The organism is Empedobacter sp. R132-2 (assembly GCF_030324375.1).
Classification (GTDB): domain Bacteria; phylum Bacteroidota; class Bacteroidia; order Flavobacteriales; family Weeksellaceae; genus Empedobacter; species Empedobacter falsenii_B.
Map to the genome: position 1 here is coordinate 1 of NZ_JACAGG010000009.1, position 57,671 is coordinate 57,671.

The 57,671-nt window shown below is 30.8% G+C and carries 49 protein-coding genes and 1 tRNA gene; 20 read left to right on the forward strand and 30 right to left on the reverse strand.

Going from position 1 to position 57,671, the window contains the following annotated elements; genetic code table 11:
• Nucleotides 1–116: 116 nt before the first annotated feature.
• Together aqpZ and gcvP are read right to left on the reverse strand one after the other, a co-directional pair.
• Nucleotides 117–827, reverse strand: a complete 711-nt coding sequence (gene aqpZ, locus HXZ69_RS06330; RefSeq protein ID WP_286495376.1) for an aquaporin Z — start codon at nt 825–827, stop codon at nt 117–119.
• A 149-nt stretch (nt 828–976) separates the two neighbouring features.
• Nucleotides 977–3,832 (reverse strand): aminomethyl-transferring glycine dehydrogenase, encoded by a 2,856-nt coding sequence (gene gcvP, locus HXZ69_RS06335; protein ID WP_286495377.1) that lies wholly within the window; start codon nt 3,830–3,832, stop codon nt 977–979.
• Between the two features lie 230 nt (nt 3,833–4,062).
• Between gcvP and hisE the strand changes: the two genes are divergently transcribed.
• From hisE to HXZ69_RS06350, 3 genes are all read left to right on the forward strand, one after another.
• On the forward strand, nt 4,063–4,407 hold the full coding sequence (gene hisE / locus HXZ69_RS06340) for a phosphoribosyl-ATP diphosphatase (protein WP_125350653.1): 345 nt from the start codon (nt 4,063–4,065) through the stop codon (nt 4,405–4,407).
• 18 nt (nt 4,408–4,425) lie between these two features.
• Entirely contained in the window at nt 4,426–5,202 is a 777-nt protein-coding gene (locus HXZ69_RS06345) for a M48 family metalloprotease (RefSeq protein WP_286495379.1), read from the forward strand.
• Between the two features lie 281 nt (nt 5,203–5,483).
• Complete coding sequence (locus tag HXZ69_RS06350; RefSeq protein WP_260509645.1) at nt 5,484–5,699, forward strand: GNAT family N-acetyltransferase; 216 nt, start codon at nt 5,484–5,486, stop codon at nt 5,697–5,699.
• Between the two features lie 11 nt (nt 5,700–5,710).
• On the opposite strand, the gene HXZ69_RS06355 is transcribed toward HXZ69_RS06350, so the two are convergent.
• Complete coding sequence (locus HXZ69_RS06355) at nt 5,711–6,112, reverse strand: thiol-disulfide oxidoreductase DCC family protein (RefSeq protein ID WP_286495380.1); 402 nt, start codon at nt 6,110–6,112, stop codon at nt 5,711–5,713.
• Nucleotides 6,113–6,184: 72 nt separating this feature from the next.
• Between HXZ69_RS06355 and HXZ69_RS06360 the strand changes: the two genes are divergently transcribed.
• Both HXZ69_RS06360 and HXZ69_RS06365 read left to right on the forward strand, forming a co-directional pair.
• Nucleotides 6,185–7,573 carry an HTTM domain-containing protein gene (locus HXZ69_RS06360; protein WP_286495381.1) on the forward strand — a complete coding sequence of 463 codons (1,389 nt, stop codon included), beginning with the start codon at nt 6,185–6,187 and terminating at the stop codon, nt 7,571–7,573.
• 42 nt (nt 7,574–7,615) lie between these two features.
• Nucleotides 7,616–8,119 (forward strand): DUF2314 domain-containing protein, encoded by a 504-nt coding sequence (locus HXZ69_RS06365; protein ID WP_219034560.1) that lies wholly within the window; start codon nt 7,616–7,618, stop codon nt 8,117–8,119.
• Between the two features lie 75 nt (nt 8,120–8,194).
• Here the strand turns inward: HXZ69_RS06365 and HXZ69_RS06370 are convergent, their stop codons facing one another.
• Entirely contained in the window at nt 8,195–10,327 is a 2,133-nt protein-coding gene (locus HXZ69_RS06370) for a Tex family protein (protein ID WP_286495382.1), read from the reverse strand.
• 343 nt (nt 10,328–10,670) lie between these two features.
• Here HXZ69_RS06370 and HXZ69_RS06375 point away from each other — a divergent pair, with 343 nt between their 5' ends.
• Both HXZ69_RS06375 and HXZ69_RS06380 read left to right on the forward strand, forming a co-directional pair.
• Nucleotides 10,671–11,114, forward strand: coding sequence for an acyl-CoA thioesterase (locus HXZ69_RS06375; RefSeq protein ID WP_260392413.1), 444 nt, complete (start codon nt 10,671–10,673; stop codon nt 11,112–11,114).
• A gap of 54 nt (nt 11,115–11,168) precedes the next feature.
• A complete protein-coding gene (locus HXZ69_RS06380) occupies nt 11,169–12,374 on the forward strand; it encodes an RsmB/NOP family class I SAM-dependent RNA methyltransferase (RefSeq protein WP_038333863.1) in 1,206 nt (401 codons plus the stop codon).
• A 63-nt stretch (nt 12,375–12,437) separates the two neighbouring features.
• Here the strand turns inward: HXZ69_RS06380 and HXZ69_RS06385 are convergent, their stop codons facing one another.
• Entirely contained in the window at nt 12,438–14,591 is a 2,154-nt protein-coding gene (locus HXZ69_RS06385; RefSeq protein ID WP_286495383.1) for an OmpA family protein, read from the reverse strand.
• Between the two features lie 289 nt (nt 14,592–14,880).
• Here HXZ69_RS06385 and HXZ69_RS06390 point away from each other — a divergent pair, with 289 nt between their 5' ends.
• The 3 genes from HXZ69_RS06390 to mnmA all read left to right on the forward strand — a co-directional run bounded on the left by HXZ69_RS06390 (nt 14,881) and on the right by mnmA (nt 18,487).
• Complete coding sequence (locus HXZ69_RS06390) at nt 14,881–15,747, forward strand: cupin-like domain-containing protein (RefSeq protein WP_286495385.1); 867 nt, start codon at nt 14,881–14,883, stop codon at nt 15,745–15,747.
• A 165-nt stretch (nt 15,748–15,912) separates the two neighbouring features.
• Nucleotides 15,913–17,229: a Na+/H+ antiporter NhaC family protein gene (locus HXZ69_RS06395; protein ID WP_125350159.1), complete on the forward strand. Its 1,317-nt coding sequence runs from the start codon at nt 15,913–15,915 to the stop codon at nt 17,227–17,229.
• Nucleotides 17,230–17,293: 64 nt separating this feature from the next.
• Complete coding sequence (mnmA, locus tag HXZ69_RS06400) at nt 17,294–18,487, forward strand: tRNA 2-thiouridine(34) synthase MnmA (protein ID WP_286495387.1); 1,194 nt, start codon at nt 17,294–17,296, stop codon at nt 18,485–18,487.
• Between the two features lie 71 nt (nt 18,488–18,558).
• On the opposite strand, the gene HXZ69_RS06405 is transcribed toward mnmA, so the two are convergent.
• Nucleotides 18,559–19,329, reverse strand: coding sequence for a CDGSH iron-sulfur domain-containing protein (locus tag HXZ69_RS06405; protein WP_286495388.1), 771 nt, complete (start codon nt 19,327–19,329; stop codon nt 18,559–18,561).
• Nucleotides 19,330–19,490: 161 nt separating this feature from the next.
• Between HXZ69_RS06405 and HXZ69_RS06410 the strand changes: the two genes are divergently transcribed.
• Nucleotides 19,491–19,970, forward strand: coding sequence for a GNAT family N-acetyltransferase (locus HXZ69_RS06410; protein WP_286495389.1), 480 nt, complete (start codon nt 19,491–19,493; stop codon nt 19,968–19,970).
• Between the two features lie 3 nt (nt 19,971–19,973).
• Here the strand turns inward: HXZ69_RS06410 and HXZ69_RS06415 are convergent, their stop codons facing one another.
• Entirely contained in the window at nt 19,974–20,696 is a 723-nt protein-coding gene (locus tag HXZ69_RS06415; RefSeq protein ID WP_286495391.1) for a YqjF family protein, read from the reverse strand.
• 90 nt (nt 20,697–20,786) lie between these two features.
• Here HXZ69_RS06415 and HXZ69_RS06420 point away from each other — a divergent pair, with 90 nt between their 5' ends.
• Nucleotides 20,787–21,821, forward strand: a complete 1,035-nt coding sequence (locus HXZ69_RS06420) for an alpha/beta hydrolase (RefSeq protein ID WP_286495392.1) — start codon at nt 20,787–20,789, stop codon at nt 21,819–21,821.
• A gap of 76 nt (nt 21,822–21,897) precedes the next feature.
• Here the strand turns inward: HXZ69_RS06420 and HXZ69_RS06425 are convergent, their stop codons facing one another.
• The 3 genes from HXZ69_RS06425 to HXZ69_RS06435 all read right to left on the reverse strand — a co-directional run bounded on the left by HXZ69_RS06425 (nt 21,898) and on the right by HXZ69_RS06435 (nt 22,914).
• Nucleotides 21,898–22,041 (reverse strand): hypothetical protein, encoded by a 144-nt coding sequence (locus HXZ69_RS06425; protein WP_286495393.1) that lies wholly within the window; start codon nt 22,039–22,041, stop codon nt 21,898–21,900.
• A 41-nt stretch (nt 22,042–22,082) separates the two neighbouring features.
• Nucleotides 22,083–22,346 (reverse strand): NAD(P)H-dependent oxidoreductase, encoded by a 264-nt coding sequence (locus tag HXZ69_RS06430; protein WP_286495394.1) that lies wholly within the window; start codon nt 22,344–22,346, stop codon nt 22,083–22,085.
• 76 nt (nt 22,347–22,422) lie between these two features.
• Entirely contained in the window at nt 22,423–22,914 is a 492-nt protein-coding gene (locus HXZ69_RS06435) for a metallophosphoesterase family protein (protein ID WP_286495395.1), read from the reverse strand.
• A gap of 34 nt (nt 22,915–22,948) precedes the next feature.
• Between HXZ69_RS06435 and truA the strand changes: the two genes are divergently transcribed.
• The 4 genes from truA (at nt 22,949) to HXZ69_RS06455 (ending at nt 27,032) form a co-directional block, all read left to right on the forward strand.
• Nucleotides 22,949–23,704: a tRNA pseudouridine(38-40) synthase TruA gene (gene truA / locus HXZ69_RS06440; RefSeq protein WP_286495396.1), complete on the forward strand. Its 756-nt coding sequence runs from the start codon at nt 22,949–22,951 to the stop codon at nt 23,702–23,704.
• Entirely contained in the window at nt 23,691–25,451 is a 1,761-nt protein-coding gene (locus tag HXZ69_RS06445; RefSeq protein ID WP_286495397.1) for an ABC transporter ATP-binding protein, read from the forward strand. The genes truA and HXZ69_RS06445 overlap by 14 nt, the downstream gene beginning before the upstream one ends.
• A gap of 77 nt (nt 25,452–25,528) precedes the next feature.
• Nucleotides 25,529–25,945 carry a hypothetical protein gene (locus tag HXZ69_RS06450; protein ID WP_019976952.1) on the forward strand — a complete coding sequence of 139 codons (417 nt, stop codon included), beginning with the start codon at nt 25,529–25,531 and terminating at the stop codon, nt 25,943–25,945.
• 136 nt (nt 25,946–26,081) lie between these two features.
• A complete protein-coding gene (locus HXZ69_RS06455) occupies nt 26,082–27,032 on the forward strand; it encodes a LysR substrate-binding domain-containing protein (protein WP_038333906.1) in 951 nt (316 codons plus the stop codon).
• Nucleotides 27,033–27,088: 56 nt separating this feature from the next.
• Here the strand turns inward: HXZ69_RS06455 and HXZ69_RS06460 are convergent, their stop codons facing one another.
• Nucleotides 27,089–28,207 (reverse strand): calcium:cation antiporter, encoded by a 1,119-nt coding sequence (locus HXZ69_RS06460; protein WP_284584058.1) that lies wholly within the window; start codon nt 28,205–28,207, stop codon nt 27,089–27,091.
• Between the two features lie 196 nt (nt 28,208–28,403).
• Here HXZ69_RS06460 and HXZ69_RS06465 point away from each other — a divergent pair, with 196 nt between their 5' ends.
• Nucleotides 28,404–28,715, forward strand: coding sequence for a DUF3817 domain-containing protein (locus tag HXZ69_RS06465; protein ID WP_188319693.1), 312 nt, complete (start codon nt 28,404–28,406; stop codon nt 28,713–28,715).
• Between the two features lie 606 nt (nt 28,716–29,321).
• Nucleotides 29,322–30,524 (forward strand): enoyl-ACP reductase FabV, encoded by a 1,203-nt coding sequence (gene fabV / locus HXZ69_RS06470; protein ID WP_286495398.1) that lies wholly within the window; start codon nt 29,322–29,324, stop codon nt 30,522–30,524.
• A gap of 200 nt (nt 30,525–30,724) precedes the next feature.
• Here fabV and HXZ69_RS06475 read toward each other — a convergent pair whose 3' ends face one another.
• From HXZ69_RS06475 to HXZ69_RS06565, 19 genes are all read right to left on the reverse strand, one after another.
• Entirely contained in the window at nt 30,725–31,426 is a 702-nt protein-coding gene (locus HXZ69_RS06475) for a hypothetical protein (protein WP_286495399.1), read from the reverse strand.
• Nucleotides 31,427–31,610: 184 nt separating this feature from the next.
• A complete protein-coding gene (locus HXZ69_RS06480; protein ID WP_286495400.1) occupies nt 31,611–34,955 on the reverse strand; it encodes a DEAD/DEAH box helicase family protein in 3,345 nt (1,114 codons plus the stop codon).
• A gap of 6 nt (nt 34,956–34,961) precedes the next feature.
• On the reverse strand, nt 34,962–36,122 hold the full coding sequence (locus HXZ69_RS06485; RefSeq protein WP_230466809.1) for a Fic family protein: 1,161 nt from the start codon (nt 36,120–36,122) through the stop codon (nt 34,962–34,964).
• A 173-nt stretch (nt 36,123–36,295) separates the two neighbouring features.
• Nucleotides 36,296–37,318: a restriction endonuclease subunit S gene (locus tag HXZ69_RS06490; protein ID WP_286495402.1), complete on the reverse strand. Its 1,023-nt coding sequence runs from the start codon at nt 37,316–37,318 to the stop codon at nt 36,296–36,298.
• 1 nt (nt 37,319) lies between these two features.
• Entirely contained in the window at nt 37,320–38,777 is a 1,458-nt protein-coding gene (locus HXZ69_RS06495) for a type I restriction-modification system subunit M (protein ID WP_286495403.1), read from the reverse strand.
• Between the two features lie 81 nt (nt 38,778–38,858).
• A complete protein-coding gene (locus tag HXZ69_RS06500) occupies nt 38,859–40,010 on the reverse strand; it encodes a hypothetical protein (protein ID WP_286495404.1) in 1,152 nt (383 codons plus the stop codon).
• Entirely contained in the window at nt 39,988–42,465 is a 2,478-nt protein-coding gene (locus HXZ69_RS06505) for an N-6 DNA methylase (protein WP_286495405.1), read from the reverse strand. Before HXZ69_RS06505 ends, HXZ69_RS06500 begins: the two co-directional genes overlap by 23 nt.
• 72 nt (nt 42,466–42,537) lie before the next feature.
• On the reverse strand, nt 42,538–43,797 hold the full coding sequence (locus tag HXZ69_RS06510) for an exodeoxyribonuclease VII large subunit (RefSeq protein ID WP_286495406.1): 1,260 nt from the start codon (nt 43,795–43,797) through the stop codon (nt 42,538–42,540).
• A 126-nt stretch (nt 43,798–43,923) separates the two neighbouring features.
• Nucleotides 43,924–46,491: an NERD domain-containing protein gene (locus HXZ69_RS06515; protein WP_286495407.1), complete on the reverse strand. Its 2,568-nt coding sequence runs from the start codon at nt 46,489–46,491 to the stop codon at nt 43,924–43,926.
• 29 nt (nt 46,492–46,520) lie between these two features.
• On the reverse strand, nt 46,521–47,045 hold the full coding sequence (locus tag HXZ69_RS06520) for a hypothetical protein (RefSeq protein ID WP_286495408.1): 525 nt from the start codon (nt 47,043–47,045) through the stop codon (nt 46,521–46,523).
• The gene (locus HXZ69_RS06525) at nt 47,035–48,048 is read right to left on the reverse strand and encodes a hypothetical protein (protein WP_286495410.1); all 1,014 of its coding nucleotides are present in this window, start codon (nt 48,046–48,048) and stop codon (nt 47,035–47,037) included. The genes HXZ69_RS06520 and HXZ69_RS06525 overlap by 11 nt, the downstream gene beginning before the upstream one ends.
• A 1-nt stretch (nt 48,049) precedes the next feature.
• Nucleotides 48,050–49,651 (reverse strand): AAA family ATPase, encoded by a 1,602-nt coding sequence (locus HXZ69_RS06530; protein ID WP_286495411.1) that lies wholly within the window; start codon nt 49,649–49,651, stop codon nt 48,050–48,052.
• Nucleotides 49,652–49,702: 51 nt separating this feature from the next.
• Complete coding sequence (locus HXZ69_RS06535) at nt 49,703–50,131, reverse strand: exodeoxyribonuclease X C-terminal domain-containing protein (RefSeq protein WP_286495413.1); 429 nt, start codon at nt 50,129–50,131, stop codon at nt 49,703–49,705.
• A gap of 58 nt (nt 50,132–50,189) precedes the next feature.
• Nucleotides 50,190–51,176, reverse strand: a complete 987-nt coding sequence (locus tag HXZ69_RS06540; RefSeq protein WP_286495414.1) for a helix-turn-helix transcriptional regulator — start codon at nt 51,174–51,176, stop codon at nt 50,190–50,192.
• A gap of 147 nt (nt 51,177–51,323) precedes the next feature.
• Nucleotides 51,324–51,950 (reverse strand): hypothetical protein, encoded by a 627-nt coding sequence (locus tag HXZ69_RS06545; protein ID WP_286475131.1) that lies wholly within the window; start codon nt 51,948–51,950, stop codon nt 51,324–51,326.
• A gap of 53 nt (nt 51,951–52,003) precedes the next feature.
• Nucleotides 52,004–52,609 carry an ATPase gene (locus HXZ69_RS06550; RefSeq protein WP_286495415.1) on the reverse strand — a complete coding sequence of 202 codons (606 nt, stop codon included), beginning with the start codon at nt 52,607–52,609 and terminating at the stop codon, nt 52,004–52,006.
• Between the two features lie 15 nt (nt 52,610–52,624).
• Nucleotides 52,625–53,419, reverse strand: coding sequence for a hypothetical protein (locus HXZ69_RS06555; RefSeq protein WP_286475127.1), 795 nt, complete (start codon nt 53,417–53,419; stop codon nt 52,625–52,627).
• 110 nt (nt 53,420–53,529) lie between these two features.
• Nucleotides 53,530–54,177 carry a DUF6266 family protein gene (locus tag HXZ69_RS06560; protein WP_286495416.1) on the reverse strand — a complete coding sequence of 216 codons (648 nt, stop codon included), beginning with the start codon at nt 54,175–54,177 and terminating at the stop codon, nt 53,530–53,532.
• Nucleotides 54,178–55,716: 1,539 nt separating this feature from the next.
• Nucleotides 55,717–55,801: transfer RNA gene (locus HXZ69_RS06565), tRNA-Ser, on the reverse strand.
• Nucleotides 55,802–55,977: 176 nt separating this feature from the next.
• Here HXZ69_RS06565 and HXZ69_RS06570 point away from each other — a divergent pair.
• Complete coding sequence (locus tag HXZ69_RS06570; protein ID WP_114999301.1) at nt 55,978–56,400, forward strand: GNAT family N-acetyltransferase; 423 nt, start codon at nt 55,978–55,980, stop codon at nt 56,398–56,400.
• 41 nt (nt 56,401–56,441) lie between these two features.
• Nucleotides 56,442–57,611, forward strand: a complete 1,170-nt coding sequence (locus tag HXZ69_RS06575) for an MFS transporter (protein WP_280051579.1) — start codon at nt 56,442–56,444, stop codon at nt 57,609–57,611.
• Nucleotides 57,612–57,671: the final 60 nt, after the last annotated feature.

A 57,671-nucleotide genomic window follows, 5' to 3' on the forward strand; every position in this document is an offset into this window, starting at 1 on the left:
TGAGTACGTTTTACATAATTGCTTCTTTCTTCCATAATAACGATTTCTTTTTTGTATCGCTATTTCAGGACGGGACAAATAATAAATTAAAAAAAGCTCCTTTTGGAGCTTTTGGTTTATGTATGACTTTCGTCTTTTTGTAATAAAAATTTGTAGATTAATCCTCCAACAATTGCTCCTGCGATTGGAGCAACCCAAAATAGCCATAGTTGAGAAAGAGGTTCTCCTCCAACAAAAATAGCTTGTGATGTAGATCGGGCAGGATTTACAGATGTGTTAGTGATTGGAATAGAAATTAAGTGGATTAATGTTAAAGCTAAACCAATAGCAATTCCAGCAAATTTTCCGTTTGCAAATTTATCTGTAGCACCTAAAATAACAATTAAGAAGAAGGCTGTTAAGACAAATTCAATTAGAAAAGCAGATAACATGCTATAACCATGTGGAGAAAAGGCTCCATATCCATTGGAAGCGAATGCACCAGCTTTGGTATTGTCAATTGCAAAATCTGAGTTTCCAGATGAGATTAAGTATAATACACCAGCTGCAGCAATTGCTCCGAGTACTTGTGAAATAATATAAGGAATAAGTTGTTTTCCATCAAATCGTCCTCTAGCAAATAAACCGAAAGAGACAGCAGGGTTGAAATGTCCTCCAGAAATATGACCAACTGCATAAGCCATTGTTAATACAGTAAGACCAAATGCTAATGCAACACCAGCGTAACCAATTCCTAATTCGGGAATACCAGCTGCAAAGATTGCACTACCACAACCTCCGAAAACTAACCAAAAAGTACCGAAAAACTCGGCAGCATAATTTTTCATAAATGTTTTAATATTAAAAGTTTAGTTAGAATGAATTTTAAAAAAAATTAAGAAATACAAACATTTTAAACATTTAAATTATTTCAATAAAAAAATCGCTCCGATTTCTCAGAGCGATTTGTATTTATAATATATTCTTTCTAGAATAATTAATCCATATAGGCTTCGATAGGAGCACATGTACAGATTAAGTTACGATCTCCGTAAGCATCATCAATACGAGAAACAGATGCAAAGAATTTACGCTCGCGAACCCATTCTGCTGGATATGCAGCTTTAGAACGAGAGTAAGGATATTCCCACTCGTCTGCTGTAATCAAGTGAATTGGGTGAGGCGCGTTGTGTAATACATTGTTGTCAACTGGATAATCTCCGTTTGCAACTTCGTCGATTTCTTGACGAATAGAAATTAATGCATCACAAAAACGATCTAATTCTGCTTTGTTTTCTGATTCTGTAGGCTCTACCATCAACGTTCCAGCAACTGGGAAAGATACTGTTGGTGCGTGGAATCCGTAATCAATCAAACGTTTTGCAATATCAGTAACTTCGATACCTGCTTTTTTGAATGGACGACAATCTAAGATAAATTCGTGTGCCACTACATTGTTTCCATTTGTATATAAAATGTCAAAATGTTTCTCTAAACGAGTTTTCATGTAATTAGCATTTAAAATTGCACCTTGTGTCGCTTTCAATAAACCTTCTGCTCCTAACATTAAAATGTAAGAGTAAGAAATTGGTAAAATGAACGCAGAACCATAAGGAGCTGCAGCAAATGTATTTGTCGCTTCTTTTCCTCCAGTTTCGATTAATGGAGAAGATCCTAAGAAAGGAGCTAAGTGTGCTTTAACACAAATTGGTCCTACACCAGGTCCTCCACCTCCGTGAGGAATAGCGAATGTTTTGTGTAAGTTTAAGTGACAAACGTCTGCACCAATATTTCCTGGAGAAGTTAATCCAACTTGTGCATTCATATTTGCACCGTCCATATAAACTTGACCTCCGTATGCGTGAATCATTTCAGTAACTTCTTCGATATTGCTATCAAAAGCGCCATAAGTTGATGGATAAGTAATCATCAATGCAGCTAAGTTATCTTTATGTTTTTCACATTTTTCTTTCAAGTCAACTAAATCTGTTTCACCAGATTCTAAGTTTTTCACAACAACAACTTGCATTCCAGCCATTGCAGCAGAAGCAGGGTTAGTTCCGTGAGCAGATTGTGGAATCAACACTACATTTCTGTGTCCTTCTCCTTTTGCCTCAAAGTAAGAACGAATAACCATTAAACCTGCATATTCTCCTTGTGCACCAGAATTTGGTTGTAAAGAAGTTGCATCAAAACCTGTAATTACAGCTAAATAATCTTCTAAGTTTTTGATTAATGTTTGGTAACCTTCTACTTGATCTTTTGGAGTGAAAGGGTGTACATTCCCCATTCTTTCCCAAGACATATGCAATAATTCTGTTGCAGCATTCAATTTCATTGTACAAGAACCTAATGCAATCATCGATTGGTTAAGCGCTAAATCTTTACGTTCTAAACGTTTGATGTAACGCATTAATTCTGTTTCTGTATGATATAAATTGAAGTTTTCGTGTGTTAAGAAATCAGAAGTTCTGATTAAATCTTGAGGTAAATAAGAATCATCTACTTCAAATTCGAAACCGTCTTCTGTGTTTTTAATTGTTGCAAAAACACTTAAAATTTCAAAAATATCTTCTTCAGAAGTCATTTCATCAATTGTGATTGAAATTTTTCCGTTTTCGAATCCATTTACATTAATTTCTTCTTCTGCAAAAATCTTCACAATTTCGTCAGAGTTTTCAACCTCAATTTGAATTGTATCGAAGAAATTTGTATTCACTAATTTAAATCCTAAATGCTCTAAACCTCCGTGTAAAACAGCTGCTTTAGTATGGATTTGATCAGCGATATATTGTAAACCATCTTTACCGTGATAAACCGCGTAGAAAGAAGCCATAACTGCTAACAATACTTGTGCAGTACAAATGTTAGAAGTTGCTTTTTCACGTTTGATATGTTGTTCACGCGTTTGTAAAGCCATACGCAATGCATAATTTCCTAAACGATCTTGAGAAACTCCAATAATACGTCCTGGAATTACACGCTTATATTCTTCTGTACAAGATAAGAAAGCTGCGTGTGGTCCACCGTATCCCATTGGAACACCAAAACGTTGAGAAGTACCAATTGCGATATCAGCTCCCCATTCACCTGGAGGTGTTAATAATGTTAAAGCTAATAAATCTGTTGCAACAGCAACTTTTACGTTAACCGCATTTGCTTTTTCTACAAATGATTTATAATTATTGATTTGTCCTCCTTTTCCGATGTATTGTACAATCGCTCCGAAGAATTCTTCTGTTAATTCAGTTGTTTCAAAGTTTCCAACAACTAATTCAATTCCTAAACCGTGTGCTTTCGTTTCTAAAACTGCTACAGATTGAGGGAATAAGTTGTCTGCTACAAAAAATTTGTTGACATTGTTTTTCTTTTGATCACGAGAACGAGATTCAAATAACATGTGCATTGCTTCACCACATGCAGTACCTTCGTCTAATAAAGAGGCATTTGCGATAGGTAAACCTGTTAAATCAGAAATAACAGTTTGGAAATTTAATAAAGCTTCTAAACGTCCTTGCGCAATTTCCGCTTGGTATGGTGTATAAGCTGTGTACCAACCAGCATTTTCTAATATATTACGTTGAATTGGTGCTGGTAAAATTGTACCATAATATCCATATCCAAGATAATTTTTTACTTTTTTATTTTTTGAAGCGATTTCAGCTAAATGATTAATAGCTTCAAATTCTGATAAAGCTTCTGGTAGATCCAAAGCATTTTTCAATCGAATGTTCTGAGGAACTGTTGCCTCAATTAAAGAATCAATAGAATCTTTCCCAATAACAGAAAGCATTTCAGCTGCTTGCTGCGCATTGTTTCCAATATGTCTAATGGAAAAATCGTTTGTGTTCATTGTGTTTGCGCTATGTTTATTTTCGCGTAAAAATACGTTTTTTTATCTTAAAATAAAAGTGAACAACAATCTTAAAAATTAATTGAATGAATTGATTAGAATTTTATTTTTTTAGAAATAAATGTGAATAAAAACTTTCTTTTTTTTCAAAAAATAGTAATATTGGCAATAGAATTGAGATAAATAATTCGGTAGAATTTCTTAAATTTATTCTACGTTTAAAAAAATCTATGAAAACAAACGATTTTATGGAACTTAATGAAAATACTTCTGAAGTCAAAAAAGAGAAAAAATTTCCATTCTTAAAGAAATTGGAAATAATGATGGAAGAGGCGAAATTAGAGGATGCGAAAAAATCTAAAATGAAACGTGTTCATAAAAAAGGTAATTCGCAAATCGCTAAAAAAATGGGGGAAGAAGCCGTAGAAATGGTGATTGCTTCGGAACAAGATAACGACGAAAACTTTTTGGAAGAATCGGCAGATGTTTTCTTTTATTACCTTATGGCTTTACATGCGCGTGGCTTTGAATTAAAAGATGTTTTGGAGATTTTAAAGAAAAGGCACAAAAAATAATTAACACCTTATATTGATATGCAAAAGGGCGGAACGTCGATGAAATTAATAATTGCCGCAGCAATTGTTATTTTTTCTGTTATAAAATATTTTTCTTCTTCGGAAGTCAATGAAATTACAGGCGAAAAGCAATATATTTCATTAACCAAAGATGACGAAATTGCGATGGGAATTAATTCGGCTCCGCAAATGGCTCAAGAGTTTGGTGGACTATCTCGCAATGCCCAATACCAAGAACTTGTAAAACGAGTAGGCGCGAAAGTGGTCAATACTAGTGATGCGCATAAAACGAATTATCCATTTCAGTTTTATGTGTTAGCAGATAATCGAACTGTAAATGCTTTTGCATTGCCTGGTGGCCCAATTTTTATTACCGAAGCTTTGTTGACGCGTTTGCAAAACGAAGATCAATTGGCTGGAGTTTTGGGACACGAAGTTGGTCACGTTATTGCGCGTCATAGTGCAGAACAAATGTCGAAACAAGAACTTTCGCAAGGAATTGCAGGAGCGGCAGGTGTTGCAGCTGGAGACGCAAATTCGGCTTATTATGCGCAAGTTGTGGCAAATATGGTGAACATGAAATATGGTCGTGATGATGAATTGGAGTCTGATGATTTGGGCGTTCGATTTATGATTCAAGCAGGATATAATCCAGAAGCATTGATTGGTGTAATGGATATTTTGGAAGAAGCTTCGGGAGGAAGCCAAGTTCCAGAGTTTCAGAGTACGCATCCATCACCATCTAATCGTCGCGAAAAAATAAAAGCTGCAATTGAGAAATACAGAAGTCAGTAGAAATATATATGGTTTTAACTTATAGAGAAGCAACATTATCTGATGTTGAAAATCTTCGTACTCTTGGGATAGATTCTTATCAACAATTCGAACATGTTTTAAACCCTTTGAATTGGAATAAGATGTACTCTTTTTTAAGTGCATAACAATCGTATAGATATTTACTTTCCAAATCTACTTGTTTTGTTTGCGAATTCGATAATCAGATTATTGGTATGGCTTTTTTAGTTTCGAAAGGAAATCCTACCGAAATATTCGAAAAAGATTGGACTTAATTGAGAATGGTTGGAGTCCATCCTAATTTTTTAGGAAAAGGAATAGGTAGAGAATTAATAAAAATTTGTATTTTATTTGCAAAAGAATCAGATGAAAAAATTATCGCACTTCATACATCAGAATTTATGAATTCAGCTCGACATCTTTATGAAGATTTAGGGTTTGTAATGAACAAAGAACAAAACCAATTTTTGATAAAAAATACTGGCTTTATTTGTTAAAGCTTTAAAATTTAATCTAAAAACTTCGCCTTCAATTCTGGACTAGGAAGCCAGCAACTTTCTTGTTTTCCAAACCAACGATAACGATTTTTCGCAATAAAACTATAAACCACATCGCGCAAAGGTTTTGGAACAATCATAAAAATAGTCAACCACGAAGTTATTCCGTCCAAATATTTCGAAATTTTAAGTGCTGCAGATGATTTGGTATAAAATTTATCATCTTCAATAAAAACGACAGAATCAAATTGAGTAGCGTCTAAATTATTTTCTTTCAAGAAATTTTGTCCAAAATCAGATTGTAAAGAAGCAAAACGAAATTGATTTTTTTTGTCATGTTCTATCACAAACTGAACAGATTGATTGCATAAATTGCAAATTCCATCAAACAAAATAATTTTCCTCGTTTTCATACAATAAATATACGTTAAAAGTAGCTAAACTCTAAAGGTTATTTTTAAATTAGCCAAAATTAACAATCAATCATGTTTAGCGAATATTTATTCCGAAAAGTTGATAATTCTCCACTTGTAATTTTCCGAATAATCTTTGGTTTATTAATTGTTGCAGAATGTTGGGGAGCCATTTTTACAGGTTGGGTACAAACAAATTTTGTTGAACCGCACATTACATTTTCGTTCATCGGATTCGAGTGGACAAATGTCTTCTTGGGACAAAATATGATTTATTTGTACGTGCTCATGGGAATTTTAGGCTGGTTTATCGTGTTTGGATTTGCTTACCGATTTTCGATTATAGTATTTACTATTTTATGGTCGTTGACGTATTTCATGCAAAAAACAAGCTACAACAACCATTATTATCTGTTTATGCTAGTTTCGTGGATGATGACGATAATTCCTGCGCATCATTTCTTTTCGATTGATAGTTTAATTTTTCCGAAAATAAAACGTCTAACCATGCGCAATTGGGTACCAACATTATTCATTATCCAGTTATTAATTGTGTATGTTTTTGCGGCTTTTGCAAAGATTTATCCAGATTGGTTTAACGGTGTTTTTTTACAAATGAAATTTCACGAATATGGCGATTTATTAACAACAAAATATAATTTGATTGGATTAGGAAAAGTTGTAAGTAGTTTAGAGTTTGCACAAGTTTTTGCTTGGGGCGGATTCTTTTTCGATTTATTGATTATTCCTGCAATGTTGATGAATAGAACGCGTGGAATCGCTTTCAAATGTGCTGTAGCCTTTCATATTTTCAATTCTGCAGTTTTCGGGATTGGAATATTTCCTTTCTTTGCTTTGGCAATGTTAATTTTCTTTTATGATCCCGTTAAGATTCAGGAAGTTGTTTTTCCTAAAAAATCATTTATGATGGATCGTTCGGATGATGATAATTTATTGACAACACGTCGTGTCATGTTCTCTTATTTGATGTTTTTCTATGTGATTTGGCAAATATATTTACCTGTTCGTCATTATTTTATTCCAGGAAATGTTTTTTGGACAGAGGAAGGTCATCGCATGGCTTGGCGAATGATGTTGCGTAACAAAGCGGGTGAAGTTGTGGTATATGTTTCGAAACCAGATCCGCAGAAAAAAGGTAAATTCTTGAAACGCGAGAAAGTAGATTTGACAAAATATCTAACCTTCAAACAAATGTCAAAAATGGCGGTTAGCCCAGATATGATGTGGCAATTTGCACGTTATGTAAAATATGATTATGCGAAAAATGGTGTGAAAGATGTCAAAGTTTTTGTGGATGCAAAAGTTTCTGTCAATGGTAGCGATTATTATCAATTTACAAATCCAAATTACAATTTAGCTTATACAACTTGGAGTTATTTTGGTCATCAAAAATGGATTCAGCCAACACCAAAAGAGTTGAATTTATCTTATTTTGAATAAATTTATGTAACTTTATAGGACAACAATCAAAGAAATACAATTATGAAATATACATTATTCGCAATAGCTTTTTCGGTTTTATTATTTTCTTGTGGTAACAAAGAAAATGCTGGAGTAGAAGCTTATAAAGGTTTGGATAAGCAAAAGCAAGAACAAAAAGATTTGGATAGTATTGGGAAGGAAGCGCAACAAACGTTTGATGATTTCAAATTGGCGTTGTCGATGAAAGATACAACGACAACTAATTTTATTGTCAAACAAATGTATGATATTCCGAATGCGACACAAAAAGAGCATATTTGGATTCGTGATGTATATTCGGACAACGACCAATTAAAAGGAATTGTGGACAACGTACCTCAATACACAAAATTGGTTAAACACAATGATACAATTGTGATAGATCCAACTAAATTATCAGATTGGATGTATTATAAAGGTGATAAAATGATTGGTGGATTTACAATAAAATATATGCGTAGTAAAATGACTGATGCGCAGAAAAAAGAGTTTGATAAACAATATAAAGTAAAATTTGAGGATTAATTTCTGCTCAGAAAATAATAAAATCAAAAAGGCAATCTTTCGTTAGATTGCCTTTTAATTTTGAAATTATTTTCCTTAATCAATCAAAGACAATTGAATTTTACGTTTTTCTGTATCAATTCCAATTACGGTTACTTCAATTTGTTGACTCAAATGCACTTTTGAATTTACATCTGAAATAAATTCATTCGAAATTTTAGAAATATGAATCAAACCATTTTCTTTGATTCCTATATCTACAAAACAGCCAAAATTGGTAATATTATTAATAATTCCAGGAACTTTCATGCCCAATTGCAAATCTTCAAATTTCTTTAATCGTTGATCAAAACTAAAAACTTTGGCTGTAGAACGCGGATCTAAACCAGGTTTTTCAAGTTCTTTTTTAATATCTTCTAAAGTTGGTAAACCTACTTTTTCGGTAATATATTTGGTTAAATCAAGTTGATTAATCAATTCTTTATTTTGAATCAAATCTTTCAAATCAACTTTCAAATCTTTCGCCATTTTCTCTACAAGTGTATACGATTCTGGGTGAACAGCAGAATTATCTAACGGATTTTTTGCATTCGGAATTCGTAAAAAAGCAGAAGCTTGTAAGAATGCTTTTTCACCCAAACGAGGAACTTTTAGTAACTCTTTTCTCGAATTAAATGCACCATTTTCGCTTCGATATTCTACAATATTTTCAGCCATTTTTTCACCAATTCCTGCAACATAATTTAGTAAATGTTTGCTTGCTGTGTTCAGATTTACACCAACTTTGTTTACACAGAAAGAAACAACATCATCCAACTCATTTTTCAATAAAGTTTGATCGACATCATGTTGATACTGACCAACTCCAATCGATTTTGGCTCTATTTTTACTAATTCTGCCAAAGGATCTTGTAAACGGCGGCCTATAGAAACAGCACCGCGAACGGTAACATCTTTATCCGGAAATTCGTCGCGCGCAATTTTAGAAGCCGAATAAACCGAAGCACCAGCTTCATTTACAACAAAAACTTTTAGTGGACGATCAAATGCAATATTCTGAACCAAATTTTCAGTCTCGCGAGAAGCTGTTCCATTTCCTATCGAAATTGCATCGATATTATAAGCATTGATAAGCGATTTTAGTTTTTTGATGGCTTGTGTTTTTTCATTTTGAGGCGCATGCGGATAGATGTTTTCGTTGTGCAACAAATCACCTTGCTCATCTAATACAACCACTTTACAACCCGATTTGTAACCAGGATCTATCGCTAAAATTCGTTTTTCTCCCAGAGGTGGCGCCAAAAGCAATTGATTTAAGTTTTTCGAAAAAACATTTATTGATGTTTCATCTGCTTTTTGTTTTGCTTCTTTCAACACTTCATTCGAGATTGAAGGAGCCAAAAGTCGTTTGTATGCATCTTTTATAGCTTCTTCAATAACCCAAGAAACTTCTGGTTGAATAGATTTGATCAACGTGTATTCAAGAAATTTGAAGGCTTCTTTTTTATCAATTGATACATTTACTTTCAAGAAGCCTTCATTTTCGCCGCGTAAAATAGCCAATAATCGGTGAGAAGCAATTTTTTTCAATAGTTCTTCGTATTCAAAATAGTTCGAGTATTTAGCCGAATCTTCATCATCTATTTTAGATTTTATTAGTTTACTTTCAATCAAAGCAGATTTTCTGAAAATATCTCGCAATCGATGACGCACATACTCATTTTCATTGATCCATTCTGCAATAATATCTTGCACACCTGCAAAAGCATCTTCGATACTTATCACATCTTCATTTAGATATTTTTTTGCTAAATCATCCAAATCAGGAATATTATTTTGCTTCATGATGATTTTTGCCAAAGGCTCTAAACCTTTTTCTTTTGCAATGGTTGCACGTGTTTTTTTCTTCTTTTTATAAGGAAGATATAAATCTTCTAATTGAACCAAATCAAAACTTTTCTGAATACGTTGTTGTAATTCGTTACTCAATTGATTCTGCTCTTCCAATGTTTTTAAAATAAATTCTTTTCGAGAAACAATTTCATTGTATTGATTTTGCAGTTTTTTTATAGCAGAAATTTGAACTTCATCAAGATTTCCTGTGACCTCTTTTCTATATCTTGCAATAAAGGGTATGGTATTATCTTCATTCAAACAATTTACTGTATTGTTGATTGATTTTTCTGAAATAGAATTAAGATGTTGATGAATGTATTGAATCAAATTCATGTTAAAAGTTTGGCCTTGCAAATTACTATTTTTCACAAATATAAAAAATAGCATGTTTTATTTATATAGGTCGTATTTAATAGAGTATTTTTTTATATAATAATCTAAATATTTAGAGTTTTTTATATCAGTCTTATTTTAAATAAAAAAGAATAATAAAAAATTTCTAAAAAGTTTTGGTATTTATTAAATTATTTCTAAATTTGACCATAGGTAGTAGAGAGTAAGATTGATTTTTTTTAATGTTAAATTTATACTTACTAGTGTAAGTTTTTTTTAAAATCAATTGGGTTTAAGCTGAGGAGCTTAAACCCGTTTTTTTTTTTATACAACTTTCTTATCTTTGAGCAAAGATATCTACAAAATGGCTCGTATAAAATTAGATTTTTTAGACAAATTTTTATTTTCAACAATAATACCAGTACGCATAACTGATCTCAATTATGGAAATCATTTGGCAAACGATAAAGTATTGTCCATTATACATGAATCGCGAATTCAGTTTTTTCAACATTATGGCTATTCGGAATTAGATTTTGGAGGTGTAAGTGTGATTATGGGTGATGTTGCGATTGAGTATAAAAATCAAGCTTTTTATGGTGATGAATTGTTGATTGAGATTGGTGTGCAAGATTTTTCGCGTGTTAGTTTTGATGTAATCTATAAAATTTCTACAAAAGATAAATTAATTGCAAAAGCGAAAACAGGAATTGTGACCTTCGATTATCAGCAAAATAAAGTGGTTGAGGTTCCTCAAAAGATAAAAGATCTTTTTGAAGTTGTATAATCTTATAAATTAATTACGCTAATCATTTAAGTCTTTGTAAATTTGCACCGAGTTATGAAGATTTTACCATATAAAAATTTATTTGTCGGAATTACCGACACATTGCAACAAATTTTCTTCGAAGGAAAATATGCAGATAAAGAAGTTGAGCGAACATTGAAATCGAATAAGCAATGGGGAGCGCGCGATCGTGCTTTTATTGCCGAAACGGTTTACGATTTAGTTCGTTGGAAACGTTTGGTTGAAGGGGCAATGAGCCGTCCGCTTTCTCCTGATACAATTTGGGAGTTTGTTGGAACTTGGTTTGCTTTAGATCCAGAGCAAACGTTACCAAAATGGGAAGAATTTCAAAAAATCTATCCAAAAGAAGTCTTGAAAAGACATCACAATTCGTCTAAAAATATTGCGGTTGCAGAATCGTATCCAGATTGGATGTTCGAGTTAGGAGAGAAGTCGTTGGGAAATCGTTGGTTAGATGAAGTGCATGCAATGAACTCGCAAGCACCAACAGTTTTACGTGTGAATTCCTTGAAAACAGACCGTAAAACATTACAAAAAGCGTTGAAGGAGCGTAGAATAAAAACGAAAGTTTTATCGAAATATCAAGATGCTTTAGAGCTTGAAGAGAAAACAAATATTTTCCGTACAGATGAATTTCAGAATGGTTGGTTTGAAGTTCAAGACGCAGGATCGCAATTGATTGCGCCTTATTTACGTGTTCAGCCAGGAATGCGTGTGGTAGATGCTTGTGCTGGTGCCGGAGGAAAAACATTGCATTTAGCTGCTTTGATGGAAAACAAAGGGCAAATTATTGCAATGGATTTGTACGATTGGAAATTGAAAGAATTGAAACGTCGTGCAAAACGTAACAATGTTCAGAATGTACAAACAAAGGTGATTGAAGCAAAAACAATCAAGCGTATGGAGAATTCTGCTGATCGCTTATTGATTGATGCACCTTGTTCTGGAATGGGAGTTTTGAAACGTAATCCTGATGCAAAATGGAAATTAAGACCAGAATTTATTGACGAAATATTAGCAACACAAGAAAAAATATTAGCTGATTATTCTAAAATCATTAAAGTTGGTGGAATGATGGTTTATGCAACTTGTTCTATTTTACCACAAGAAAATGAGCAGCAAGTAGAAAAATTCTTGAAGAATAATCCAAATTATAAAATGGTTTCAGATAAAATGCATTATCCATCTCAAACTAATTATGATGGATTCTACATGGCTTTGATTGAAAGAATTTCTTAAGCTGTTAATTATTATAAGATACAAAAGACTAAGTGAAAGCTTGGTCTTTTTTTGTTACAATAATTATTTTATCTTAAATCTAACTCGTCTATTTTCAAAATTTTTCCAATCAATACAATTTGCAGCAGGATTGCATTCTTTGTGTTTCAAGTCTGAAAAACCTTTAGCGGAAATTGAAAATCGATTTTTATTTAAGCCTTTTTCTATCAAATAATTCAACACAGCGTTTGCTCTTCGTTGTGATAAATCTATATTGTAAGATTCTGTTCCAACCGCATCTGTATGACCTTCGATAACAAAATGATGTGATGGATTTCGTTTCATAATTGCAACAACTTCATTCAATTTTGGATAATCAATAGCTCTGATTTCAGCTTTATCAAAATCAAATTCGACGGTTTCCATTAAATAATTTGAATAATCTTGAACATAATTTCCAATCTTTTTATCACTCAAATTGCTTTCTGGACAACCATTTCCAAAACGATTTCCTTTTATATACGGACATTCATCTTCGATATCCATCACGCCATCGCCATCTGTATCATAATCATTGTTGTAATTTTCTATATTTCCTTTCTGGATCAATAAATTATAAGGTGTTGAAATGTTAAATTCAGTTCCAATTTTCTCAATTTCTTTTCGATATCGTCCATCTTTTTTGCACATTTCACCGCAACGTTCCTCATCTTTTAAGAGATAATCAATTTTTTGTTTTGCCCAATAAAACTTAATTGCTTCGGTAAATTCACTTGGATTTGGTTGTTTGATTTCAAAATTTTGAGTGAAATTTTGGTTCGATTGATTACCAATAATTTCTATTTTTTTTGGATAACGACGATTACAATCGCGTGAAACAAAATTGACAGAATTTTGAGCTAAATACGTATTGAAATTCTTCGGAAACGTTTCGTTGAGGTTGATTTGGGATGATTGAACTTTAAGATGATAAATAGAAGAATTCAAAACAGCTTGCAGAAATTGTGTTATTTTCTGATTCAATTCTCTTGGTTCATTGACCGTAATCGGAAGCGTTCCTGTTGCTAAACTTATGAAATTCATCGCATGATAGTCCAATTCCTTTCCAATTCCTAATGTTAAAAATTGAGTATCTTTTGCATAATTTCGGAGTGAATTGTAAACAGTTTCATTCAAATTCATCGCTCCATCAGAAATAATTGTAATGATTCGTTTATAATTTTTATCAAAAGGATTTTTCTGAATTTGTTTGATTGTTTCATCCAATAATTTTTCGCCAGTTCCATTCAAAGAATTAATTTTTTCTAAAGCTAAATTGATGTTTTCTTTCGTTGGAAATTGAGAAGAATTAAAAATTAATTCATTTTTCGTAGAATAAACCAACACATTAAATTTATCTGTTTCGTTTAGATTTGGAAGAAGTTGATACATCAATTTTTTGGTGGTTTCAATTGGTTGATTCATCATAGAACCAGAAGCATCCAAAACGAATAAAAATTCTCGCGGAGCATCATATTTAGAAGGATTATTTGCAGGTTCAATTGTTCCTAAAATATAATCGCAACCATTTTCAGTAAACGTTTCAATTCCTGTTTGTAGTTCATTTTTTGTATAAGCATATTGAAGAGTTGGAATCTTTTTATCGGAATTTTTTGAAACATAATTTCGATCATCTTCCTTTGAAAATTTTAAATCAGAAACAATTTTTGAAATCGGAAAATTTCCCGAAAGATGAATATCTGAATTTATGTTTTTCGGAAAACCATTCAATTGATTGTTCCAACGATTAATTTGGGTAAAAGATTCTGTTCGTTTCACGATAAACTCTAAAAACGAAACTTGATAATTCAAACTATTTTCTTCAACAATTTTCGAAACTTTTAGCTGAATTTTTAGTGTAGCATGTGCAGGAATTTTTCCTAAATCTAATTGTAAAACTTGATTGTTTTGTTGATTTTTAAAAATAGTTGAAGCATCAATATTTTTTAACTCTTTTCGAATATCTACAATAGATTTGGATTGAATTTCGAAAACTTTATCATTTACAAAAGCTTTTAATTCGTACACATTTTGAGAAGCTTGATAAGGATAAATAAATTTAGCCAAAATATCTTCCGAAGAATTGTTCTGAAATGTAAAATTATGACTCAAATTACCCAATAAATGATGAAAATTATAGTCATTTTCGAGAGAAATTGCTTCTATTTTTTCAAAATCTTCTTCATTTTGAAGTTCCAAATACGGATAAATTTGCTGTGCACAACAAAATGTATTCAGCAGAATAAAAAAAAAGGAAAAAAAAAGATTTTTTGTGTTCAACGAATAGATTTTAAAAATTCAATGTAAAGATAATGAAAGAATTGATGTATTTTCTATCATCAGTTATAGTAAAGTTTAATGTATATTTAATAAATCGTCAAATCAAAAATAATTATTAAATCATATTTAAAAAAGATTGGTTTAATAATTGCATCGTTCAGATTTAACAAAAAAGTTAAGTAAATTTGCACTTTATTTTACATAAAAGATGAATTTTAATTTCACAGAAGTTGAAAGAGTAGAAAGTATTTCTGCAAAAGATTTTCAGAAATATTACGTTAAACCTCAAAAACCAGTTGTAGTAGAGCGAATTACAGAGGATTGGCCTGCGTACGAAAAGTGGAATTTTGAGTATATAAAACAAGTTGCAGGCAACAAGGTTGTCCCTTTATACAATAATGATCCGGTTGATTATACGAAGAAAGTAAATGAACCAATAGCAAAGATGAAAATGTCTGAATATGTAGATTTGTTGCAAAGTGAGCCGACAGATTTGCGTATATTTTTGTACAATTTGATGAGTCAAGTTCCGAAATTGCAACAAGATTATAAAATGCCAGATTTGGGTTTGAATCTTTTCAAATCGATGCCAATGTTATTTTTTGGAGGTGAAGGATCGAATGTTTTTATGCATTATGATATCGATTTAGCGAACATTTTACATTTTCATTTTGCAGGAAAAAAACGTTGTATTATTGTTCCGCCAAAGGATTCGAAATACATGTACAAAATTCCGCATTCGGTAATTTGTCGAGAAGATATTGATTTTGATAATCCTGATTTTGATAAATGGCCAGCGCTGAAAAATATAAATCCGATGGTAGCAGACTTAAAACACGGAGAAATGCTTTATATGCCAGAAGGTTGGTGGCATTATATGAAATATTTGACGCCAGGTTTCTCGATGAGTTTGCGTTCGTTGGCACATAAACCAAAAAATTTGTCCGAAGCGATTTATAACATATTTTTGATGCGTACATACGATAATGTGATGCGAAAAATAAAAGGTAAAACTTGGATTGAAGAAAAAAATGAGCGCGCAATTTCACAAACAAATAAATTAATTGCGAAATAAAAATACAGTTTTTAGAAAATTTTTCTAAATGAAGGAATATCTTTCGAAAGATGTTCCTTTTTTTATTCTACTGTCCTAAAAACTTATAAATCAATAAATATTTGATTTTCATGTTTTAAAATTTCGATAGATATTTGCAGAATATTTTTCTGAATTTTTAGTAATATGATCATAAAAAAAGGAAATTTTTGGGCTTTATTGCCTTTAATCATTTTCATACTTGTCTATTTTTCGGCATCTATTTATCTAAACGATTTTTACTCCGTTCCAGCATTGGTTGTTTTCATGTTGGCGCTCGTAATTGCATTTGTTCAATTCCCTAAGGTTTCATTTCATACGAAAGCCGAGGCTTTTTGTAAGAATGCGGGTGAAGAAACAATTATGTTGATGATTTTAATTTTTCTTCTCGCTGGAGCGTTTGGAAGTTTAGGATCTACAATTGGTGCTGTAGAATCAACAGTGAATTTATTTTTGAATTATCTTCCTTCTTCCTTTATTGTAGCAGGTTTCTTTTTGTTGTCTTGTTTTATTGCGACTGCTTTGGGAACATCGGTTGGAACAATTGTAACTGTTGCTCCGATTGCAGTGCAAATGGATAAAATGATCCCAGGTTCTATGCCAATTTTGTTAGGTGCAGTGGTTGGTGGAGCGATGTTTGGCGATAATTTATCATTTATTTCTGATACAACAATTGCTGCAACACGTACGCAAGAAGTGAGCATGAAATCTAAATTTAAAACTAATTTTCGAATAGTAGTTCCAGCAGCTATTGTTTCGACGATTATATATTTTTCACTTTCTCAACATTTTGACACAACCAATTTCCAAGGAAAACAGTTAGATTTTGACTTGATTTTAATCTTACCTTATCTATTAGTTTTTGGACTAGCAATCTCTGGAATTAATGTGATTTGGGCTTTAATTGTAGGAATTCTTTCGTTTCTTGGAATTGGTTTGTTCTATTCTGGTGTTCCTTTACTAGACTTAGTTTCTTCTATTAATGAAGGTTTTAAAGGAATGTTTGAGTTGAGTATTATTTGTTTAATTATTGGTGGAATTGTTGGAATTATTCGTTTGAATGGTGGATTAGATTTTATCATTTATCATCTAACCAAAAATATTAAAACAAAACGTCAGGCTGAGATGAGTATTGCGTCGCTTACAGCTTTGGCGAATGCTTGTTTGGCAAATAACACGATTACAATTTTGATTTGTGGTAAAATTGCAAAAGATATTTCTGATCATCATGATTTAGAGGGAAAACGTGTGGCAAGTATTTTGGATACGGTTTCGTGTTTTGTACAAGGAATCTTACCTTATGGTGCGCAAGTTTTGGCAGCGGTTGCAGCTGCAAATACAATTTCAAGTGCAACAAAGGTTTCTTCGGTTGATGTGTTATCTAACTTATATTATCCATTTTTAACTGGAATTTGTACGCTTATTTTTATCTTATTTTTTCAGCCAAAATCATTCAAAAAATAGATTGATGTAGGATATTCATTCGTCGAATATTATTTTATAACTTTGTAGACTGAAATTTTTTAAGATGAAAAGAGTTGTCGTAGGACTTTCTGGAGGAGTAGATTCAAGTGTTACAGCCTATTTGCTAAAAGAGCAAGGCTATGATGTGATCGGATTATTTATGCGTAATTGGAACGATGCATCGGTAACGTTGGAAGATGAATGCCCATGGATAGAAGATAGTGCAGACGCTTTGTTGGTAGCTAAAAAATTAGATATTCCTTTTCAGGTAATTGATATGTCTGATTCGTACAAAGAACGTATTGTAGATTATATGTTCAATGAATACGAGCAAGGAAGAACACCAAATCCTGATGTGTTATGTAACCGAGAAATTAAGTTCGATCTGTTTTTGAAAACAGCTTTAGAACTTGGAGCGGATTACGTTGCAACAGGACATTATGCACGAAAAACTTCTACAATTGATGAAAATGGAAAAGAGATTTTTCAATTGTTAAAAGGTAATGATAACAATAAAGATCAATCGTATTTCTTGTGTCAATTGTCGCAAGATCAATTAAGCAAAGCATTATTCCCAATTGGAGACATAGAAAAACCAGAAGTAAGAAGAATTGCAAAAGAGCAAGGCTTGGTTACAGCGAATAAGAAAGATTCGCAAGGTTTATGTTTTATTGGAAAAGTTAGTTTACCTGAATTTTTGCAGCAACAATTAAAACCAAAAGAAGGTGTAATTATTGAAATAGCCAAAGATTGGAACGGATATAAAAGAGAAATTCCAACTTTTACAAATAAATATGAAGCATTAGATTTCGAAGCAAAAGGTTTTTCATACAAACAAGAAGACGGAGAAATTGTAGGTAAACATCAAGGTGCGCATTATTTCACTCGTGGTCAAAGAAAAGGATTAGGGGTTGGAGGAAAAGTAGAACCTTTGTTTATTATTGATACAGATGTAGAGACAAATGTTGTTTACACAGGTCAAGGTGCTGATCATCCTGGTTTGTTGAAGAAAGCATTGTTTATAAAAGAGGAAGAAGTACATTGGGTTCGCGAAGATTTAACTTTAAAAACAGACGAAACAATGGAAGTGATGGCGCGTATTCGTTACCGTCAACCTTTGCAAAAAGCAATTTTACACAAAGCTGAAAACGGAATGTATGTCGAGTTCGAAAATCCTCAATCTGCAATTACAGAAGGTCAATTCTGTGCGTGGTACAAGGAAGATGAACTTTTAGGTTCTGGTGTTATTAATAATTAAAAATATAAACATCATTATTAACATAAAACGCTCAGGATTTTCTTGAGCGTTTTTATGTTAATATCATTTTATTAAAAAACTTTCCCGTCTGCTTTTGGTTGCTTTGGTAATCCATCTTGAAATCTCATAGAAGCATGTGTTCCATCACAAAAAGGCTTATTAGAAGATTGTCCACAACGGCAAATTGTTTGTCGATTTCGCACTTCGTAATATTCGCCATTCGCACTTTTTAGCGGAATTCCTCCCCATAATGCATAAGGACCACTCAAATCATTCGCAACATCTTCAATAATTCCAACAGAAGCTGAGGTGTTATCATCTTCAATTGGTTGATTATTTTCATCCCAAACAATCAACCGTCCAGAAGGACAATGATGTGCCATTTCAACACTCAAATCAACAGAGTTTTGTGTAGAATCTTCAACTTGGTTCCAAATACGTTTTCCATTGTCACAAAATCGAGCAAAAGCACATAATTTTTCGTCATCAGTGAGCGAAACAACAGGTCCTTCTATAACTTCTGCAGTTAATAATTCGGGATTGAAAGTTGCTTTTTCAGTTAAATCCACACCATTTTCTGTTGCTTTTTTATGCGAACCATCACAATAAGGTTTGTGCTGGGATAATCCACAACGACAAATATAAGTTGCATCTTTTGCTTCAAATTCTTCTCCTTCTTGGTAATTGATAGAAATTCCTTGCTGATTTGGAACGATAAATTGCTGAACAATTTTAGGTTTTCCGTGCAAGATATAAGGTCCATTTTCTGTGACTTCTACATAGATACCATCTGTATTTTGAGTTGTCCCGATTTGAATATTTAACTTATTTTGATTATCCATAATTGTAGATTTTAGATTGAAATTATCTACAATTTAAAAAGTATTTTAGTTAGAATGATTTTAAATTTTTATTGATAATTCGTTAAAATTTAATAGATAAACCTTGTTGTTTTTACATAAGATTTAGAATGTTTTGATTAATTTTAATTAAAATAATTAGCATGTCGACAATTCAACTCAAACATACAGAAACCAAACATCACGATGCTTTGTTATACAATTTGCCAGAAGACCAAATTCCTTTTACAGCCTTGCCTATCGAGACTTTTGAGCGTTTGAAATTACGCACAGATGGACATGCAAAACCAATTACAATTTTGTTAGATGAAGTGCCAATTGGTTTTTTTGTGTTAGATTATGGTGACGATAAATTGGAGATGACGAATAATACGAATTCGTTGTTGTTGCGTTCTTTATCGATAAATCCAGAATTTCAAGGAAAGGGTTACGGAAAAATTTCGATGAATTTGATGGATGATTTTGTAAAAGATAATTTTCCTACAATTGATGAATTGGTTTTAGCGGTTAATTTCAACAATAAATCAGCATATGATTTGTATCTAAAAGTCGGTTATATAGATGACGGTTCTCAACGTGAATGGTTCAATGGAATGCAACATTTGTTGAAGAAGAAAATTTAATTGTTAAACTCTTTCTTTCTCCCAAGCGACAACTTGCACACCTTCTGAATAATGCACTAAATCTGGTCTCGAATGGATATTTAAATCTTGAAGTTGGTAATCAATCGTTAAAAAATCTAATTCAAGTTGATTGATTTTCCATGGTAAATGTTGAATTTCATAACGAAACAATTGATTGTGATCTTCCAAATACAAACAATATCGTTCAGTCAAAAATAAATCCAATTCAGTTTTGTGTTTTACTTGCATTCCAACATGGAAATCCGTTAATAAAGAGAAATTTCGTTTGGGATGATTGGCTTGATAAGAATTTTCGGTTCTGTTGATATTTGATTTTTCGTATGGTAAACCTGATAATGATTTAGCTAAAATTGCAGAAAATAATTTTCCAGCTTCAATCGATAAAAAATAAACGCCAGGTTTTTCGTCTTTTGTCACATAGGTTCTCAAATTAATTTCGTCAAAATCAGAAATAGGAGAGAATGCAGGAAAAAAGCGAGGTCGAATTTTTTCCATTGTAAAGGCGACAAGCGAAACCCAAGCAGAATCATTTATTTCATCAATTTCTAAATCTTTTGGAACTAATTCTCTCAAAATTTCTTTGTCAATTCTGTAATGAAAAAATAAAGCTTTGTTCCATTCTTGATAATATTTCCATGATTTTGAAGGATATTTCCAAGCACGATGATTTGTTTCGTCTAAAATTTGTTTGATTGTATATTTCACTTAAAACCTTGTTAAACTTATGGTTGAAGGTACAAAATCTATTGCGAAATAAAGAAAATTGTAGTTACTTCGCATACCAATTTTTATCATATGAAAAACTTGTTTTATATCTTCGTGATTAGTTTTTTAACGTCATGTGCAGCAATACATAATGTGCCAACCTCTCAGAATCCAAATAATTTTATTCAACCAAATACAACAAGTTCTTTTGTGGATCAAAACGGAAATTTTTACCCAGATAATTGGTTGAAATCGTATGGTAAACCTCCTAAAAATGCAAGTCGTAGAGATTATTCATTAATGAAAATTGCGACTGAAAGCAATTTTCAAAATCAATTAACTTCTTATGAAAGTTTGCGTTTGAAAAATATCGAAAAAAGAGTTAAAAATAAGAAACGTGTCATCATTTTTGTGCATGGAATTGACAATGATTATATGTTTAGCTTGAAAAATTACAACAAAGCCAAAACTTATATGAATATTAATTCTTCGAATGATGAGGTAATTAATTTTTATTGGGATGGATTGGTGAACGAAAGTCTTTTTGGAGCAGCAAAAGTTTGGGTAAGTGCAACGACAAATAGCCAAATGGCGGGCGTTTTTGGACTTCGTAGAATTTTGAATGTCATTCATAACAAAGATGTTTATTTGATTTCGCATAGTCGTGGCGCATCGGTTGTTTTGAGTTCACTTGTGAATCCTTCGTTACGCGAAAGTGAAATAAAACGTGCTGAAAATGCGCATCATGTGGATTTTACGAATGCAGAAACTTTGTTAGAAAATAACAATAAAATTTATAGTATTATGTTGGCGCCTGCAATTGGAAAAATTGATTTTACGTTGGATAATAATCAATTAAAAACGTTTACACCTCAATTAAAACGTATGCATATCACGATAAATGACACGGATTATGTATTAGGGAAAGGAAAGATTGGATTTTTATCTCGAAGTTTGATTGCGACAGATTTTGGTTACAAAAAAGATTTGTTTGATGAACTTTCTAAAAATTATACATTTTTAGAAGAAACTGATTTTTCCGGACAAGATTCGCACGAATTTAGAGAATATATCACTAATCCGAAGTTTATTACAATTCTGAAAGAATTCAAGTTGGCCAAATAAAGGGAGGTTAGAAGTGCAAAACTCGAAATGCGAACTTCGCTTATTCATTTCCTAAATAGTAATTCAAACTTCGTTATTATACGTTGTTTTGCTTCAAATAATGTTTTCTTCCAATATATTCTAAATGAAGAAAATTTGCAGTTTCAATAAAAGGTAAAAAGAAATTATCATCCAAATGATTTTCGATAGAACTTGTGATAACACGTACTTTTTTACCCATTAATTTTCGTCCAATTGTTTCTTGAGAACTAATTAAATTTATTAATCGATCAAAGAAATTTTCATCACACTACTCATCGAATACCAATAAACCAGTGTCGCAAAAATTATTTCTTCAAATTCTATAATTTGATTAATGATTTCTAAGAATTGATCTTTGTCAGAATAAGTTTCATCATCATTATAAAGTTCAATAGTATAATCAATCAATTTTAAACAAGCTATTTCAGGATAAATTTCTTGAATCAATTTCGTTGTGTCACCATCTCTATTGTGAGAACCGTTTATAATAATTTGCTTATTCATTTTACATTCAATATAATTCAAAAAAATTATAGTTTCGCTTACAGCATTTCGCATTTCGAGCTACGAACCTCGCAAATCATTTCTTAAACTCAATCACTTCTAAATTTTCAATTTTTCCTTTATTCAACTCAAATCGTAACATCGTACGAACTTTCTGAAAACCGTGTTTACCAACTGCGCCAGGATTCATATGAATTAAACCCAATTGTTTATCAGGCATCACTTTTAGTATATGTGAATGTCCACAAATAAATAATTTCGGAGGATTTTCTGTGATTTCTTTTCGAATTGCAGGATTATATTTTCCTGGATAACCGCCAATATGCGTAATCCAAATATCAACACCTTCCAACGTAAATCTGTTGTTGAGCGGGAATTCTGCGCGAGCTTTATTATCATCAATATTTCCATAAACAGCACGCAAAGGTTTTATTTCAGCCAATTTATCGGTTACAGAAATATCGCCAATATCTCCAGCATGCCAAATTTCGTCTGCTTGTTGTGCATATTCCAAAATTCTATCGTCGATATAAGAATGCGTGTCCGAAAGTAAAAGAATTTTCTTCAAAAGGTTGTATTTTTGTTGCTCAAATTTACAACAATTGCGATATTTTTTAGAATTAGCATACAACGGAAAAAATTATTTTGGTTATCAAATTCAACCTAATCAAATTTCGGTTCAAGAAGTTATTGAAGATAGATTGTCTAAAATCTTAAGAAAAGAAATTTCGATTGTCGGAGCAGGGCGTACAGACTCTGGTGTTCATGCGAAAAAGATATTTATTCATTTTGATTATGAAGATGAATTATCGGTTGATTTAATCAAAAAATTAAATTCTTTTTTACCAAAAGACATCGCTGCTTATCGTTTATTTTTGATGGATGATGAAGCGCATGCGCGTTTTGATGCGACTTCGCGTTCGTACAATTATTTTATTTCACCTTTCAAAGATCCTTTTGCTTTTGATAGTGCTTGGATTTTTAACCGAGAATTGGATATTGAAAAAATGAATGAAGCAGCAAAATTGTTAATTAAGCAAGGAGATTTCGGAAGTTTTGCTAAATTACATACCGATGTGAAAACAAATATTTGCGATGTAAGAGAGGCGTTTTGGCGCAAAAATGAAAACGGACAATTGGTTTTTCAAATCACTGCCGATCGTTTTTTGCGAAATATGGTGCGCGCAATTGTTGGAACATTGGTTGAGGTTGGATTAGGAAGAATTTCTATCCATGATTTTGAAGAAATTATTGAACAAAAACAACGTTCTTCGGCAGGAGCTTCGGCGCCAGCGCAAGGATTGTATTTGGTAGATGTTCAATATCCAAAAGAATTATTTAAAAATGAGTTCAAATAACGAAAATACATCGTTTGATTTTAATGGATTAAAACGTGTTTTACAAATCGGGGCGCAAAGCAAAGTTATGTTTTGGTCGGTGGTTTTTGTAGCGGTTTTTAGTGCGTGTTTTTCTGTTTATCGTCCGTATTTAACGGGAAATATCATCGATGATTATATTCAGACAAAAGATTTACCAGGACTTCAAATGCAAATCGTGAAACTATCTTTGGTATTAGTTTTCGAAGGAATTTTGTCTTTTTTTATGGTTTATTTAGCGAATGTTGTTGCACAGCGAGTTATCCGTTTGTTGCGTGTTCATTTGTATAATCATTTGATAAAATTCAAGCTTGGTTATTTCGATAAAACGCCAAATGGCGTTTTGGTGACGCGTTCAGTTTCTGATATTGAAACGATTGCAGAGGTTTTCAACGACGGAATTTTAGTGATGTTAGGCGATGTATTGAAAATCGTTTTCATCGTTTTTGTGATGTATTGGATGAACTGGGTTTTGGCAACGGTTGTGATTGTGATTCTTCCGTTGATGATGATTATTACACGATTATTCCAAAAAGCATTGAAAAATGTATACCAAGAAGAACGTACAATTGTGGCGAAGTTGAATACGTTTGTGCAAGAACGATTAACAGGAATGAATATTATTCAGGTTTTTAATCGTCAGCAAGCAGAATATGACAAATTCGTTTCGATTAATAATGATTTAAAGAAAAACTATCTAAAAACAGTTTTCTATTTTTCATTAATGTTTCCTGTTGTCGATATTATTTCGGCTTTAGCAACGGGAAGTTTGATTTGGTTTGGAGGGCTTAGAACTGCTGTTTATGGAGATGTTTCTGTCGGAGATTTGATTGCTTTTACACAATATGTTACGTTGTTAACTGCTCCAATGCGTGCAATAGCAGAGCGTTTCAATACGATTCAGCGTGGTTTGGTAGGAGCGGATCGTGTGTTCAAAATTATTGATGATGATCAAACTTTACCAGATAATGGAACAATAAAATTAGATCATGTAAAAGGTAAAATCGATTTTGAAAATGTGAAGTTTTCTTATGTTCCGAATAATTTGGTTTTGAAAGGAATTTCTTTTTCGACAAAACCAGGTGAAAAAATTGCAATTGTAGGTGCCACAGGTGCAGGAAAATCTACTATAATTAATTTATTGAGTCGTTTTTATGACATAGATTCTGGAACAATTAAAATAGATGATGTAAATATTCATGATATGGAATTGAAGAATTTACGTCAACACGTTGCAGTTGTTTTGCAGGATGTTTTCTTGTTTAATACAACGATTTATGACAATATTGTTTTAGGTAATAAAGATATTTCGTTGGAAGAAGTACAAAATGCTGCGAAAATTATTGGAATTGATAATTTTATCATGTCATTACCAAAAGGCTATTACAGTGAGGTAAGCGAGCGTGGTTCGACACTTTCTGTAGGTCAACGTCAATTGATTTCGTTTTTGAGAGCGTATATTTACAATCCAGAGATTTTGGTTTTAGATGAAGCAACTTCTTCTATTGATACAGAGTCGGAAGAATTGATACAAAAAGCAACGGATAAGCTAACACAAGGTAGAACTTCTATCATTATTGCGCATCGTTTGGCGACGATTCAAAATGCAGATAAAATTATTGTGATGGATAATGGAATGATTGTTGAGCAAGGTACACATAGCGAATTGTTAGCTCAGAAAGGTTATTATGCCAATTTATATGAAGTCCAATTCTCGAAAGAAAATTAAAAATTTAACAGAAATAAATTGTTAGATTTGATTAACTTGAACAATCAATAATATTAACTTTAAAAATCTAATTAAAAATGAAAAAATTATTTTTAGCCGCTGCAGTATTAGGTGTGGTTTCTTTATCTTCTTGTAAATCTGAAAAAGAAAAAGTAGATGCAAAAGTAGAAAATACACAAGAAAATGTAGCTGAAACTGTAACTGACCAAGTAGAAGCCGGAAAAGAAACAATGGACAAAGTAGCTGATATCGCAAAAGACTTTCCAACTTTTTCTAGTCCGGAAGCAAATGATTGGGCAAAAAGATATGGAGAATTAGCAGGAGAAATGAAAGTTGCTGCTACAGCCGGTGATCAAGCTAAATTAGCTGACTTAACTAAAAAAGCGGTTGACTTATCTACAGAGTTACAAAAAATAACTCAAAAATTGTCTCCTGAAGATGCAAAGAAATTGCAAGAGTGGTCAGCAGAAATCCAAAAACAATTAACAAAATAAGTTTACTTATTTTTACATGATAAGCTCGAATAAATTCGAGCTTTTTTTATGGATTAAATTATGATTTAAGATATAGATTGATAATATAATAATGTATATCTTTATCACAAAAATTTATAGATATCAATTTTTATATATGACATTAGTACAATTACAATATGTGCTGGCAGTGGCTGAGCATAAGAACTTTACAATTGCTGCTGATAAATCCTTTGTAACTCAACCAACATTGAGTATGCAGATTCAGAAATTGGAAAAAGAATTGAATATTGATATTTTCGATAGAACATCGCATCCAATCAAAATCACTCAAATTGGAGAGAAAATTGTTGCGCAAGCAAAAACAATTTTAATGGAAGCTAACCGAATGAAACACTTGGTAAACGAAGAAAAAGGTTTGTTAGAAGGTGATTTCATTATTGGTGTTATTCCTACTGTTTTACCTTCTTTGGTACCATTATTTTATAAAACATTTCAGAAAAATAATCCGAAATCGAATCTTATTATCAAAGAATTGCAAACGGATAAAATTATAAAAGGAATAAAAGATGGTTCGTTGGATTTTGGTATTGTGGTTTCGCCACTTTTCGAAGATCAAATTATCGAAAAACCTCTTTATTATGAACCATTGGTGGCTTATGTACCAAACGGGCATCGCTTATCTGACAAAGATAAAATCAATGAAGATGATCTAAACACTTCTGATTTATTAATCTTGCAAGAAGGACATTGTTTCAGAAATAATGTGTTGGCTTTATGTGATACTTCTAATCTGAAAAATCGTCCGATTAAGTTAGATTCAGGAAGTTTTGAAGCCTTAGTTAAATTAGCAAATGATGGATATGGAATGACCTTGTTGCCTGCTTTGGTTGCAGATGATTTGCCACAAGAGTATAAGAAATTTGTTAAAAACTTTGAGTCGCCAGTTCCAACACGTGAAGTTTCGTTAATTTTTCATCAATCTCAATTAAGAGATTCTTTCGAGAAAGAATTAATCAATACAATTCAAAGTATTTTGAGAGGAAAAATATTCTTAGAAAAAGATCAAAAGTTAGATTCGAATATGGTTTCTTTACCAAAAAAATAATAAAAAACGACTCAAAATTAAATTTTGAGTCGTTTTTTTATGTCTTTAAATTTCCTTTAAGGAACTATTGTTGTAAATAAATACGTAGCAAAAAGTGTTAATAAAACAATTCCTTGCTGAATATTTGTTCGACCAGAATTTAATGATAAATAAACAGTGAATAAGGATAATACTAATAAGATAGATGATTTTGCATCTATTCCTAATGTTACTTCTAGTCCTGTAAAATAACATACGATTGCTACAGCAGGAATTGTTAATCCAATTGATGCTAAAGCAGAGCCTAAAGCCAAGTTAAGGCTTGTTTGTAAACGGTCTTGTTTTGCGGCTTTATATGCGGCTAAACCTTCTGGTAATAAGATAACTACGGCAATTATAATTCCCACCAATGATTTTGGAGCACCTAAATCCATCACAATTGTTTCGATGGTTGGCGATAATTTTTTTGATAATAAAACAACTGCACACAAAGCAACTAATAATAAAACTAAACTCGAGATTGTAGTCAATAAATTTGGTTTTTCGACATGTAATTCTGATGTCACATTATCTTTGCTAGTTTGCGGTAAGAAATAATCGCGATGACGAATGGTTTGGACAGAAATAAATCCGCCATATAAAATAAGAGAAATAATTGCGACAAAGATTAACTGGGAAGAAGAGAATTCACCTCCTTTTTCTGATGTCAAAAAATTTGGTAAAACCAAGGTCAATATAGATATTGCAACTAAAGTAATTAAAGCAGTTGAAACACCTTGTTTGATAAAGTTCTGTTCTCTATAACGAACTCCTCCAGCCAATAAACAGATTCCGATAATTCCGGTAAGAATAATCATTACAGCAGCAAAAACGGTATCTCTTGCCAAAACAGAAGGGAAGCCGGTAGGTTCGGACATCATTAATGAAACAATTAGCGAAACTTCTATAACTGTAATAGCTAAAGCCAATATAATGGTTCCGAAAGGTTCTCCAACTTTATGCGCTACAACTTCTGCGTGATGTACAGCTGATAAAACAGCTGAAATTAAAATGATTCCTAAGACTCCAGAAAACCACATCTGATCTTTAAATCCTTCGGCTATTGTTAATGAAAAAATGGCAAGAATGGGACAGATAATTGTCCAGTAGGGTAAAGCTAAATTGAATTTTTTTGAAATAAAATTATCTACATGCATTAATTATAAGGTTTTGGATTTTTACAAATTTAATAAATAATATTGATAATTATTATGTGTAATTATCATGAATAGTAATAATTATAACGTTTAATAATCATAAATAGTAATAGTTATTTCAATAATTGAGTAAAAATAAACTTTTTAACTAATGATTATCATACCTCTACTATCAATAAACGATTAAATTTGCAAAATGTTAAACGTATCTGACGAAAAGTTAAAAAAATGGTTTAGCACATCATGTGTGTGGGAAACGATAAGTTGTACGCTCTTATTTTTGGTCACAATGCCAATTAAATATCAATTCGGTTATGTTTTGCCAATGCCATTTGCTGGTTGTTTTCACGGTTTTTGGTTTACAGCTTATTTGATTTTACTTTTTAGAGTCAGAAGAATATATAAATGGGACGATGAAGATTTTATTATTTATGTGATGTACGCATTTATTCCGTTTGCAACTTTGGCGGTACATAAAGTAATAAAAGAGGATAAAAATAATAGATAAATAAAAAAAACGGTTTCTTTTTGAAACCGTTTTTTTATACTCATATATTTTACGCCATTTAGCTACAGTGTTTCGACTGATTTTAAACTTATCAGCAGTATACGTATTGGTATAATTATTTTTTTGCTGAAATTTTAAAATTTCTAGAACAGAATTCAAATCATAAGATTTAATTTTTTGGTAGGAGTTTTTTATCCAATTATGAATAGTGTTTTTAGGGATATTGTATTCATTAGAAATTTCTTTTTTTCTTCAGTGTATAAATTCTAAAAAAAAATCATATTTCAACAACTTCGACCATTTTAATAAATCGTCTGTTTGTATACTTTTGCTTAAATATTGGGCATTAATTTCCTTTTCAGAATAAGTTTTGAAGAAACTTTTGATACGGGATATATCAATTCCAAGTTCGTCGACTCTTTTTTTGATTAAAGAGCCTATGTGAATATCTTTCATAGGTAAGTAGGTTATGAGTAATCGTAAATATAGGAAATTGAAATCAGTTTTCCTATTAATTATCTCAAAAATAGAATGATTTTATGTACATAAAGATCGTTTCGTTATATAGAATTTATTTTATAAATTTATGCGACTAAATTAAGTATAATGATTATTCAACCAAGAACAAGAGGTTTTATTTGCATTACGACTCATCCTGAGGGAACTGCAAAAAATGTTCACAATCAAATTGAGTACGTAAAATCAAAAAATATTTCAGCCGAAGGACCAAAAAAAGTATTGGTAATTGGAGCTTCGACAGGTTTTGGTCTGTCATCTCGTATTACAGCTGCTTTTGGATATAATGCTGCAACAATAGGTGTTTTCTTTGAAAAACCTGCTGCGCCAAGAAAACCGGGGACTGCGGGTTGGTACAACACAGCTGCTTTTGAAAAAGAAGCACACGAAGCTGGTTTGTATGCAAAAAGTATTAATGGAGATGCTTTTTCTGATGAGATTAAACAACAAACGATTGATTTAATCAAACAAGATTTAGGTCAAGTAGATTTAGTGGTTTATAGTTTGGCTTCGCCACGTCGTACACATCCTAAAACAGGTGTTGCATATTCATCAGTTCTTAAACCAATTGGTGAACCATTTACAAATAAAACAGTAGATTTTCATACAGCAGAAGTTACAGATATTACAATTGATCCGATTGAATCTCAAGAAGAAATTGATAATACAATTGCTGTAATGGGAGGTGAGGATTGGAAATTTTGGATGGAAGATTTGAAAGCTGCTGGTGTTTTAGCTGAAGGAGTAAAAACTGTTGCTTATTCATACATAGGGCCAGAATTGACGCATAGAATCTACAAAGATGGATCGATTGGTATGGCTAAAAACGATTTAGAAAAAACGGTTCCTGTTATCAACGAATTATTAGCAGATTTAAATGGTGTTTCTTACGTTTCTGTAAACAAAGCTTTGGTAACACAGTCTAGTTCTGCGATTCCAGTTGTGCCATTATATATTTCGTTATTGTACAAAGTAATGAAAGCAAAAGGAATTCATGAAGGTACAATCGAGCAAATGCAACGTTTGTTTGCAGAGCGCTTGTATACTGCAAATGGAGAAGTTCCTTTGGATGAAAATGGACGTATTCGTATTGATGATTTGGAAATGCGTGAAGATGTACAAAAAGAAGTGGATGATTTGTGGAAAATTGTAACTTCTGAGAATATTAAAGAAATTTCTGATATCAAAGGTTATCATGATGAGTTCTTACAATTGTTTGGATTTAGTTTTGATGAAATCGATTATGATGCTGATACAAACGAATTGATTTCAGTTCCAAGTATTGCAGAATAAGAAGATCATTTCAATAATAAATACAAAACCTCGAAAATTATTTTCGAGGTTTTTTTTGTGTCAATAAAATAACTCAAAAATAATTTTATTCTGTTTATCGTCTTACTTCTCGATACAAATTTCTTTAATGGGGAATGAAAATTATACGAGGGGATTAATAAAAAACCTCAACTAAGGAGTTAAGGTTTGGTAATTGTTTTTTATTGTTTAATAATAGGAGTTAACTCTTCTTTTAATTGATCAAATTCTTCTTTCGTCATCATTTCAATTTCCATTAATTCTTTAGCTTCTTTAAGTTTTTCGATAGCTTCTTCACGAGTCATTTTTCTATTCTTTAATAGTATTTCACCAGACTCTATTGCTAATTCTGAATCCATGACACTTAAATATTTATTAACACCAAATGCTCTTCCATTTATTTCACCTAGTACCATTACTACATATAAAGGTTTATTTTTACTCCCTCTATGAAATGTCTTTATTTCTTGAACAATAACCTTCGTATTTTTAAAACTATTATCAGCCATGCTAGGAGCATCACCATTCATTGCTGCCATTATATTACCAAATCCTGCAGGTCTTCCCATTTGTATAAATTCATAAGTTTTTTTTGATACACTTCTAGATTGTCCTATACCACCTCTTAATTGATTGCCATAAGAACCAGCTATAGTTTTTGTTCTAATCTCTTCAGACGTAGGAGCACCTAAAATTAAAGTATCGCCAATACTTACAGTATTTTTACTACTGGTAATGTATTGATTAACTTCTGTACCATTTTTAATGGTATTAAAGAAGTTTATGTCTTGTGTATTCTCATACGTTAATTGTTCAATATTTTCTTGAGCATACAACATATTAATTGATAGTAGAACTACAGCTAATGATAGAATTTTTTTCATCGTTATTTGAATTTAGTTTTAAACGCTAATTAATTTCTATTGCAAGTTTACAGCTCATCAGTGCAGTCTATTTGCATAGATGTTTTTATTAAAAAATAAACCACATTTTTAAAATATTAGTTCATAAAAAAACCTCAACAGGTTTTCTGTTGAGGTTTATATTTAAAATATATGTTATCTAATTTTACGCAACACAATTATCATTTATTTCTCTGATCGTACCTGCTATTTTCGTTGATACTTCTTGACCAAATAGTTGAATCATTCCTCCTGAATACACATCAGAAAAAGGTGAATTAAATAACTGGTTTAAGTCCATCACTCCATTAACAGCAAAATAATCTATTATTAAATTCATAAATTGAATTTGTTGAGTATTTAAATTTGCAAAATTTACCATCTTAGAAAATGCATTTTGTGCTTCAACTTTATCTAATCCTACCACTGAACGTATAAATTCACCTAATGGCTTATCTCCATAGACCTCTTGGAATAATGACTTAGACCCTAGACTTCCTTTCTCAAATAAGAAGCTTTCTATATAGGTTAAGTCAGCAGGAGTTATCTTGATGTTCTTTTTAATTTTATCTATCGTTAAATCAAATTGATTCTCTTTGATATATCTTTCCACCTTTTCTTTGTAAGCTTCCTTATCAAAAGAATGTGCTTCATAGATTTCAGGTGATTCATTAACAGCGATTATATTATCCTCGAAGCTTGTAGTTACTATTTTCTTCGCTTCTTCTGTTAAGAACTTTATCAAATCTCTTAGTTCAACTCTTATATGCTCTAAACCTAATACACTCATATCACTCCAATAATCCTCTTGTGTAATATGATTTAAAGTATTCAACTTGGCTTTTACTTGTGGTACAGAAGTTTGCTTTTTTAATCTATTCGATATTCCTATCACTTTCTCTGTTAAATAAACTTGTCTTCTTTCTCCATTAAGATTAGCAGTCATAAAATCTAACATCATCAAATCAAATGATAATGCAGCAGTATCTTGACTTTTTTCGAAGACTAAAGGAGCTAAGTCATTTAATAACTCATACGTATCAGCTTTAGACAGGTCATACCATTTCTTCTTTTCTAGGTATTTGTCTAAAGTTTTGAGATAAGGTTTTACGACAAAGCTTGTACGCTTTTCATTGTTGATATTTGCTACTTGTTGATGAACATAAGCTAATAATTCTTCACCTAAAGCTTTTAATTCTTCGTCTTCTTGAATTAATAAAACTTGTGCAAGATTCAGTCTTATTCTGAAAATACGTTCAGCTAAAGACATCTGTTTTATAGGTTCTATTCCTTTTGGATTTTCCTCAAAAAATTCAAAATTTTGACAAAAATCTAAGATTAAGAAATCCTTTTTATGCTCACCAAATCCAAATAGATTTTCGCATAATCGAGTTCCTCTACCAATCATTTGCCAGAATTTCACCCTACTTTTTACAGGTTTTAGAAAGACTAAATTTACAATTTCAGGTACATCAATTCCTGTATCTAGCATATCTACAGAACAAGCTATTTGAGGATTTTTGTATTTAATCTTGAAATCATTTAATAAGTCGTGTCTGTATTCTACTGTATAATCAATTACTTTTAAGAATTGATCTCCATATTCAGGATAAGTAGCATTGAACCTTTGTCTTAAAAATTCTGCATGTTTATTTTTCTTAGCAAAGATGATGGTCTTCCCTAATTTATTACCACCATCTACTTTTATTCCATGCTCCATCAGATACTCTAAAATGGCATCAGCAGTATTGGTGTTATAAATCCATTGGTCTAAAGCTGTAGATTCTATTTCATCAGGAAATTCTCCTGTGATTGGGTCTGCAAATTCTTCTTCGTATTCTTTCTGTTCTTCGGGAGATAATTCACTATACTTAATTCCTTCACGTTGAAATTTTGTCTGAACAGAAAATGACTTATAAGGTACTAAATATCCATCTTTGATGGCTTTATCTAAATCATAGTTATACGTAGGATTTCCTACAGTTAATCCAAATAATTCGTAGGTATTTCTTTCTGAAAAATCGACAGGAGTTGCAGTTAAACCAATCTTTAACCCATCAAAATAATTAAAAATTGCTTTGTATTTGTTGTAAATAGAACGGTGAATTTCATCAAAAATAATCACATCAAAATGTCCAACTCCATAAGTGCGAGTATCTCCTGTTTTATCTTCGTCTATTAAATTGATTAACGTTTGATAGGTAGAAAACACAATTCTACTTCCTACATCTTCTTTTTCTTCTCGTAAATCTACAGAAGGAAGATTAGGCAAATAATCGTTTAAGTTGTTCTTGGCTTGTGTAACTAAAGCTGTTCTATCTGCTAAAAATAAAATCTTCTTTGCCCAATTGGCTTTTGATAACACATCTACCAAAGAAGCAGAAGTTCTTGTTTTTCCTGTACCTGTTGCCATTACCAATAAAGCACCTCTGTGTCTGTCTTCAAATCTTTCGGCAACAGCTTTAATAGCTTCTATCTGATAATAACGATTGGTAATATCTTCATCAATAGGCATCTCATTTAGATTACGCTTATTGGTTCTTCTTTGGATGTTAAGTTGTAACTCATCTTTGGTGTAATATCCTTGAACTTCTCTAATTGGATAAAACCAATCATAAAAAGAAATTTCGTACCCATTTGTTAAGAAGATATTTGGTAATTGACCATAGGTTTTTTCTAAACATTTGGCATATAATTCGGCTTGATGTCTGCCTGAATTTATATCTCTTGATGTTCTTTTTGCTTCTACAACGGCTAAAGGCTTTCCGTTATCTCCCCAAAGGACATAATCTGCAAAACCTTCTTCTTTGTTGTTTGGCATACCTTCTACACGAAACTCTTTGACATTGGTTTGAGAGATATCCCAACCCATTTCCTCTAACATATAATCAATTAGAAGTTCTCTTGTTTTGGCTTCATTAGGATCGGCAGGTGGTAATATTTGTTGTTGCGTTTCTTTTCTGTTGGCTTCTAAAGCTTCTTGTTCCTCTTTTTGTTTTTTCTCAAGTTCTGTCTTTGCATTTAATTCTTCTTGCAGTTGTTGAATCATCTTTTTTTGCTCATTCACCTGAGAAGAAAAAGATTGTGGAATTAAATCTTCTTGAAAAAGAGGTTTGCTAACAACATCTCCACTATATAAGGTCATTAAATAATAACTAACCGAATGTAAAAGTTGCAAAACATGTAAAGCTTGGTCTTCTGTTATCTTGGTTTTACCTGTATTATGCACTGCTTTATTCCCTAATTGGCGAATAGCGTGCATCATAGACAACAGTTCTGGACTTTCTATAATTTCTATAAAGGCAGGTTCTTTCATCAAAGAATTGATGGAAGTGTCATAAGGCAAACGCAAAGTAGGCTCACTCTCGTAGATAAAGTTTACCCACGTTTCTAATGTTTTCCTCAAATATAAACCTGCAATGTCTAAATTCTCGTAGATGTATTTTTCTGCTTCTTTGGCAGATGAAATAACAAATTCGAATTCAGTAGGATAATTATAAAAATTACTCATGTTGTTTTAATTATCATTAACTGGTAAAAACCCCTCTATATCTAACAAATGTATAACTCCTCTTAGAAGGTGATTGTTTTGAAACATCAAAATATATCTTCTTGCACCTTCTTCTTCTGGTATCAGCATCTTTTTATCAACTAATTTTTTAATTTCTCTAGAAATTTGAGAAGTGTTTTTATTCGATAAAATATCTTTTAAATCATCGTTTTTGATGACTTGTAATTCTACCGTTTTTTTTAGAATTTTTGCTTCTACGTCTGTAACAAATTTTCTTTCTAAAGAATAATTAATTGCAGGAATAAGAATTTTAGATTTCAGGTAATTATAATCAGATAATTTATCTACTTTTTCTATTTCTTCTTTTAATCCTCTCAATACATATTCGCACCATTCTAAGATTCCTTCTTTTGTTCCTGTATCAGCTTTTGATAACATATCGTAGTATATGTTTCTGTTACTACAAAAAACGGCAGTTGGATTTATGATACGACCAGCATTTATGTTAAGTCCACTTTTTACAAGCATAGCATAAGTAAAAAGGCGTACTGTTCTTCCATTTCCGTTGCCAAAAGGATGTATCCAAACAAAACGATGATGCGCAATTGCTGCTTTTAACAAATCGTATTTGGTTGAATTTTCTGAATTAATAAACGAAAATAATTCTTCCATATAACTTTCTACCAAATAAGGTTCTGGTGGCAAATGGGTAGAATTATTAATTTTTAAAGAATGATTTCTATATGCTCCAGGTGTTAAATCGCCTTCACCATGAGGTGGAGGAGGTAAATTGTTAACAGCTATTTTATGCAATTCGCTAATCATTATTCTGTTGATAGGATATTCTTTTACCTTGTCTTCTATAAACTCCATTGCTTCATCAATGTTATCTATTTCTAATAATTTTGACGTTAGCGCTCTTGGAGAATCATCAATTTTGGTTTCTACATATTCAGCAATTGTTGTATTGTTTCCTTCAATCCTTGCAGATCCCATACTTTCTAACCAATGAAAAATACTTTTTAACTGAAAAAAAACAGCAGGATGTGTAGAACCACCAAGGTCTTTTTTACGTAAATGTTCTAACTCTATGATGAGGTCGGTAAGAGGCGAATCGAAATCTGGTTGAATTAGACTTAATTCGTAAGGACTAAACGTTGCTGACATGATAAAATTATTTGCACCAAATTAAACAATTATTTGCCAATAAAAAAATAATTATTTGCCAAACAACAACAACAAACACTCTACTATCAAGAGTTTATATAAAAAAAAATCGTGCAATTTTTTGCACGATTAAAATAAAACATTTGCGTATTTACGTAATTTTATTTGCTTTTTTATGTGAAGCTAAAACTTTCTTGTAACAAGGCTTGGAATAAGTTTTCTGATGCTTCAGCTTGTTTCTTCACCAATTCTTTTTGCGCTTCTATATTCTTGATTTTTTCTGCAAATTGGTTTTGGAGTTCAACTTTAATATTAGGTATGAATTCTTTATGAACTATTTTTCTGTCTAAAGTAGGAACACCTGCCCCATGAGCAAATCTATCTATTCTTAGATTATTTAATAGATATTCTAAATAAGTAATGTTATTATCATAAATTTCATAACTATATAATGTAGTATTTAAAGGCCAACAATTTTGTTCAGTTCTATGAACTTTCCCTATTGTACCTGATCTACCTGTAACAATACAAGGCTTGTTAGTTTTTGAAATTGTATGATAATCTAAAATTCCATTTGAGCCATAAACAGGTATATTACCATTTTGATTTCTATCTTGAACTGGTAAGTCATATCCCCTTTTTAACTTTAAAACTTCTTCAAAATTTATTAAATCCCAACCTTTCTCATTTTGCACAGGATCACCGAACATCTCGATAAAAATAGATTGGGCTAACTCATCATATTGCTTTAGAAGTTCTTGGTCTTTTTTGCGTAAAGCATCTGCTTTGTCTAACTTTTCTGCAATTGCTTTTTGAGTTGCTAGTGGTGGAAGGGGGATTTCAATATTTAACAAATCAGATTTAGTTAAACTTGGGATAGTAACAGCCTTATTATGTTTATAGAAATCATACTTAACACAGAAGTAATATAAATACTTATTGAAAAGCTTTTCTTGTGTTACTAATCCAAATGCAGTATCAACATTCCAAAAAGGTTTATCAACAAAAATAGGATTATTAATACTACCTTTTCTTCCTATAATTACTGTTCCACCTGGACATATAAACTCTTTTGCAAACCCCATTACTCCTCCACTACCATAGATTGGATAAACTCCATTTTCATCTACAACTTTGGATTGATTTTTACCATTATAAATCTGCAATACATCTTTCCAAAGATACTTTTCATACATATTACAATAAATTCTTTAATTCAACCATCAACTCATTTCTCTCCATATCCAATTGCTGAATAGAAGCTATAATATCCGTAGGTTTTGCATATACCTTTTGTTCGTAGATTACTTCTTTGTATTTGTTAATACTTAAGTCGTATGCATTTTTTGCAATTTCTTCTTTAGATACACAAAAACTTTGTTCCGTTCTTGCTCTATCAACTTCGTTCTCTCTTGTATGGAATCTTGTAATAATATCTGGGATATCATTTTCCTTAACAGGTGCACGTTTATCATCTAAACTATACCCATCTGCTTTCATATCATAAAACCATACATTTTCTGTACCACCAGCATTGGTTTTTGTAAACACTAAGATTGCAGTAGAAACTCCCGCATAAGGTTTGAACACACCACTTGGCATAGAAATCACCGCTTCTAAGGCTTGGTTTTCTACAATTTCTTTTCTAATCTTTTTATGTGCAGTAGAAGAACCAAATAATACCCCATCAGGAATAATTACAGCACAACGTCCTCCAACTTTTAGTCCTTTCAGCATTAGACCAAGAAAAAGTAATTCTGTCTTCTTAGAATCGACTAACGCAATTACTTTTTCATCCACAGCATCTTTATCTAAACTTCCTTTAAATGGAGGATTAGCTAAGATTAAAGATACTTTTTCTTCAAAATCTGCATTAGCTTGTGATAAAGAATCTACATCTTTTAGTTGAGGGTTTTCAATCCCATGTAGAATTAAGTTCATTGCTCCAATTCTAATCATGGTTGGGTCAAACTCCATTCCTGTAAACATTTCATTTAAGTAATGTTTTTGAACTTCAGGTTTTAGCAAATCCTCTTTGTAATTTTCTTGTAGATATTCTGCAGCACCAACCAAAAATCCACAACTTCCCGATGATGGGTCGCAAATAGTATCTTCAGGAGTTGGCTTCATCATTTCTACCATCATTTTGATGATATGTCTTGGTGTACGGAATTGTCCATTACTTCCTGCTGAAGCAATTTTGCCTAACATATACTCGTAGACATCACCTTTGGTATCTTTGTCATCCATATCCACTTTATCTAACATCTCAACTACCTGTGCTAATAATCGAGCAGTAGGAATCATAAAATTGGCATTCTTCATAAACTTAGAAAAGGCAGTACTTTTCCCACCAAAGTTTTTCATATAGTCGAAAACGCCATTCTCTTTTTGGAAAAGTTTATACATTTCTTCAGGAGAAACATTCTTAAAGTTACTCCATCTTAAATCCTGGTTTTCTTCTGTGTATATGTAGTTAGAAGTGTTACCTGTAATAATAGCTTGTTGTTCAGCTCTATTCTGTAAATCATCTAATTGTTTGATAAAAAGTAAAAAAGTGATTTGCTCTATAACAGATAAAGGATTTGATAATCCTCCACTGTGAAAAGCTAACCAAACTTGGTCTATTTTAGACTGTAATTCTTGTGTGAACATATTTATGTTAGGATATTTCTATTTAAAATTAGTGCGAAAATACGATTTTGAAGTTGAGTATTTTAGATTAATATTGGTTAATTATGATTCTTTCTTTTTGAATTTTTGAACAAAATAGGGGTAATATAGTTTTGTATTTGGATTCGTGTTTTCTGCAAACATCTCTATTATCATTGTTTCTCCTATGTTAATATAAGTAGGTACACTTTTATAATTTACTAAATATTGCTCTACATAATAATTCCCTTTTTCGTCTTGACAAACAACTCCTTCGATCATTGAAGAATTATCTTTCTTTCGCCAACGGGATTGGTTTACTGTTTTATCTTGGTTATTTCTGATTAATTCTCCAAAATAACTTAGAATTTCTAGCAAGCCATAGACAATGCTTTTGTACAAATATCCAGATTTATAACTACGCGAATACTCATCGATTTTATAGGTTAATCCCCCTTCGTTGTGAGAAGCATCTTGCACAATTTTTAATACACTGTATACTGTTTCCCTGATTGTTGAATGAATGAAATCAGGATCTGTAAAATCATAATCTGAATGTTTCGCTGAAATAAATAAAGAGGTTCCATTAATCCAACCTTTTTCTGCTGTAAATCCTTCAGGGATAATATGAACATCAGATAAAGCTTTAAACAGACTTTCGATAATTTTACGAACTTTGGTATAGTCTTGATTACTATCGATTTCTTTTAGGATGTCTAAAAGTGTGGACTGATGTTTTTCTAATGCTTCTATTCCTTTTATAGCTTGGAAAACTGAATTGAATTGTTGACGGATTTGAGAATTGGGATTGTCTTGCACCGCAGTTTTAATCATCTCCAATAATAAAGGAAAATCATCATCGTTGTTTTTATTAAACACTTTACCTCCTTCTTGGAAAGTCTCTTTGAATAATTCTACAAAGGAATGTTTATCTAACACAAAATTTGTCTGTCCTGAGTAAATGAAGGCAGGAAGAACCTTGCCTTTCATTTTCAGTATATCTAACGTTTTAGCGACTTCACCAAATGCATTATCTGATGTATTTGTAGCTTCTTTATTTATGAAGAATTTACCATCTACAATTAATGCATCGTATAGATTAAAATTAGCTTCTAGTTCTTTTAATCCATCAGCTGCATTGTTAAAACCAATCAATTCGATATCCTTTAAAATAGCTTCCTCTTTTAAAGGAATGAATTTTTGATGTTCGTCATCAAACCACAGTACTTTCATCATAGTCTTTAAATATATATTGAGCAGGTAAGTTTAATTCCATAGAAGTTACAAGATCATTTGATGAATATCTTTCCATTGTTTCGTCTGTAAATGTAAATGCACCACCCATTAATTTCATTACTTTATTCACATACCATATACCTAAGCCATTCCCACCATTTTCACCAAAAGATTCCCCTTTGCGTGTTAATTGTGCGTGTGTAATATCCTTTGGTAAAGGATTACCATTGTTGCAAACATCAATTTGAATTTCTTTAAACTCAGTATCATCAAAATGTATTAATTGGATAGAAATACGATTCGCCTCCGATGAAGTATAGTTAAATGCATGCTTTTCTGCATTTTCGATTAAATTATCCAATACATTACGTAATAAATCCTTATCTGCATTGATTTCTATTTTATCGATGTTATTCTCCGCTAGAAAATCTTTCTGAAATTCACCTTCCATTCGAAATCTTCCATTTGCACGTACTTTTACCCCTTCGATGTATTCTTTTAAAAATTGAATCAAATCAAATTCTTCCATTTTCATTTGTTGAAATTGATCCTCTTCATTTCCTACCATACGATTAACAGCCATAGTAATGCGATCTAAATCCGTTTGCATTAAGTTTAAATACCCTTCAAAAGTAGTAGACAACTTCTGATGAGCTGTAAGTTGAACTACCTCTGGATAGTTTATCTTGATTTGCTCGTCTGTAATTTTCTGTACAAACTTTAAAGCTGATTTTACATTACGTAAAGCACCTGCAATTTCGTGTCTGAATAGACTATTTTCATCGCTTATAGATAATCTTTCATCGATTTCTTCTTCTTTTCTATGCTTTGCTCTTTCACCAATATAATTTGTGAAATTTTCTACATAGATGCGTTTTTGTTCCTCTAAAGAAGGAACTTCAATGACGATATTTAAAAGATCTTTTACCCCAAGTGCAGGCATAAAACTTCCTTTACTTAAAGCCTCTACTTGAGCTACAACTGAGTCGGATTGTAATTGATTGATTAGGTATTTCCAATCGACTTTGGTTTCGTTAATCTTTAAGGCTACCACATCATTGTTTTTTAAAAAAATAGGGGTATCCTTAAACTCGAAATAAGTTGGTTTCAACTTGTTGAATCGGGTTGCTACCAATACACAAGACTCTGAAATCATACGGGTGTATTTCGTGATTTCAACCTCATCAACTGAATTGATCTCTAGCTCATGATTAAAGCTATCACTTTGTAAGTGTTTAATCGTTACGACTTTTCCAACTTCTGGAAGGTTTGAGTTTTCTCCTCGAATAATTGTTGAGAAATCACCTAAAGAAATACCATTGATATCATCCAAAAAATAAATTTTTGGTGATAAATTGTATTCTTTATCTCTGATATGCTGTCTATCAACGTATCTAATAGCAGGTGTATTCTTTTTATCTTTAATTAAATCAATTAAAGAATCAGAATCGAGTGTATTTATTTTATTTTCACCTTTGTAAATGAAAGATGTTGCATCAATAAATGTAACTTTATCAGCCTCCTCTCGGTGCTTACTTAGTTTTAGAATTACAGTATCAATGGAATGACTTGCCACTAAACCTTTCGGAAGGTAAATAACTGTATCAATTAAATTTTCTTCTACTAATCTTTTTCTAAGCGATGAATCTTTTTGTGTATTTAAAAAATTTAAAGGAATTTGAACAATTAGTTCCCCGTTAGCATTTAATGCATCAAGACTTTCCTCTATAATGAAAGATTCATTAGAAATTCGATTTCTATGTTGAGTAACACGCAATGATCTAAAAGATGGTATTGAAATAATAGCATCTAATGCTAGATCATTTTTCCATTCTTCAAACGAATTTTCTAGCTTGAAATTTAAAGTAGATTTTCCATGAACCAGTAAACGTAACATTCCGATTGCCCAAAATCTTTCATTATCTTCTTGTCCGTAATAAATCGCCTTATCATTTTTTAATGCTACTCCTAAAGATGCAATTGTAGCAAATGGATTATAAATTTTAGTTGCAGAAGCATTAATTAATGCAACCATTAATTCAGCAATACTATTCGGTAGCTCAACATGACTAAAAATTTGCTTATTCGAAGAACTAATTTCCATTAACATTTCTTCAAAATGCTTAATGAATTCTTCCGTTGAAACATTACCAAAATTAGAAAACTCAATCGTAGATGCTATGTATCTAATGTTTTCATTTCCAATTGCTATTAAATCCTTTTCGTATATAGAAAATAATTGAAATAAAACTTTCCCCGTTGTTGAAGAATTATCACTGTACGTTTTAACTTTGATCTCATCGATAAAATCAGCATTATCTTTTGCTGTATCGATGTACCCAAAATGATGCAGAGTAATGATGAACAATAAAACATCGTAAGTTTCTAACTCTTGATTCCCCTTTAAAATACTTAATGATTTCCAAATCACATTTTCTCTATAGTTTCTTAACATACGTCCAACTTTAAATTACACTGCAAAGTAAATTACCAACTATGCAATGGTTTTGCATTAGTGATGTTATCCTTATTTAAATAGAAAAAAACCTAAAATAAGTCCTATTATTAAGGTAATTATAATAATAGTTAGACTAGATGAATTTTTAGTCTTGTTCAATTCATTTTTAAGATTGTTAATCTCTTGAATCAATTTTTGTATTTGGAGATTGTTTTTATTCCTTTCGTTCTCCAAAACGGTATCAGTATGCTTCTGATGCAATAATTCTAAATCTTTCCTTGTCTTCTCGATTTCTACGGAACGAGTTTGATTCATTTTCTGAACTTCGTCTGATAAATCCTTTACTGATTTTTGAGAAGAATCTTGTAGCGTTTTAAAATCTAAATTTCTTTTGTTGAGCTGAGTTTCTAGTGTTTTAACTTGTTCTTGAAATTGCTTTTGAACATCTTTTTTTACTTCATCAATTAAAATTGCTCTTGAATTAGATTTTTCTAAGGTGATTTTTTCCACAATTTTATTTAAACCAACACCATAATCGAGTGGAAGATTATATCTTTTATCTGATAGTTTGTCTAATAATGTTTCATCTACTGTATGTCCTATAGCCGTAATTGTAATTGATTTTAGGGAAATAAAGTATTTAGCTAAACGAATATCATCAAATGCGTCAAAGCTTTGTTTATCTCCACCGCCACGAACTATCCCAATGATATCATATCCTTTTGTTTGTACTTCTTGTAATTGATCAAAAATAGATGTAGCAGAAGTTATGTTACAGGTGTAATCGTCTAAAATAAAATTTTGTGAAACTATACCTAGTCCTTCGTAAAAATCACGCTGAACAATGGCATTGTGTCCATAAATATTGGCTACTTTAATTGTTTCGTTGCGTGCTATTTTTTCACGAATTAAAGTTTCTATATTTTTAACTTCTTTGTTTAATTTATTTTGAATTATTTCGAATTTTTGTAGATCTTCTTCCGATATTGTCTTCTCTTCTTGTTGAATTATTTCATCTACTACAAAAACTAATTCTATGCTTGAATTCTTAATTCTTTTTTCGATAAATCCTCTTAAAACATAAGATTCATTATTGATCAACTTAGAGCGTAATAGTGTAGATATTTTTGTTCCAATACTTGAAGGGGATGCTTCTGCATATAAAAAATCATAATAATAACCTGCATAAGATTTCCCATGTCCATAAGTATATTTCCCTTTAATATAAATCAAAGAAGTCGTTACTGGAAGTTTTAACGCATTATTAAAAATGCCTATTATTGATTGTGGAGAGTAGATTTGAATATTGCTCTCAATTATTTGATTCATTTAAACTTAAGCTAATATAGAATTGAAGTAGATAGTCTGTATAGATTTTTTAAATCTTTAGCTAATGTATTAGAATAATTTTAATAATTATATACAATAAATTTGACAAAATATATAATTATTATATCAGTCAACAATCTTATTAAGGTATTTATATTTCAATGAAATTAAATATATTATAGGAGGTAAAACTTTATTGTAGTCTACCCGATTATATTTATATAAAGCTACACCAGCTAATCCAATCCAACCTACAGGACCTATAATTGTAGAAATTACTGAAGACATACCTGTATAAAAAGCAAAAGGTAAAGCTACACCTATTGCACTTGTAATACCTCCAACAATAGTAGATGCAGCTAAATATATCCCGAAACCAGATAATTGCGCACCTGCTAATGCAGCTAAAGAACCTAGTTCTTTACCATATCCTTGTGATGTTGAAAATTCTTGAAGTTTACCCTCAAGTTCTAGTCGTTCCTCGGGTGATAATTTATCAATCATATTCTTAAGATAAATCTGCGAAATATTTTGTTCAAGATCTTTCACGGTCGATATATTACCATAAATATTAAGATGATTCGCACAGTTTTTTAATAAATCATAGTATGTAATCGAAGTCTCTCCAAAAATCCTTGGTAATCCCAAATCTTGTATTTGATTAATAATTTCTTTAGAATTTTTAGGTGGTAAATTTTTAAGAATTTTGTTTAGAACTAATAATTCAGATGATAATGAATTATTTAATAAATTTTCTATTTCATTCCATGAATCAAATTTTAACTCTTTTTCATTTTGCTTTAAATCAATCACTGCAACATCTTCAACCTTGATTTTAGTTATATCTTCTGTTTTACTATTATTTTCAATTGATAAAACTTCACTATTTTTCTTGATTTTTTTAAAGAAATCTTCAAAATTAGAATTCATTAAATTAATGATAAATAGATTGTTACGCGCACGCGTTAAGCCAGTATAAACTAGCTCTGGTATTTCTTTATGTAGTTCTGAATTCTTATTTAGAATTAAAAATAACGTATCAATTTCCCATCCTTTAAAACTTTGAATCGTAGATAATTTCATTAATCCTGTATTCATCCAAAAATTCACTTTTTTAATACGTCGATAATTCTTAATCTCTTTTTCAAATTCTTTAGGATTAGGATAACGTTCTTTTAAAACTTGGTAGATTTCTTTAGTTTCAAACATTCGAGTGGTTTTCTCTTTTTTGGAGTTTCTAATTTGAAAATCTAATTCTCTAATTTCATTCACTTTAGAAGAAAGTATACCACAATCAGAAGGGTGTAATTGATGAGCTTTTATAATTTCAAAAATTAAATCATATGCACCATTTATATTTTCAGCATCATAGTATTCGATCAATGGTTGATCAAATTGGAGTTCTTGTTGTAATTCTGCTTCTATAATATCATATTTTGTATTAAAGAATTGTTTTTGAAAATCATTTGTTAATTTAACAATTTCATTTTTAGAGCGAAAATTAAGATTTAGTGATCTATTCCAAGCACCTGGGATTTTAGAAATTTTTATATTATTTGAATCATCTAATTCCCTTTCATAAATATTTTGTTTTTCATCACCAAAAACAACAATTTCAGTATCTTCATCAGCAAAATACTCAAGTACAATATCTAACCATTCTTGTTGATAATCTTGAATTTCATCTATAAAAATCGTTTTATATTTCTTAATATTCTTCTCTACATTTTTAAAAAAATTGATATTATCGAAATCCTGTACATTATTAATCTTAACATTATAATTATTTGCTTGGGATTTAAAAAATTGATGGTAATTAATAATTTCGAAATTTGACCATCTGAACTCTTCTCTTACTTCGTTAATACGATCTCTTATATAATTAACTAACGTAAGATTAAAGGTTAGTATAAGGACTTTATCATTTGTTCTTTTATGTGCATTAACCGCTCTTTTAGCTAAAACCAACGTTTTACCACACCCGGCAGCACTTTTAATTTTTTGACGAACTGGTTTACTTTCGCTTAGTTGTAATTGGGCCTTGGTATAATTAATAACTTTACCATCTTCAATAACATGTAATGGATGTTTTAGATATCTTATCATGCTAAAATAGATATCATCACTAAATAAACTCGAATTCTGATTTATTCTTGTTTTATTTAATATTTTATCAAATTCAGTTTTATTTAAATCATCCCTTCCAATCCAGTTAATATATTGTAATTTCTTTTCATAACTGTTTGATGCATTTGAATGGAAATCATTTATCTCTTTATTTGTTGCATGATGAAAATACACTGCACATTGCACAACCGACCATACATTAGGATAATTTATTTTTTTTAGATACAATTCTTCGGAATGGATACTATAAAGGTTATCCTTATAATTATTTACTTGATCCAATGGAGATTTAATACGAACATCTGGATTCTTTTTTAATACCCAATCCATATTTTCGTTTAGTTGATAGGCATTTAAATTCCAATCCTTCACTTCAATAATTAAAACACCCCCATTTTTTCTGACTACAATTATATCGGGATTATCACCATTTAAATAGGGCTGAAAATATATTTCATACTCGTCATTTAAATAGTCTACTAAAAAATTTATAAGTTTAAACTCACCTTCGGTAGGTTTTACTTTAAAGGAATTAATTGTATCTATGTTGGGATATAAATTTGCCATAAGGTTATTAATTATTGAAATTCAATAATCTATTTAATATTAAAATTATTAAATAGATTCATTAATATCTCGAATTTATCTTTAAGAATTGTTTCTTTATATAAATTATAGTTTCTTAAAACATAATAAAGAATACTTAGTTGAATAAATAATTCTTGATTAGGTAAAAATGAAAAATGATCTGTCAACAAATCTTTTTCTCTATATTTTACAACGATATTTTTAGAATTATTAATATATAATTTCCAATCCATAGATTTTGAATGAATATGCATTCCTCCAAAAACATTTTCAGAATCTCTAATATCTAAAATATATATACCGTTATCTTCTGCCTTATAAAAACAAAAATAATTATCTCTATTATCAGCATCTTCTAACAAATCTTCCAGTTTAGAAAAAATTTTAACTTCTGGAAATTCATCAAAAACAAGATGTACACCATAAAATTTTGAGTATCTACTTGTATTATTATCTTCCCTAATATAACTAATCGTTTTAGTATCTAAATAATATGTTGTACCTAGTGTTAATATTTGTTTATTATGTTGCATGATATAATCTATTCTTTATTTCTATTTGTCCTTCTTGCTTTAAATTCGAATAATAAAAACTATTTGAAGTATTGTAATCTTTTGAATTAATAAATTCTAATGATTTATTTATTGAGTATTTTAATTCATACATTCTATTCTTCATTTCATCGTATTGGGTATCGCCTTGAGATTGATTATTACGTGTAAACATCGTTTCAATTAAAATATCATTATGTTCTAAAACTTTTGAATCTGTATTATCAAAAATTTTAAAGCCTTTATCCGTTGTAACATTAAGGAAATTTGTGTACAACTTCCTTTTATGTATCGCTCTTCCAATTACTATTTCTACGACTATTTTGTATGCTCTTAAATTCTCAATTCTATCAATTAAATCTAATATGAATTGATCATAATACTTCTTATTTCTTGGTCCTCTATTTTCATCTATTGTATCCATAATAATAGAAGTATTTATAAAGATTTGATAAGGAATATCAATATTATCGGGTAAAATTGTATCAATTAGATTAATTATATTCCTATCTCTTATTTCGTAATTCTTTTCATCTTCTTTGGTATGAAAAATATAAGGATCGTTTAGGATCAAAGCATTACTTTCTAAATTTCTTTGATTAAAAATTGTTTTCCAATTATTAGATGTCTTTCCTTTGATCAATGTTTTAAAATATTGAAGTTTGAAAGGATTTTCAAAGGTATTTTGATTTACTAGTAAACTGCCTGTTTTTAATTCGTTTAAATGAGAATCAAAAAATATATAATTAGGATTTTTATCGAAATCAAGCTTTTTATTAAAAATTTTGAAGAAACTTCCGTTATTAAACAAAAACATGAATTTATAAATATTAGAACTTGAGTCAAATAAATATTCCCTTTCTTCATCAGTAACAACTAATTGTATTTCAACATCCGGACGGTTCAATATATTAATCCATTCAAAATGAATATTTTTATTAAAATACAATTCTTTTAAATGATGATAGTTTAAAACAACAATCATATTAATTCTTACTTGTCATATTAAATTTCATCAGCTCAAGCATATGATTACCTGCTTCATCTAAGAAACCTGATCCAAAATTTTTATCAAGTGAACCATCATCTCTAATTTTTAATAGATAGGGATCCTCATTTATTTCTGTAGGAAAATAAGTTAGACTTAATTTTGATTTATCTAATTTTTCATGAATTGAAAGTACCTGTAAACGACGAATTAAATATTCTGAATGGGTTTCCACAATTATCTTAAAACCTAGCTCATTATTGATGTAAGAAAATAAATCAGCAAGTTTAGATTGTAATGAAGGATGTAAATTTAACTCAGGCTCTTCAAGAATTAAAGTCATTTTTTTACTTTGACCTAAGTAAGTAGCTACTATAATTAAAATTTTAAAAATTTGAATATTTCCTGTTCCCTTATCTACTAAAGGTATTTTTACTCCATTTTCATGAATTAAAATTTCATAAGCCTCACCACCATAAAAGTTAATTTCAAAATCATTTCCTATGTTAAATTGTTCTTTCCCAATCCAATATTTAATAAATTCATTTGATTTCCCTTTTTTAAATATATTTGAATTTGTGAAATTATGAACCAACTGAGCTAAATCATTCGTTTTATCAATTATGGAATTAAGGTTCGAGTATTTTCTGAAATTTAGTGGCAAGTAAATTGAATTCAAAGAATTAATTTTCTTAAATATTTCTGACAATTTTATTGAAAGATCTAAGCCATTTGGTACTTTGAATAAAATCATATCATTAAAAGAATCTAATGAAAATACTACTTCAAATTCATTATCTCGATCATTAATTCTTTTGTTATTTAAATTTAATATTCTATAATAACGAATAATGCTTGTTAAATTCCAAGAATTATAATCATTATCTAATAAATTACCAGAGAAAAGAACCTCACGAGCACATTTTTTAAAACTATCATAAGTTATAAATCCAGAAGAGGACTTTAATTTTATGTCTACATACTCTTGAGAATTTTCTAAGGTTCTAAGGTGTTCATTTAACCTATTTAATTTATCAACATCTTCAGTTTCATTGATCTTAAATTCAATAAGTTTAATAATATCATTAATATACTTATCATTATTCATTAAAATCCCTTGAAATGTATATTCATTTAATTGATCTTCATAAATTGGTTCATTAGTTTCGAAATTTACAGAATGAAGTTCTTTAGTAGTTCTACCAGGATTGTATTTGAATTCGTAAACAATATCATTCACTGAATCATAAACCGAATAGTTTGAAACTGTAGCATAATTTGAGCGTTCATGAGAAATTAATTCTAAATTGAAGATTAAATTATTATATCCTAATTCAATTACAATTTTATCAGAATTTGATGAAAATTTACACTTCTGCCTTTCAAAATCATTAATATTCAAATCCTTATAATAATCAGAAGTAAATTCAATTTCATATAACTTATCAGATAGAATAAATTTTGTGATCAACATGTAAGCCTTTACTAAAGTTGATTTCCCAGAACTATTCGTTCCTACAAAATAATTTAATTCATCTAAAGCAATTTCCGGCGTTTCTATATACTTTTTAAAGTTTTTTACTTTAATATAATTGTTCATCTTTCCTGTTTAAGTATTATTATAAATTTAATGCTATTTCTCTTGATTGTTTTAATCTAAATTCCAATAGACATCATTCATCGTTTCTGGATCATCTGTTCCTGCTGCATAAGCTAACCAATTATTACTCATATCTTGTGCCCAATCGTCATAGTAATCATTACTATACGTATAATATTCATCATATGAGTCTTGTAACGTTTTATATTTTATAATCTTACTGTTGTTTATTTCTAATGTTTTTAATGATGAATCGACCAATTGTATTTCTTTGGATTCATCATCAATTATAATTGTTAAACGGTTATTGGATTTAAGAACTTCTTTTAACAAATCGTCTTCTGTAAAAAAACATTCGATATTTTCTATACACCATTTAATATAAAGTGGGTTAGTATTTAAAACTTCATATAAATTAGTTCCTTTATATTTCCCAAAATCGAATTTTGTATCTGCTGTATATAATGTAAGGTTTCTCATAATTGTATATTGTGATTGACAATGCAAACGTATAAACAACTTATGCAACATACTTGCACTAGTACAATTCTTTTAATTGATCGATTCTAGTTTTTAAATTTTGAACTAATTCGATTGGTTCTATTACTTTCATATTTTCGCCATACGAAAGGATTAAAGATTCTAATTCGTAATTTAACTTAACTTTAATTTGTAATCTATTCTCTGCTATTTTTTGAGAACCATGAATCGGTTTTGATTTGATGTAGGGGATGATATGATCTGTTAGTTGGATTTTAACCTCAGTAAGTTCTGTATCTAAATTATTTGTAACCCCAATGATATCCTCAAAATACTCATCAAAATCCACTTCTGTTGGAATGTAAGTTTCCTTATTAATTTCGATCCCTTGAATTCGATCTAATGCCAAATTTTGAAGGTATTGATCCTTATGGTTCCACCCAAATAAAAACCAACGTTTGTTGAATTGTTTTAAGTGATAAGGTGAAATACAGAATTCTTGTTCATTTTCTGTTTTAAATGATTGATAAACTATTTTGATTGTTTGGTTGTTTTTGATGAAATTATATAAGGGTGTTAGATGTTCTAATCCTATCAAAAATTCGCTTTCCTCGAATGAAATTAATTTTTGATTCCCTTTGTTATCTTTCACTTCATTTAATTTAGCTTCAATATTTTCTATTGCATCAATCCCAGGAATCCCTTTCATACGAGAAAGTAATTCTAACGTATTTTCTAAGGCTAGTTGTTCTTCTTGGTTTAATGGTTTATTTTGAATTGTAAAATTAGGATCTTCATAACGGTAAAATTTTTTACGGCCGTCTTTTATTCCAATGATAGGTGCTTCATATCCTGCATCGCTTTCCATAAACTCCATATCATATAAAATTTGACGACGAGAAACAGATGTATCTTCTCCATAAAGTTCTTTTAAAACAATAGAACATTCATTGATTAAATCATCGATATAATAGTTACGAAATTGATTGCTAAAACATTTGTCTAATGTTTTGTATCTGATTAATGCGTTTTTGTTGACAGCCATAAACGAATATGAATAGTTGTAAATTTAATAAAATAAAAATTGCTTCGAACGGCAAAGTAAAGATATAAGTGTGCAATAAAATTGCAGAGATTAGGAAAGTATTAAATAAAAAAACTCAACTGGGGAGTTGAAGATGATTAAAATAATTTATAAACTAGAAATTTCACCATCTTTTACGTATAAATAATCTAACCATCCTAATTTATATTTACCTGTTGGAGCTGGTTTATCATTAATAAAAACTTTATCACCTATAGTATATCCTATAGATAATTTCGTTTTTATATTTAACTGAATTCCATCTAACGTATTAATAGTATTTAAATAAAAATCTGGACGTACAATATTTTCATTCTTAAAGGATTTTTCACTAGTATTATTTTTAATGTATTTATAATCAATAAAATCATTAATTTGTTGAAGAGAATTAATAATTCCCTGAACTTTATTTTCATTAATGAATACTACATATTCATTTCTTCCATCTAATTTTAAAATAAACAGGTTTTCATCTAAAAATGAAGGTGTAAAAAGGTAGTTTATATTCTTAATTTCTAATGAAACCAAATCATTTGTTATATAATCCCAACTTGATTTTTGAATAATTCCATTTTCAGATATTAATAATTGATTATTTTCTCTAAAAATAAACGAGGATTTTTCGTCTGATTCATCTACTAATATCCATTTTTTATTTATAATCAAAGATTTATCATCTAACTCTTTAGAATATGAAGTTATTTTTGAAATGATATCTAAAATGAAAGTTTTCATAATACAAATACTTTACACGAATATAATAATTTATTGAAAAGATCATATTGTATTTAACTTCTCTTATCCTTCCTATCCGCAGGAACAGAAAGTACATTCATCATCTGACGAAGGCGAGAGCGTACACGTTCGGTGTAATACTTTTCGATTTCGGAAGCAGATAGATTAGTTGTGATGTGGGTTTTGATGTTGAGGTTCATGAATAGGTCGTAGCGAGAAAGAATAATCTCGGCCATGACGTTGCATTCGTTCCCGAAATATTTGATGTTGTTTTCTGTTCCTAGATCATCGAAGCAAATGTTTTTCATTGGGAAATCCAACGGGATTCCTCTGCTGTATTTGTCGATGGTGTTGTAGCCTTCTTTGATGAATTCGAATGATACGTCTCTACATGTAGTGTAAAAGAATTTTTGTTTTTTGACCATAATGCGTTGCATTAAACGGAACCAAGTTGTTTTTCCGATTCCGATTGGTCCAGTTAGTAAAATTCCTTTGTCTAGGTCTATTGCTAACTCCTTGCATTTTTCTTCGTCGTTTAGGAAATAAGCAGCTAAACGGACAATATATGGGAAATCCTCTTTTTGAAAAGTGTAATTTGGGTGAATATGTTTACGTCCCTGTTGTTCCAGGTGAAATAAAAGTTTTTGATAATTGATCATAGCATTACAATTTGGTTATAAAGGTTCGTCGTATCGTTTGTTGATGGATGTGTCTAATGGTTTTTGAGTTGTAAATTTTGAATGTGTAGTGTATTGGGAAGCATTAATCATCCAATTATTCGCAGCTGCTTTCAACATTTTTAATTTTTGTTCGTATTCCGTAAAGGAGCAGTTGAAATAGTAGTTGAATCCTTTTTGAATTTCATAGTAAGTAAATTCCGTATCTGCTGTAAAAGCATAAAGTGTTTGGTTTTTTTGCAGGCATTCTTTGTAAATTAATTTGAGTTTTTGAATGGGAATATGATAAAACTTTTTCCAATGGCCTTTTAATTCTTGGCTTTTGACTTGGATCGAAACACAGTAATAAGTAAATTCATTTTGTTTGTGTCGGTGGATAAAACCTGCAAGATGATGGTAACCGTCTGATAAACCTGAAATATCAATAAGAAAAGGAAAATATTGGTTTTGATTATAAGTGATTTGTGTATTGATTTTTAATAGTTCGCAAATTGCTTTTATGTCAACATTAAAATCTATGGATAGGGTTGGGGGACCAGGACATTCGCAGACATCATTGAAGTAAAAGATTAATTGCGGAATAAACAACAGTTGTGATTGATAATCTTGAATCGCAAACAAATTGATTTTTTGAATAAAACCAAATGCATATTCTATCATTTGCATATACTGTTTGTTTAGGATATCTTGTTTTGCCTCGACTTGTGGTTCAATTTTTTTGATTACATCTCCATATCGATGAATAAAAAAGTTCAGGTACTTGATATATTCTTCATATACTTCAATTTTCATACGCTTAAAAATTAAAATTGAAAATGCTTGTAGTAAAGATGTATTTGTCTAATATACAATAAATTATAATGAAAACAAAAAATCCCCTCCAAAAAGCAGAGGGGAAGTGATTAAGGTACAGTGATTTGACCTAAATAAACAGACGGTGCAGCGTCTTGTTTTATGACGGATAAAAAACTCATCCATACATGTATATCTGTTCCTTGATATTTTGGTAAAAATTGTAGTACATAGGATTCTTCGGAGCGTTTTACGGTTGTTTGTACAACCGTTGATTGTGCTTTTGTATTACCATCTTCTGCATACAATATAACTAAGGTGTCATTTTGATCTACAAGTTCTGTTGCATTATTGGTCCATGTAATCGTTGCCGATAGTGGATCGTCTGCTGTAATATTTACAGGTTGTGGTTCAAGTAAATTACCTTTTGTGAATTGAATGTTGTTGTACTGAATAGAAAAAGTTAACGTATCCATATCACATGAAATGGCTTGTAATAAATTTGCCATCGCTTGATTGTAAGATGATTTTAGTCCAGACCTTTTTCCGTAATAGGTTTTAGCCAATGCTTTATACCCTTGTATAAATTGTACAGCAAAATTGAATCTGTCTTTTATAACTTGTTGTTTTGGCGTTGGTATACGATTTGATTTTCGTGGTCGCATACGAGATATTTCATGCCCTTCGATATTCGAAACAACAATTCGTCCAGTACGACCTCGCGTACCAGACAATAGAGAATCTGTAATTTTTCCCATTTTTAATAGATTTTAAATTAAACTTTATTTGACTTGGTTCAGCAACAATTCGAATGTAGACTGAATAGCTTTAAGTAATTGAAACCTGACGAGCTGTGAACAAAATTGGTGGATGATGAAGGGGAATGATTGATTTTAGATGTGAGAATTGAGATTTTAGATTTGTGAAATGTATTATGTATTATGTATTATGTAAAATGTAGATGTTAGATATGAGATATGAGATTTGAGATTTGAGAAGTGAGATTTTAGAGTTGTATTATGTACAAAGTATTTGAGCTTAGGACTAAGGAAGAGATTCTGAAACGAGTTCAGAATGACAAAATCTGTTGTTTAAAAGTGAATTTGAATATTGAAAAGGATGAAAACCAGCATTAAAACTCTCACGTTAAGAAAATGTTTGAGTGCAACGTTAAAAAGATTTTAGGCCGTAGGGTTTTTTTAGATCTTTAGTGAAATGAAAATATTTTTAGTAGAGAGGTTTACGGCCTTGACTTGCTTGTGCTGAGCCTGCCGAAGTATTGATTACTTTTTTGCTCTCTTCCCTGTAAGGCATATGAATACCGATAATTAAAATAGATAAGCTATGAATAAAAAAGTGATAGAAAGATTTCTCGATACCTCGAAATGACATATTGAATGCGATTCTGAAACAAGCCCAGAATGACAAAATCCGTAAAACATTAAGCGTAGAGCGCAAAGCTTAATAAAACCTATGTTTCTATTGTGGTTAGAGAAATTAAGTGTTAAAAAGTGTTAAAATCCTGTATCGGTGTATATCCAAAATGACACTTTTCTGTATCGGTTGTGTATCCGCGCTGTATCCATTCTGTATCCATTGTGTATCCGTTCCGTATGGTTTGTTCGGTGTTCGTATATCGATGTTAAGTTGTAAAATGTATTATGTATTATGTATTTTGGTTTAAGAAATAGGATCTGAACATAATTTAGGATAATAAGAAAATAATTAATAGTTCTTTATTACGTTCTTTTTATTGATGACTTATTATTGTATTCATTTGAATTCATGTGCCCATCAGGGAAGTTTTAACACAAAAGGAACCAAAAGTTATTCATATGATTTATTATTATTTTTAAGGTATTCATGAATGCAAAGCATTACAAGACTGCGATTTTCAACGTTCAATCTTCATTTTACTCCTTAAAAATATAAATGACTCGCTATCGCTCACAAATCTTTTATACGCTCGTTTAAATGGGTTGAAGCTAGTCTGAAAATTGTATGTGTTTCTTGAAATTTGTTGATATAAGTGAATTCGTGTATTAATAACAAAAAACGTACAAGGTTAACCATAAACCGTAAAAAAACCAAAACCTAACAGATTACTCTATTTGGGTTTGTCAGCGGAGATAGAGTGATTATTTCATATTCCCTAGAAAAGAAAGTAATTCTAAGAAAACTCTAGATACTTCGCTTCTATTATTTTTTGTTTTTCCTTTCAGTTTTATGAAAATGAAATTTTCAACAACTTCAGAAAAACAAAAAACCCAACAGATTACTCTATTGGGTTTTCTTAGCGGAGAGTGAGGGATTCGAACCCCCGGAGGTGTGACCCTCAACAGTTTTCAAGACTGCCGCATTCGACCACTCTGCCAACTCTCCAATAACGCAGTCTACTGCGGTATTGCGAGTGCAAATATAGAACGCTTTTTTGAATTACCAAATTCTAAAAACAATTATTTTTAAAATAATTTTTAACAAAATGATTCTCAATAGAATATTTTTATTGTTTTTTTTGAAAAGAGTCGTTTATATCTTTGTTGTAATTAATTTTAGTCATGATTAGAAGAATTGAAGAAGTAGATTTTCCGAGATTGAGAGAGATTTGGGAAAGTGCAGTACTAAACACACACGATTTTTTAGCAAAAGAAGATTTCGAATATTATAAAGAAAATTTACCAAATTATTTTCCGCATGTAACTTTGTTTGGTTACGAGATAGAAAATCAATTGGTAGGATTTGTCGGTGTCGCAGAACAAAATCTCGAAATGTTATTTATTCACAATGATTTTCGACGAAAAGGAGTAGGGAAGGCGTTGTTGGATTTTTCTATTCAAGAATTGCATGTAAAATCTGTCGATGTGAATGAACAAAATCAGCAAGCAATTGATTTTTATTTAAGTCAAGGTTTTAAGGTTATTTCTCGTTCTGAAAAAGATGGTGAAGGAAAAGCTTATCCTATTTTGCATTTGAGTTTATAATTTCGGGAGAGTAGCTTAACTTTGCAAATCATTTTTTAGCCATGCATTCATCAACAGAATTATCATCAACTCAAAAAAATCGCATTCGTTTAGCTGTTTCGCTTTTCTTTTTTTCGCAAGGTTTAGCCTTTTCTTCATGGGCAAGTCGTATTCCGACAATCAAATCAGATTTAGGAATTTCAGAAGGACAATTAGGAACTTTGTTGTTGATAATGCCGATTGGTCAATTGTGTACAATGGCACTTTCCGGAAAATTAGTAGCGAAATTTGGAAGCAAAAATGTCTTACGAATAGTTGTTTTAATTTATCCTTTGATCCTTTGTTGTATTGGTTTGGCTCAAAATTTTTATCAATTAGGTGCTGTCTTATTTTTCTTTGGAGTAATCGGAAACATGTGCAATATTTCGGTGAATACGCAAGGCGTTGAGGTTGAGAAAATATATGGAAAATCGATTATGTCATCTTTTCATGGAGCGTGGAGTATTGCGGGTTTTACTGGTGCTTTGATTGGATTATTGATGATGAATTTGCATGTGAATACATTTTATCATTTTGTGATTATTTATGGCCTAATCATTTTGAGTTGGTTCATTAATAAAAAATATTTAGTCGATTCTACGCCAGCTCCAGCAAAGGAAAAGAAATCTATTTTCTCTAAACCAGATACAGTTTTGGTTCAATTGGGAATTATTGGATTTTTGAGCATGGCAACAGAAGGAGCTATGTTCGATTGGAGTGGTGTTTATTTCCAAGATATTGTAAAAGCACCGCAAAATTTGGTTGTCGTTGGTTACGCATCGTTTATGGTGATGATGGCAACAGGACGTTTTGTTGGAGATTATTTTATCAGCAAATACGGAAAACAACGCATCATGCAAATTAGTGGAATTTTGATGTTTTCTGGTTTGATGCTTTCGGTATTTTTTCCTCAATTTATTGTGTGTACAATTGCATTTATGATGGTTGGATTGGGCGTTGCGTGTAATGTGCCAACGGTTTATAGTGTAGCAGGAAAAAACAAAAATGTTAACCCAGGTGTTGCATTGGCAATGGTTTCGAGTATATCTTTTTTAGGATTTTTGATGGGACCTCCATTGATCGGATATATTGCAGAAGCTTTTGATTTGAGATACTCTTATGCCTTATTTGCTTGCTTTGGATTGATTATGGTTTTTATGGTTGGCAGAATGAAAATTTTTAAAACAGAGTAAAAAAATAATGAAAAACTTGTAAAAAGTAAACATAATTATAAATTTGTTTTTTATTAAATG

What these genes read in the sequence shown, in the direction of transcription:
- HXZ69_RS06445 (WP_286495397.1), top strand. Translation starts at nt 23,691, where the DNA reads ATGAGTTCAAATAACGAAAATACATCGTTTGATTTTAATGGATTAAAA.
- hisE (WP_125350653.1), top strand. Translation starts at nt 4,063, where the DNA reads ATGAAAACAAACGATTTTATGGAACTTAATGAAAATACTTCTGAAGTC.
- HXZ69_RS06540 (WP_286495414.1), bottom strand. Translation starts at nt 51,176, where the DNA reads ATGGCTGTCAACAAAAACGCATTAATCAGATACAAAACATTAGACAAA.
- HXZ69_RS06465 (WP_188319693.1), top strand. Translation starts at nt 28,404, where the DNA reads ATGTTAAACGTATCTGACGAAAAGTTAAAAAAATGGTTTAGCACATCA.
- HXZ69_RS06510 (WP_286495406.1), bottom strand. Translation starts at nt 43,797, where the DNA reads ATGAATCAAATAATTGAGAGCAATATTCAAATCTACTCTCCACAATCA.
- HXZ69_RS06495 (WP_286495403.1), bottom strand. Translation starts at nt 38,777, where the DNA reads ATGTTCACACAAGAATTACAGTCTAAAATAGACCAAGTTTGGTTAGCT.
- gcvP (WP_286495377.1), bottom strand. Translation starts at nt 3,832, where the DNA reads ATGAACACAAACGATTTTTCCATTAGACATATTGGAAACAATGCGCAG.
- HXZ69_RS06390 (WP_286495385.1), top strand. Translation starts at nt 14,881, where the DNA reads ATGAATTTTAATTTCACAGAAGTTGAAAGAGTAGAAAGTATTTCTGCA.
- HXZ69_RS06460 (WP_284584058.1), bottom strand. Translation starts at nt 28,207, where the DNA reads ATGCATGTAGATAATTTTATTTCAAAAAAATTCAATTTAGCTTTACCC.
- fabV (WP_286495398.1), top strand. Translation starts at nt 29,322, where the DNA reads ATGATTATTCAACCAAGAACAAGAGGTTTTATTTGCATTACGACTCAT.
- HXZ69_RS06525 (WP_286495410.1), bottom strand. Translation starts at nt 48,048, where the DNA reads ATGATTGTTGTTTTAAACTATCATCATTTAAAAGAATTGTATTTTAAT.
- HXZ69_RS06450 (WP_019976952.1), top strand. Translation starts at nt 25,529, where the DNA reads ATGAAAAAATTATTTTTAGCCGCTGCAGTATTAGGTGTGGTTTCTTTA.
- HXZ69_RS06380 (WP_038333863.1), top strand. Translation starts at nt 11,169, where the DNA reads ATGAAGATTTTACCATATAAAAATTTATTTGTCGGAATTACCGACACA.
- HXZ69_RS06545 (WP_286475131.1), bottom strand. Translation starts at nt 51,950, where the DNA reads ATGAAAACTTTCATTTTAGATATCATTTCAAAAATAACTTCATATTCT.
- HXZ69_RS06500 (WP_286495404.1), bottom strand. Translation starts at nt 40,010, where the DNA reads ATGATGAAAGTACTGTGGTTTGATGACGAACATCAAAAATTCATTCCT.
- HXZ69_RS06395 (WP_125350159.1), top strand. Translation starts at nt 15,913, where the DNA reads ATGATCATAAAAAAAGGAAATTTTTGGGCTTTATTGCCTTTAATCATT.
- HXZ69_RS06365 (WP_219034560.1), top strand. Translation starts at nt 7,616, where the DNA reads ATGAAATATACATTATTCGCAATAGCTTTTTCGGTTTTATTATTTTCT.
- HXZ69_RS06485 (WP_230466809.1), bottom strand. Translation starts at nt 36,122, where the DNA reads ATGTCAGCAACGTTTAGTCCTTACGAATTAAGTCTAATTCAACCAGAT.
- HXZ69_RS06535 (WP_286495413.1), bottom strand. Translation starts at nt 50,131, where the DNA reads ATGAGAAACCTTACATTATATACAGCAGATACAAAATTCGATTTTGGG.
- HXZ69_RS06550 (WP_286495415.1), bottom strand. Translation starts at nt 52,609, where the DNA reads ATGATCAATTATCAAAAACTTTTATTTCACCTGGAACAACAGGGACGT.
- aqpZ (WP_286495376.1), bottom strand. Translation starts at nt 827, where the DNA reads ATGAAAAATTATGCTGCCGAGTTTTTCGGTACTTTTTGGTTAGTTTTC.
- HXZ69_RS06530 (WP_286495411.1), bottom strand. Translation starts at nt 49,651, where the DNA reads ATGAACAATTATATTAAAGTAAAAAACTTTAAAAAGTATATAGAAACG.
- HXZ69_RS06480 (WP_286495400.1), bottom strand. Translation starts at nt 34,955, where the DNA reads ATGAGTAATTTTTATAATTATCCTACTGAATTCGAATTTGTTATTTCA.
- HXZ69_RS06350 (WP_260509645.1), top strand. Translation starts at nt 5,484, where the DNA reads ATGGTTGGAGTCCATCCTAATTTTTTAGGAAAAGGAATAGGTAGAGAA.
- HXZ69_RS06345 (WP_286495379.1), top strand. Translation starts at nt 4,426, where the DNA reads ATGCAAAAGGGCGGAACGTCGATGAAATTAATAATTGCCGCAGCAATT.
- HXZ69_RS06520 (WP_286495408.1), bottom strand. Translation starts at nt 47,045, where the DNA reads ATGCAACATAATAAACAAATATTAACACTAGGTACAACATATTATTTA.
- HXZ69_RS06555 (WP_286475127.1), bottom strand. Translation starts at nt 53,419, where the DNA reads ATGAAAATTGAAGTATATGAAGAATATATCAAGTACCTGAACTTTTTT.
- HXZ69_RS06570 (WP_114999301.1), top strand. Translation starts at nt 55,978, where the DNA reads ATGATTAGAAGAATTGAAGAAGTAGATTTTCCGAGATTGAGAGAGATT.
- mnmA (WP_286495387.1), top strand. Translation starts at nt 17,294, where the DNA reads ATGAAAAGAGTTGTCGTAGGACTTTCTGGAGGAGTAGATTCAAGTGTT.
- HXZ69_RS06505 (WP_286495405.1), bottom strand. Translation starts at nt 42,465, where the DNA reads ATGTTAAGAAACTATAGAGAAAATGTGATTTGGAAATCATTAAGTATT.
- HXZ69_RS06405 (WP_286495388.1), bottom strand. Translation starts at nt 19,329, where the DNA reads ATGGATAATCAAAATAAGTTAAATATTCAAATCGGGACAACTCAAAAT.
- HXZ69_RS06575 (WP_280051579.1), top strand. Translation starts at nt 56,442, where the DNA reads ATGCATTCATCAACAGAATTATCATCAACTCAAAAAAATCGCATTCGT.
- HXZ69_RS06515 (WP_286495407.1), bottom strand. Translation starts at nt 46,491, where the DNA reads ATGGCAAATTTATATCCCAACATAGATACAATTAATTCCTTTAAAGTA.
- HXZ69_RS06455 (WP_038333906.1), top strand. Translation starts at nt 26,082, where the DNA reads ATGACATTAGTACAATTACAATATGTGCTGGCAGTGGCTGAGCATAAG.
- HXZ69_RS06410 (WP_286495389.1), top strand. Translation starts at nt 19,491, where the DNA reads ATGTCGACAATTCAACTCAAACATACAGAAACCAAACATCACGATGCT.
- HXZ69_RS06360 (WP_286495381.1), top strand. Translation starts at nt 6,185, where the DNA reads ATGTTTAGCGAATATTTATTCCGAAAAGTTGATAATTCTCCACTTGTA.
- HXZ69_RS06490 (WP_286495402.1), bottom strand. Translation starts at nt 37,318, where the DNA reads ATGTATGAAAAGTATCTTTGGAAAGATGTATTGCAGATTTATAATGGT.
- HXZ69_RS06475 (WP_286495399.1), bottom strand. Translation starts at nt 31,426, where the DNA reads ATGAAAAAAATTCTATCATTAGCTGTAGTTCTACTATCAATTAATATG.
- HXZ69_RS06430 (WP_286495394.1), bottom strand. Translation starts at nt 22,346, where the DNA reads ATGAATAAGCAAATTATTATAAACGGTTCTCACAATAGAGATGGTGAC.
- HXZ69_RS06425 (WP_286495393.1), bottom strand. Translation starts at nt 22,041, where the DNA reads ATGGGTAAAAAAGTACGTGTTATCACAAGTTCTATCGAAAATCATTTG.
- HXZ69_RS06420 (WP_286495392.1), top strand. Translation starts at nt 20,787, where the DNA reads ATGAAAAACTTGTTTTATATCTTCGTGATTAGTTTTTTAACGTCATGT.
- HXZ69_RS06560 (WP_286495416.1), bottom strand. Translation starts at nt 54,177, where the DNA reads ATGGGAAAAATTACAGATTCTCTATTGTCTGGTACGCGAGGTCGTACT.
- HXZ69_RS06370 (WP_286495382.1), bottom strand. Translation starts at nt 10,327, where the DNA reads ATGAATTTGATTCAATACATTCATCAACATCTTAATTCTATTTCAGAA.
- HXZ69_RS06355 (WP_286495380.1), bottom strand. Translation starts at nt 6,112, where the DNA reads ATGAAAACGAGGAAAATTATTTTGTTTGATGGAATTTGCAATTTATGC.